The sequence below is a fragment of the Vibrio sp. 1562 genome (assembly GCF_033340155.1).
In the GTDB taxonomy this organism is placed as follows: Bacteria; Pseudomonadota; Gammaproteobacteria; order Enterobacterales; family Vibrionaceae; genus Vibrio; species Vibrio alginolyticus.
Genome location: NZ_JAWOVY010000013.1, coordinates 60378 through 118048 on the forward strand (window position 1 = coordinate 60378; position 57671 = coordinate 118048).

Annotated in this window: 52 protein-coding genes (2 of these 52 cut by a window edge); 34 read left to right on the forward strand and 18 right to left on the reverse strand. The window is 44.7% G+C overall.

The features are described 5' to 3' along the window. The 3 genes from R7Z49_RS14680 to nspC form a co-directional block, all read left to right on the forward strand. Positions 1-1658, forward strand: partial view of a pyridoxal phosphate-dependent class III aminotransferase gene (locus R7Z49_RS14680; protein ID WP_318111787.1) — the 3' portion only. 1219 nt of this gene lie to the left of the window's left edge; 1658 of the gene's 2877 nt are visible here — the last part of the coding sequence; its start codon lies beyond the left edge, outside the window; it ends in the stop codon at positions 1656-1658. An 18-nt stretch (positions 1659-1676) separates the two neighbouring features. Continuing rightward, positions 1677-2921: a carboxynorspermidine synthase gene (locus tag R7Z49_RS14685; protein ID WP_132936799.1), complete on the forward strand. Its 1245-nt coding sequence runs from the start codon at positions 1677-1679 to the stop codon at positions 2919-2921. A gap of 103 nt (positions 2922-3024) precedes the next feature. Next, the gene (nspC, locus tag R7Z49_RS14690) at positions 3025-4158 is read left to right on the forward strand and encodes a carboxynorspermidine decarboxylase (RefSeq protein WP_132936798.1); all 1134 of its coding nucleotides are present in this window, start codon (positions 3025-3027) and stop codon (positions 4156-4158) included. A gap of 78 nt (positions 4159-4236) precedes the next feature. On the opposite strand, the gene R7Z49_RS14695 is transcribed toward nspC, so the two are convergent. Both R7Z49_RS14695 and R7Z49_RS14700 read right to left on the reverse strand, forming a co-directional pair. Beyond that, a complete protein-coding gene (locus R7Z49_RS14695) occupies positions 4237-4749 on the reverse strand; it encodes a glycine cleavage system protein R (RefSeq protein WP_005376814.1) in 513 nt (170 codons plus the stop codon). A gap of 222 nt (positions 4750-4971) precedes the next feature. Next, the gene (locus R7Z49_RS14700) at positions 4972-5874 is read right to left on the reverse strand and encodes a DUF3943 domain-containing protein (RefSeq protein WP_005376815.1); all 903 of its coding nucleotides are present in this window, start codon (positions 5872-5874) and stop codon (positions 4972-4974) included. Between the two features lie 191 nt (positions 5875-6065). On the opposite strand from R7Z49_RS14700, the gene R7Z49_RS14705 reads away from it, so the two are divergent. After that, the gene (locus R7Z49_RS14705) at positions 6066-7298 is read left to right on the forward strand and encodes a CinA family nicotinamide mononucleotide deamidase-related protein (protein WP_132936797.1); all 1233 of its coding nucleotides are present in this window, start codon (positions 6066-6068) and stop codon (positions 7296-7298) included. A gap of 96 nt (positions 7299-7394) precedes the next feature. Here R7Z49_RS14705 and yfaE read toward each other — a convergent pair whose 3' ends face one another. From yfaE to ubiG, 4 genes are all read right to left on the reverse strand, one after another. Beyond that, a complete protein-coding gene (gene yfaE / locus R7Z49_RS14710; RefSeq protein ID WP_005376817.1) occupies positions 7395-7676 on the reverse strand; it encodes a class I ribonucleotide reductase maintenance protein YfaE in 282 nt (93 codons plus the stop codon). Beyond that, a complete protein-coding gene (nrdB, locus tag R7Z49_RS14715) occupies positions 7676-8809 on the reverse strand; it encodes a class Ia ribonucleoside-diphosphate reductase subunit beta (protein WP_005376818.1) in 1134 nt (377 codons plus the stop codon). The genes yfaE and nrdB overlap by 1 nt, the downstream gene beginning before the upstream one ends. Before the next feature lie 83 nt (positions 8810-8892). Further along, a complete protein-coding gene (nrdA, locus tag R7Z49_RS14720) occupies positions 8893-11175 on the reverse strand; it encodes a class 1a ribonucleoside-diphosphate reductase subunit alpha (protein WP_132936796.1) in 2283 nt (760 codons plus the stop codon). A gap of 501 nt (positions 11176-11676) precedes the next feature. Continuing rightward, positions 11677-12384 (reverse strand): bifunctional 2-polyprenyl-6-hydroxyphenol methylase/3-demethylubiquinol 3-O-methyltransferase UbiG, encoded by a 708-nt coding sequence (gene ubiG / locus R7Z49_RS14725; protein ID WP_318111790.1) that lies wholly within the window; start codon positions 12382-12384, stop codon positions 11677-11679. A 475-nt stretch (positions 12385-12859) separates the two neighbouring features. Between ubiG and gyrA the strand changes: the two genes are divergently transcribed. The 3 genes from gyrA (at position 12860) to R7Z49_RS14740 (ending at position 16915) form a co-directional block, all read left to right on the forward strand. Next, positions 12860-15571, forward strand: a complete 2712-nt coding sequence (gyrA, locus tag R7Z49_RS14730; RefSeq protein WP_017636128.1) for a DNA topoisomerase (ATP-hydrolyzing) subunit A — start codon at positions 12860-12862, stop codon at positions 15569-15571. 123 nt (positions 15572-15694) lie between these two features. Further along, on the forward strand, positions 15695-16318 hold the full coding sequence (locus R7Z49_RS14735) for a tetratricopeptide repeat protein (RefSeq protein ID WP_165935359.1): 624 nt from the start codon (positions 15695-15697) through the stop codon (positions 16316-16318). 42 nt (positions 16319-16360) lie between these two features. Continuing rightward, a complete protein-coding gene (locus R7Z49_RS14740) occupies positions 16361-16915 on the forward strand; it encodes a hypothetical protein (RefSeq protein ID WP_132936793.1) in 555 nt (184 codons plus the stop codon). A gap of 130 nt (positions 16916-17045) precedes the next feature. On the opposite strand, the gene nrfA is transcribed toward R7Z49_RS14740, so the two are convergent. Next, a complete protein-coding gene (gene nrfA, locus R7Z49_RS14745) occupies positions 17046-18473 on the reverse strand; it encodes an ammonia-forming nitrite reductase cytochrome c552 subunit (protein ID WP_132936792.1) in 1428 nt (475 codons plus the stop codon). A gap of 450 nt (positions 18474-18923) precedes the next feature. On the opposite strand from nrfA, the gene nrfB reads away from it, so the two are divergent. The 15 genes from nrfB to R7Z49_RS14820 all read left to right on the forward strand — a co-directional run bounded on the left by nrfB (position 18924) and on the right by R7Z49_RS14820 (position 33417). After that, complete coding sequence (gene nrfB, locus R7Z49_RS14750; protein WP_053306575.1) at positions 18924-19526, forward strand: cytochrome c nitrite reductase pentaheme subunit; 603 nt, start codon at positions 18924-18926, stop codon at positions 19524-19526. A 1-nt stretch (position 19527) separates the two neighbouring features. Then, on the forward strand, positions 19528-20214 hold the full coding sequence (gene nrfC / locus R7Z49_RS14755) for a cytochrome c nitrite reductase Fe-S protein (protein WP_017636123.1): 687 nt from the start codon (positions 19528-19530) through the stop codon (positions 20212-20214). Next, positions 20211-21182, forward strand: coding sequence for a cytochrome c nitrite reductase subunit NrfD (gene nrfD / locus R7Z49_RS14760; protein ID WP_005386801.1), 972 nt, complete (start codon positions 20211-20213; stop codon positions 21180-21182). The genes nrfC and nrfD overlap by 4 nt, the downstream gene beginning before the upstream one ends. Positions 21183-21191: 9 nt before the next feature. Then, positions 21192-23099 (forward strand): heme lyase CcmF/NrfE family subunit, encoded by a 1908-nt coding sequence (locus tag R7Z49_RS14765; RefSeq protein ID WP_104975450.1) that lies wholly within the window; start codon positions 21192-21194, stop codon positions 23097-23099. Continuing rightward, on the forward strand, positions 23077-23610 hold the full coding sequence (locus R7Z49_RS14770; protein ID WP_054577026.1) for a DsbE family thiol:disulfide interchange protein: 534 nt from the start codon (positions 23077-23079) through the stop codon (positions 23608-23610). Before R7Z49_RS14765 ends, R7Z49_RS14770 begins: the two co-directional genes overlap by 23 nt. Next, positions 23597-24007, forward strand: a complete 411-nt coding sequence (nrfF, locus tag R7Z49_RS14775; protein ID WP_085569796.1) for a heme lyase NrfEFG subunit NrfF — start codon at positions 23597-23599, stop codon at positions 24005-24007. Before R7Z49_RS14770 ends, nrfF begins: the two co-directional genes overlap by 14 nt. 146 nt (positions 24008-24153) lie before the next feature. Beyond that, the gene (locus tag R7Z49_RS14780; RefSeq protein WP_020480909.1) at positions 24154-24330 is read left to right on the forward strand and encodes a hypothetical protein; all 177 of its coding nucleotides are present in this window, start codon (positions 24154-24156) and stop codon (positions 24328-24330) included. A gap of 271 nt (positions 24331-24601) precedes the next feature. Next, positions 24602-25198: a GTP cyclohydrolase II gene (locus R7Z49_RS14785; protein WP_025767283.1), complete on the forward strand. Its 597-nt coding sequence runs from the start codon at positions 24602-24604 to the stop codon at positions 25196-25198. A 174-nt stretch (positions 25199-25372) separates the two neighbouring features. Beyond that, entirely contained in the window at positions 25373-26635 is a 1263-nt protein-coding gene (locus R7Z49_RS14790) for an imelysin family protein (protein WP_186584863.1), read from the forward strand. A 92-nt stretch (positions 26636-26727) separates the two neighbouring features. Continuing rightward, complete coding sequence (locus R7Z49_RS14795) at positions 26728-28110, forward strand: di-heme oxidoredictase family protein (RefSeq protein WP_104979495.1); 1383 nt, start codon at positions 26728-26730, stop codon at positions 28108-28110. Positions 28111-28120: 10 nt separating this feature from the next. Beyond that, entirely contained in the window at positions 28121-29158 is a 1038-nt protein-coding gene (locus tag R7Z49_RS14800; RefSeq protein ID WP_186584864.1) for an imelysin family protein, read from the forward strand. Continuing rightward, positions 29139-30221 carry a DUF1513 domain-containing protein gene (locus R7Z49_RS14805; protein WP_186584865.1) on the forward strand — a complete coding sequence of 361 codons (1083 nt, stop codon included), beginning with the start codon at positions 29139-29141 and terminating at the stop codon, positions 30219-30221. The genes R7Z49_RS14800 and R7Z49_RS14805 overlap by 20 nt, the downstream gene beginning before the upstream one ends. A 153-nt stretch (positions 30222-30374) precedes the next feature. Then, complete coding sequence (locus tag R7Z49_RS14810) at positions 30375-31916, forward strand: murein L,D-transpeptidase (protein WP_186584866.1); 1542 nt, start codon at positions 30375-30377, stop codon at positions 31914-31916. A gap of 166 nt (positions 31917-32082) precedes the next feature. Then, on the forward strand, positions 32083-32631 hold the full coding sequence (locus tag R7Z49_RS14815; RefSeq protein WP_031778936.1) for a DUF882 domain-containing protein: 549 nt from the start codon (positions 32083-32085) through the stop codon (positions 32629-32631). Between the two features lie 129 nt (positions 32632-32760). Then, the gene (locus R7Z49_RS14820; RefSeq protein WP_005376855.1) at positions 32761-33417 is read left to right on the forward strand and encodes an MBL fold metallo-hydrolase; all 657 of its coding nucleotides are present in this window, start codon (positions 32761-32763) and stop codon (positions 33415-33417) included. An 18-nt stretch (positions 33418-33435) separates the two neighbouring features. Here R7Z49_RS14820 and R7Z49_RS14825 read toward each other — a convergent pair whose 3' ends face one another. Then, the gene (locus R7Z49_RS14825) at positions 33436-34101 is read right to left on the reverse strand and encodes a DUF2982 domain-containing protein (protein ID WP_186584868.1); all 666 of its coding nucleotides are present in this window, start codon (positions 34099-34101) and stop codon (positions 33436-33438) included. 273 nt (positions 34102-34374) lie between these two features. On the opposite strand from R7Z49_RS14825, the gene R7Z49_RS14830 reads away from it, so the two are divergent. The 6 genes from R7Z49_RS14830 (at position 34375) to R7Z49_RS14855 (ending at position 40377) form a co-directional block, all read left to right on the forward strand. Further along, on the forward strand, positions 34375-34779 hold the full coding sequence (locus R7Z49_RS14830) for a hypothetical protein (RefSeq protein ID WP_005376863.1): 405 nt from the start codon (positions 34375-34377) through the stop codon (positions 34777-34779). Positions 34780-35193: 414 nt separating this feature from the next. Beyond that, positions 35194-36285, forward strand: a complete 1092-nt coding sequence (locus R7Z49_RS14835; protein WP_017636112.1) for a TRAP transporter substrate-binding protein — start codon at positions 35194-35196, stop codon at positions 36283-36285. A 115-nt stretch (positions 36286-36400) separates the two neighbouring features. Beyond that, positions 36401-36940, forward strand: coding sequence for a TRAP transporter small permease subunit (locus tag R7Z49_RS14840; RefSeq protein ID WP_005376869.1), 540 nt, complete (start codon positions 36401-36403; stop codon positions 36938-36940). Between the two features lie 12 nt (positions 36941-36952). Continuing rightward, entirely contained in the window at positions 36953-38239 is a 1287-nt protein-coding gene (locus R7Z49_RS14845; RefSeq protein WP_005376871.1) for a TRAP transporter large permease subunit, read from the forward strand. 151 nt (positions 38240-38390) lie between these two features. Further along, the gene (locus R7Z49_RS14850; protein WP_005386831.1) at positions 38391-39746 is read left to right on the forward strand and encodes a cache domain-containing protein; all 1356 of its coding nucleotides are present in this window, start codon (positions 38391-38393) and stop codon (positions 39744-39746) included. Further along, positions 39739-40377, forward strand: a complete 639-nt coding sequence (locus R7Z49_RS14855; protein ID WP_005376875.1) for a response regulator — start codon at positions 39739-39741, stop codon at positions 40375-40377. Before R7Z49_RS14850 ends, R7Z49_RS14855 begins: the two co-directional genes overlap by 8 nt. A 40-nt stretch (positions 40378-40417) precedes the next feature. Here the strand turns inward: R7Z49_RS14855 and R7Z49_RS14860 are convergent, their stop codons facing one another. After that, a complete protein-coding gene (locus R7Z49_RS14860) occupies positions 40418-40894 on the reverse strand; it encodes a MarR family winged helix-turn-helix transcriptional regulator (RefSeq protein WP_005376877.1) in 477 nt (158 codons plus the stop codon). A 387-nt stretch (positions 40895-41281) separates the two neighbouring features. Here R7Z49_RS14860 and R7Z49_RS14865 point away from each other — a divergent pair, with 387 nt between their 5' ends. Together R7Z49_RS14865 and R7Z49_RS14870 are read left to right on the forward strand one after the other, a co-directional pair. Continuing rightward, positions 41282-42853 carry a BCCT family transporter gene (locus R7Z49_RS14865; protein ID WP_005376879.1) on the forward strand — a complete coding sequence of 524 codons (1572 nt, stop codon included), beginning with the start codon at positions 41282-41284 and terminating at the stop codon, positions 42851-42853. Positions 42854-43084: 231 nt separating this feature from the next. After that, entirely contained in the window at positions 43085-44968 is a 1884-nt protein-coding gene (locus tag R7Z49_RS14870) for a methyl-accepting chemotaxis protein (protein WP_005376880.1), read from the forward strand. 70 nt (positions 44969-45038) lie between these two features. On the opposite strand, the gene R7Z49_RS14875 is transcribed toward R7Z49_RS14870, so the two are convergent. After that, positions 45039-45758 carry a 3'-5' exonuclease gene (locus tag R7Z49_RS14875; protein ID WP_005376881.1) on the reverse strand — a complete coding sequence of 240 codons (720 nt, stop codon included), beginning with the start codon at positions 45756-45758 and terminating at the stop codon, positions 45039-45041. 8 nt (positions 45759-45766) lie between these two features. Next, complete coding sequence (locus R7Z49_RS14880; RefSeq protein WP_169628544.1) at positions 45767-47656, reverse strand: DUF294 nucleotidyltransferase-like domain-containing protein; 1890 nt, start codon at positions 47654-47656, stop codon at positions 45767-45769. A gap of 314 nt (positions 47657-47970) precedes the next feature. On the opposite strand from R7Z49_RS14880, the gene R7Z49_RS14885 reads away from it, so the two are divergent. Further along, a complete protein-coding gene (locus tag R7Z49_RS14885) occupies positions 47971-48612 on the forward strand; it encodes an outer membrane beta-barrel protein (protein WP_005376883.1) in 642 nt (213 codons plus the stop codon). 89 nt (positions 48613-48701) lie between these two features. Here the strand turns inward: R7Z49_RS14885 and R7Z49_RS14890 are convergent, their stop codons facing one another. The 3 genes from R7Z49_RS14890 to R7Z49_RS14900 all read right to left on the reverse strand — a co-directional run bounded on the left by R7Z49_RS14890 (position 48702) and on the right by R7Z49_RS14900 (position 50999). After that, complete coding sequence (locus R7Z49_RS14890; RefSeq protein ID WP_017636105.1) at positions 48702-49892, reverse strand: amino acid aminotransferase; 1191 nt, start codon at positions 49890-49892, stop codon at positions 48702-48704. 331 nt (positions 49893-50223) lie between these two features. After that, the gene (locus R7Z49_RS14895; protein WP_005376885.1) at positions 50224-50523 is read right to left on the reverse strand and encodes a hypothetical protein; all 300 of its coding nucleotides are present in this window, start codon (positions 50521-50523) and stop codon (positions 50224-50226) included. A 245-nt stretch (positions 50524-50768) separates the two neighbouring features. Next, complete coding sequence (locus R7Z49_RS14900; protein ID WP_017636104.1) at positions 50769-50999, reverse strand: hypothetical protein; 231 nt, start codon at positions 50997-50999, stop codon at positions 50769-50771. Positions 51000-51257: 258 nt separating this feature from the next. Here R7Z49_RS14900 and R7Z49_RS14905 point away from each other — a divergent pair, with 258 nt between their 5' ends. Then, positions 51258-52649, forward strand: a complete 1392-nt coding sequence (locus R7Z49_RS14905) for a PLP-dependent aminotransferase family protein (protein WP_154204464.1) — start codon at positions 51258-51260, stop codon at positions 52647-52649. A 98-nt stretch (positions 52650-52747) separates the two neighbouring features. After that, positions 52748-52972 carry a hypothetical protein gene (locus R7Z49_RS14910; RefSeq protein WP_017636102.1) on the forward strand — a complete coding sequence of 75 codons (225 nt, stop codon included), beginning with the start codon at positions 52748-52750 and terminating at the stop codon, positions 52970-52972. Positions 52973-53063: 91 nt separating this feature from the next. Here R7Z49_RS14910 and asnS read toward each other — a convergent pair whose 3' ends face one another. Both asnS and R7Z49_RS14920 read right to left on the reverse strand, forming a co-directional pair. Further along, positions 53064-54464, reverse strand: a complete 1401-nt coding sequence (gene asnS / locus R7Z49_RS14915) for an asparagine--tRNA ligase (RefSeq protein WP_017636101.1) — start codon at positions 54462-54464, stop codon at positions 53064-53066. Between the two features lie 189 nt (positions 54465-54653). Continuing rightward, positions 54654-56279, reverse strand: a complete 1626-nt coding sequence (locus R7Z49_RS14920; RefSeq protein ID WP_025767294.1) for a methyl-accepting chemotaxis protein — start codon at positions 56277-56279, stop codon at positions 54654-54656. A 293-nt stretch (positions 56280-56572) separates the two neighbouring features. Between R7Z49_RS14920 and queD the strand changes: the two genes are divergently transcribed. Beyond that, positions 56573-56935 carry a 6-carboxytetrahydropterin synthase QueD gene (gene queD / locus R7Z49_RS14925; RefSeq protein ID WP_005376896.1) on the forward strand — a complete coding sequence of 121 codons (363 nt, stop codon included), beginning with the start codon at positions 56573-56575 and terminating at the stop codon, positions 56933-56935. Positions 56936-57024: 89 nt separating this feature from the next. Here queD and R7Z49_RS14930 read toward each other — a convergent pair whose 3' ends face one another. Both R7Z49_RS14930 and R7Z49_RS14935 read right to left on the reverse strand, forming a co-directional pair. Then, positions 57025-57492 (reverse strand): GNAT family N-acetyltransferase, encoded by a 468-nt coding sequence (locus R7Z49_RS14930; protein ID WP_169628564.1) that lies wholly within the window; start codon positions 57490-57492, stop codon positions 57025-57027. A gap of 94 nt (positions 57493-57586) precedes the next feature. Continuing rightward, positions 57587-57671, reverse strand: the 3' end of a protein-coding gene (locus R7Z49_RS14935) for an EAL domain-containing protein (RefSeq protein WP_169628565.1). 1631 nt of this gene lie beyond the right edge of the window; only the last 85 of its 1716 coding nucleotides appear in the window; its start codon lies off the right edge, out of view — the gene reads right to left on this strand; the stop codon is at positions 57587-57589.

Consider the following 57671-nt stretch of genomic DNA (forward strand, 5'->3'; position numbering starts at 1 on the left):
GTGAACCTCAAGCGGATAGTGAACTCACACTTTCTATTCAACGCGCAGCACTCGAGCGTGGCTTGATCGTTGAGAAAGGTGGACGCGAAGGCGCAGTAATTCGTTTCCTTCCTCCTCTTATCATCTCGTTTGAGCAAATCGACTTTGCTTTACGTGTATTTGAAGACGCGATTTTAGCCGCTGGCGGTAGTCACATCGAAACTCAGCCACAAGATGAATGGAAGAAGCATTTCATCCACACTGGAGAGATGGGCAGCAATGAATTTGCTTCGGTGATGAATCACACTACTACGGCAATGAAGTCAGTGTTTGAACAAGTGACTGCACCGTATTCAGGTATGGATCCAAAAGCATTGGAAACAGCGATTCACGACGTTGATCTTGATAATGGAAATGCGCCTCTTAAAACCGTTATCGACGATGCTGCTGAGCTGGTCGCGAAAAACGCAATTTTTACTCAACATCCAGATTGTATTGCTCACCTACATACTCCACCGTTGATGCCAGCGATTGCGGCAGAGGCAATGATTGCGGCTTTGAACCAGTCGATGGACTCATGGGATCAAGCTTCATCAGCGACTTATGTTGAACAGAAAGTTGTGAACTGGCTATGCGATAAATATGAGTTAGGTGAAAAAGCGGACGGTATCTTCACGAGCGGCGGCACGCAAAGTAACCAAATGGGTTTGATGCTTGCGCGAGATTGGATTGCTGACAAACTCAGTGCACACTCAATTCAAAAGCTTGGCCTTCCTGAATACGCAGACAAGCTACGTATTGTATGTTCGAAAAAATCCCACTTCACGGTTCAAAAATCAGCCTCTTGGATGGGATTGGGTGAAAAAGCGGTCATGACCGTCGATGCTAATGCCGATGGAACGATGGATGTCACTAAATTAGACGAAGTTCTCAATCAGGCCAAAGCAGAAGGTTTGATCCCATTTGCCATTGTTGGTACAGCGGGTACAACGGACCACGGTGCTATTGATGACTTAGACTTTATCGCCGATATCGCAGCGAAACATGACATGTGGATGCACGTCGACGGTGCATACGGTGGAGCTCTGATTCTAAGTAGCCAAAAAGCGCGTCTGAAAGGTTGTGAGCGTGCACATTCCATCAGCGTAGACTTCCATAAGCTGTTTTACCAAACCATCAGTTGTGGTGCGCTATTGGTAAATGACAAGTCTAACTTTAAATTCCTGCTTCACCATGCAGACTATTTGAACCGCGAACACGACGAACTACCGAACTTGGTGGATAAGTCTATTGCGACAACTAAGCGTTTTGATGCGCTCAAAGTGTTTATGACGATGCAAAGCGTAGGGCCAAAAGCCCTAGGCGATATGTATGATCATTTGCTTGAGCAGACGCTTGAAGTGGCGGACATGATTCGAGATACCAAACACTTTGAGTTGTTGGCTGAACCATCACTGTCTACGGTTCTGTTCCGCGCGACACATGAATCAGCGGATCTTGATGAACTGAACAAAACGTTGCGCTTAGAAGCGTTAACACGCGGTATCGCGGTATTGGGTGAAACCATTGTCGACGATAAAACTGCATTGAAATTTACGATTTTGAACCCGTGTCTGACGACGGCGGACTTTGAATCTTTGCTCTCAAAAATCAATACGCTAGCGGCAGAGCTAGTTTAACAAAGGTAACGGAAAACTATGGCAATTCTACAGATTGGTGCAGGCGGCGTTGGCTGGGTAGTTGCACATAAAGCAGCACAAAACAACGACGTTCTGGGTGATATCACAATCGCATCACGTACCGTAGGTAAGTGTGAGAAAATCATCGAATCGATTCAGAAGAAAAATAATCTGAAAGATTCAACTAAGAAATTAGAAGCGCGAGCGGTAAACGCGGACGACGTAGATTCTTTAGTTGCTTTAATTAAAGAAGTACAACCTGACTTAGTGATCAACGCAGGTCCTCCTTGGGTGAACATGTCTATTATGGAAGCATGTTACCAAGCTAAAGTGTCATACCTTGATACATCTGTTGCGGTTGATTTGTGCTCTGAAGGCCAACAAGTACCTCAAGCTTACGATTGGCAGTGGGGCTACCGTGAGAAGTTTGAAGAAGCGGGCATTACAGGTATTCTTGGTGCTGGTTTCGATCCAGGCGTAGTATCGGTGTTTGCCGCATACGCAGTCAAGCATCTGTTCGATGAAATCGATACTATCGACGTAATGGATGTAAACGCAGGCGACCACGGTAAGAAGTTCGCAACTAACTTTGATCCAGAAACGAACATGCTTGAGATTCAAGGCGATTCGTTCTACTGGGAAAGCGGCGAGTGGAAACAAGTACCTTGTCACTCACGTATGCTTGAGTTTGAATTCCCGAATTGTGGTTCACACAAAGTGTACTCAATGGCGCACGACGAAGTTCGATCTATGCAAGAGTTCATCCCTGCGAAACGCATCGAATTCTGGATGGGCTTTGGTGACCGTTACCTAAACTACTTCAATGTGATGCGCGACATCGGTCTACTCAGCCCAGATCCACTAACGCTTCACGACGGTACGGTTGTTCAACCTTTGCACGTGCTAAAAGCACTACTACCAGATCCAACATCACTCGCGCCAGGCTACACTGGCCTAACGTGTATCGGTACTTGGGTTCAAGGTAAGAAAGATGGTAAAGAGCGCAGTGTATTTATTTACAACAACGCTGATCACGAAGTCGCATACGAAGATGTTGAACACCAAGCTATCTCATATACCACTGGCGTACCAGCGATCACTGCTGCTTTGCAGTTCTTCCGTGGCAAATGGGCAGACAAAGGCGTGTTCAACATGGAGCAGCTAGATCCTGACCCATTCCTAGAAACCATGCCATCTATTGGTCTAGATTGGCATGTTCAAGAACTGGAGCCAGGACAACCTGTTATCCATAAATTGAAGTAAGAATTTAGCGACTCTTATTTGTACGTTTAAGCCGATGCACTTGCGTCGGCTTTGTTCGATTTTATAGTGCCTTTGCTAAGGCGAAGGGACGTAAGGTATCAAAATGCAACAAAACGAACTAAAAACGCCATACTTCATGATCAATGAAGATAAGCTGATTGAGAATCTAGAGAAAGCAAAACAGCTAAAAGACATCTCTGATGTGAAGCTTGTATTAGCACTGAAGTGCTTCTCAACATGGGGTGTATTCGACATCATCAAGCCTTACCTAGACGGAACAACAAGTTCTGGCCCGTTTGAAGTGAAGCTTGGCTACGAAACGTTCGGTGGTGAGACACACGCATACAGTGTGGGTTACAGCGAAGATGACGTTCGCGATGTGGCGGACATCTGTGACAAGATGATCTTTAACTCTCAGTCACAGCTAGCGGCTTATCGTCATATTGTCGAAGGCAAAGCATCGATTGGCTTGCGCCTAAACCCAGGTGTGAGCTATGCAGGGCAAGACTTAGCAAACCCAGCGCGTCAATTCTCTCGTCTTGGTGTTCAGGCTGATCACATCAAACCGGAAATTTTTGATGGTATTGATGGCGTAATGTTCCACATGAACTGTGAGAACAAAGACGTGGATGCGTTTATCGGTTTACTCGATGCTATTTCAGATCAGTTTGGCGAGTACCTAGATAAGCTGGACTGGGTAAGCATGGGCGGCGGCGTGTTCTTCACATGGCCGGGGTACGATATCGAGAAGTTGGGGTTAGCACTTAAAGCGTTCTCAGAGAAACACGGCGTACAAATGTATTTAGAGCCGGGTGAAGCGATAATTACTAAGACAACTGATCTCGTTGTAACAGTGGTTGATATTGTAGAGAACGTAAAGAAGACGGCGATTGTCGATTCAGCCACAGAAGCTCACCGCTTAGATACGTTGATCTACAATGAGCCAGCGTCAATTCTTGAAGCATCTGAAAATGGTGAACATGAGTATGTGATCGGCTCGTGCTCTTGTTTGGCTGGTGACCAGTTCTGCGTAGCGAACTTCGAACAGCCTCTAGAGATAGGACAGCGTCTGCATATTCTAGATAGTGCCGGTTACACCATGGTGAAACTGAACTGGTTTAACGGTCTACGTATGCCGTCGGTTTACTGTGAACGCTCGAATGGTGACATTCAAAAACTGAATGAATTTGACTACTCTGATTTCAAACGTTCACTATCTCAGTGGTCAGTGAAATAAGACGCATCGCGCCATAAGCACCAAAAGAGCAGCTTAATCGCTGCTCTTTTTTATTGGGGAAACGATAACAGTACGTGATTAACTCTCCACAATCACACGAGTGTCTTCACTCAGAGATTCTAACTCATTGGCTATGTCTTCAATTTCTAGCTCGCTAGGCAGTTTTATCGCCATTTTAGCGCTGAATAAGCTAGAGCTTACCCCTCCGCCTCCAGCAATGAATACACGCTGACAATCCATATCTAAAATTGAGATACCTTGATTATCGAGAACGTGAGTAATTTCATTCACAATACCCGCTCTATCGTTGGCATCTAAACGAAGTTGGAAGATAGTGTCTTCACGATATGAATGAGGCTCAGAGTCGACGAACCTAACAACAAGAGTCTGACAAGAAGAGAACGCCTGTTTAACGATGTCGGCATTTTCTCTTGGAAGCTCTACTTTGATGACACCTGCAACTTGGTCTTCGATAAAGTTTACTTTGCTGATCAGCCATTTCCCGCCGTTTTCGTGTGTGATTGCAGCGAGCTCTTTAATCGTGGCGGGTGACGCTTGTCCGACAAAATTAACAATAAATACGGTGTTCATAATGTCCCCTCCTGGAATCAAGGTTTGGACGCAGTACGAATAAACGTGCTACTTAAGTTATTGGAATAAATCCTTTTATTTAGTGTAGGTGCTAAGGGCGGGTAATGTTTGATGAAAGTCAATTTTTAACACTAATTCGTGATGTAAATAATTAAAACAATGTTCAGAGCACAAAAAAAACAGCCATCGTAAGGCTGCTTTTTACCGAGTATCAACTTAGGATTAGAAGGTTACTTTTAACTCGACACCATAAAATTGACTGTCATAGTTTGCGCCTGCGTCCATGGCGAATTTTGCAACATCTTGGTTTCCAAACCAAGGTGATGAATTGAATTGTAGTTCTGCACTACCGCCCCATGCATCAGTTACCCAATAATGAATATGTCCAACAGGGTTTAAGAAGAAGAGCGAAACATCACCTGCGGTTTCAGAACCCATAACTTCGCCGCCGTTTGCAATAATGTCTTGCTCAGCCGTTAACATCATTTCACCAACAACAGCACCAAAGAATGGTGTGATAAAAATATCCTGCCAAGATGGTACTTCTGCGAACGCCTCCACGCCATACTCCCAAAAGAACGTCGACATCGTTGCGGAGTACAAAAACGACTGAAATTCATTATAGCCAGCGTGACGTGCTGCCGTGTAGTAAACGCCGCCAAAATATGGGTGCATGATGTAGTTGAGGACATGTTCATCGCGATCCCAAACGGGGCCGTCAGAGACATTATCTTTCCACTTTTGCCCCAACTTACTCATGTCTCGGTCTTCTTCGTCCCATTTGGTGATACTTTCTGGAAGAAAAGTCATCATGCCTACGGTCGCGATACTGAGACCTAGAATGGTGTAGGTTTGACCCATCAGATAATCCCAGTCTTTATCTTGAGGGATGATGAGATGTTTAGGCTGAAGCCCTGCGTCAAGGTTTAGCGAATCATCATTATTCTGTTCATACATAACACCGCGATTTTGAGCCTCGAAGGTGTACAGAGTCGTCGTTTCGCAGTAACCTGACAAGCAATCAGGTGTGTAAGAAAACTCTGTATGACGGCTTAGGTCATAGTGACTTGCGTGCGCAAGCGCTGACGAAGCCAAGCAAAGGCCTGTTAGAGTCGTCTTGAACATGGATGATTTTGACACAAAGGTCTCCGAGTTAATGGTGTATGTTCGGGCTCGTAATTATCCCTCAAAACATCAATCATTTAAACACTTGACCCTTATTTAGTCCCAACAAACCTCGGCGAGATTTGTCCAAATAAAAAGAAAAATAAGCGCTATAGCGAAAATAGGATTGTGCTTACGTTCAGGAGTCAGTTGTGAAAATAGCAATGCTTAGTACTGGTGAGGAAGTCCTCCACGGTGATATTGTTGATACTAATGCGGCATGGTTGTCTAGCCTGTTTTATCAACATGGATTTGGCTTAACAAAGCGCTCAACGGTTGGTGATAGCCTATCGAGTTTGGTTGAAGAGTTTTTAATGCTCAGCTTTAACAACGATGTGGTTATTGTTAATGGTGGTTTAGGCCCTACAACGGATGACATGAGTGCCGCCGCCGCCGCGAGAGCCGCCGATTGTAAACTGGTGCTATTCAAAGAGTGGTTGCAGCATCTAGAAAGTTTGTATGCTCGACGTGGCATCCCTATGCCGGACAGTAATTTAAAGCAAGCAATGCTGCCAGAAACGGCAGAGATATTGGACAACCCGATAGGCACTGCTTGCGGTTTCAAAATGCTGATTAATGATGCCATTTTTTATTTCACACCGGGTGTACCAAGTGAATTTAAGCTCATGGCAGAGACGCAAATTCTTCCCGATCTGAGAAGAGTGTTTCCCGATGTTCAAGGTTCATGTTGTAGTCGAATCTACACGTTTGGTCTGTCTGAATCCGGTATTTCAGATAAGCTAGATCAGCTAAAACTTCCTCAAGGCTATGAGCTAGGGTATCGCTCTTACTTGCCTTTTATTGAAGTGAAACTTTTTGGTCCTTCAGATCAGATTGAACAGCGTTTGAAACTCGTACAGATAATTAATAAACACCTTGAGAGTAATACCGTTAGTATTGACTTACCTATGGTTGAAAATGTCGGTCAGTTGTTGGTCGATAAAGGACTAACAGTGTCGACCTCCGAAAAAAGTAGCGGAGGATACTTAACGTACTGGCTAAACGGTGATGAAAACGCTGAAAAGCAACTAGGGCATGGTTGGATACTACCGAGCCTGACTCAAGCGATGGCCAACAGCGGAGATCCATTAGCGGAAACGTTTGCTCTGGCTGGTGCTACGCGAGAGAAGTGTGGGACGGATTTATCACTCGTTACTGGCCATATTGAAGAGGGTGTTTTTTCCGTCGCTTTATCGACACCGTCAGGCGAGTGGGGAGCGTTATATAAACTCTCGAAAAAGTATCAGCGCAGTGATCAAGTTAAAGTGATCAGCACGACAGCTCTAGACTTGTTGCGTCGCTACCTAGAACGTAAACCGATGTTTGCGCATTATGCATTTTTAGAGAAAGTTAAAGAGATGCACCTCCCGAGCAGTGCTTTATAACCAAAGCTCTCTACAGTAGTCTGAGAGACAAAACACAGAGACAAAAAAGCCAAGGTGATTACCTTGGCTTTTGCATTTTATACCGTCGAGTCAACGTTATGCGCGCTGCTTTTCTTTCATCGCGTAGTTAACGCCGCTAAGTGACAAATCTGATTTTGCTTTACAGATACAAGGTAATATTTCATCACTTTGTGTGTAAGCCATGGCAAAACCAACATACTCCACTTCACCAGACTCCAATTTGCAGCGACAGGCGCCGCAGTGCCCATCACGGCAGTTGTATTCTGGTAATAGGCCAGCTTGCTCCATTGTTTCCAAAATCGTATTGGAAGGGTTGGATTCAATGCTGATCAGTTTGTTGATTTTGAGTGTTGCCATTACAGCTCGAATCCTTCGAAGTCATCTGCGCGAACTTCATTGTCAATTTGACCCACAAGGTAAGAAGAGATTTCTGCTTCTTGAGGCGCAACTTGAACGTTATCTGAAGACAACCAAGCGTTAATCCATGGAATTGGGTTAGTTGTTGCTTCTGGATACGCTGCTGGTAGACCTACCGCTTGCATACGAATATTTGTGATGTATTCAACGTATTGGCTTAGGATGTCTTTGTTTAGACCGATCATAGAGCCATCTTTGAATAGATACTCTGCCCACTCTTTTTCTTGCTCAGCCGCTTCTTTGAATAGGTCAAAACAGTCCTGTTTTGCCTCTTCTGCGATTTGCATGAAAGTGAAGTCATCTTGACCGTTACGTAGCAGGTTGATCATGTGCTGCGTGCCGTTTAAGTGAAGTGCTTCGTCACGAGCGATCAGCTTGATGATTTTCGCGTTACCTTCCATTAGTTCGCGTTCTGCGAAAGCGAAAGAACATGCGAAACTGACGTAAAAACGAATAGCTTCTAATGCGTTAACAGACATCAAACAGATGTACAGCTTCTTCTTAAGATCGTACAGACTAACCTTAACCGTTTCACCGTTAAGGACATGCTCACCTTCACCGTAGCGATGGTAATCATTCGTCGCTTGAATCAAATCGTCGTAGTAGTGCGCGATGTCTTTTGCACGCTTCAGAATGTGCTCGTTCTCAACGATATCATCAAACACCACCGCAGGGTCGTTCACGATGTTACGAATAATGTGTGTGTAAGAACGAGAGTGAATCGTTTCAGAGAAAGACCAAGTCTCAATCCAAGTCTCTAGTTCTGGCAGAGACACAAGCGGCAGCAGTGCCACGTTAGGGCTGCGGCCTTGGATAGAGTCAAGAAGCGTTTGGTACTTCAAGTTAGAGATGAAGATGTGCTTCTCGTGATCTGGCAGTTTGTTGTAATCGATACGGTCGCTAGATACGTCTACTTCTTCTGGACGCCAGAAGAAAGAAAGTTGCTTCTCGATAAGTTTTTCGAAAATCTCAAACTTTTGTTGGTCGTAACGTGCAACGTTTACTGATTGACCTAGGAACATTGGTTCCTTCAATTGGTCATTCTTTTTTTGGTTAAAAGTACTGTAAGCCATAATGCCTCAATTCCTTTTAAACCTCCCCGTAAGGGGGAGGTTATCGATAGTCTGTCTTTACGGGTTCGCTAGGTACGGGAAGATTAAATCTTACAACCGCCGCCAGCACAATCGTCATCTTGTGGTTGAACAGCGTCTTTCTGTTCATCTTTCGCGCCATCACGAGTGTTGTGGTAGTAAAGCGTTTTCACACCAAACTTATACGCTGTTAGCAGGTCTTGAAGTAGTTTCTTCATTGGAACCTTGCCAGTCTCGTAACGTGACGGGTCGTAGTTAGTATTAGCAGAGATAGCTTGGTCAACAAACTTCTGCATAATACCCACAAGGTGTAGATAACCGTCGTTCGAACCGATATTCCAAAGCAGTTCATAGCTGTCTTTAAGTTCTGTGAACTCTGGTACAACTTGCTTCAGGATACCGTCTTTCGAAGCTTTTACTGAAACGTAACCACGTGGTGGCTCAATACCGTTAGTTGCGTTTGAAATCTGAGAAGAAGTCTCAGAAGGCATTAGTGCAGTCAGTGTTGAGTTACGTAGGCCGTACTCCATAATTTCTTTACGTAGGCTGTCCCAGTCGTAGTGCAGCGCTTCGTCACAAATTAGATCGATATCTTTCTTATACGTATCAATCGGCAGTAAGCCTTTCGCGTAGTTCGTCTCGTCGAATGAAGGACACTTACCTTGCTCTTTCGCCAGTGCTACAGATGCTTTCAATAGGTAGTACTGCATTGCTTCGAACGTACGGTGAGTTAGGCCGTTCGCGCTACCGTCAGAGTATTTCACGCCATTCTTCGCTAAGTAGTAAGCAAAGTTAATCACACCAACACCTAGCGTACGACGGTTCATAGTCGATTTGTATGCCGCTGGTAGAGGGTAATCTTGGTAATCAAGCAGTGCATCTAACGCACGAACAACAAGATCGGATAGCTCTTCGAAATCATCTAGAGACTTGATAGCACCTAAGTTGAATGCAGAAAGCGTACACAGTGCGATCTCGCCTGAGTCATCTTCAACGTTAGTTAATGGTTTCGTTGGCAGTGCGATTTCTAAACATAGGTTCGACTGACGAACTGGAGCGACTTCAGAATCAAATGGGCTGTGAGTATTACAATGGTCCACGTTCTGGATGTAGATACGACCCGTTGATGCACGCTCTTGCATTAGCAGAGTGAACATTTCAATCGCTTTAACCGTTTCTTTCTTGATTGAAGGATCGTTCTCGTACTTCACGTATAGACGCTCAAACTCTTCTTGGTTTTCGAAGAATGCGTCGTACAGACCAGGTACATCAGATGGTGAGAATAGCGTAATATTGCCGCCTTCAACTAAACGTTGGTACATCAGTTTGTTTAACTGAACACCGTAGTCCATGTGACGAACACGGTTTTCTTCAACACCACGGTTGTTCTTAAGTACCATGAGTGAGCGTGCTTCACCGTGCCACATTGGGTAGAACACAGTAGCTGCGCCACCACGTACACCACCTTGTGAACAACATTTTACTGCTGTTTGGAAGTACTTGTAGAACGGAATACAACCAGTGTGGAATGCTTCACCACCGCGAATCTCTGAGCCTAATGCACGGATACGACCTGCGTTGATACCAATACCAGCGCGCTGAGATACGTAACGAACAATTGAGCTTGCTGTTGCGTTAATAGAATCAAGACTGTCGCCACACTCGATCAGAACACATGAGCTAAACTGGCGAGTAGGGGTACGCACGCCAGACATAATTGGCGTAGGTAGAGAAATCTTAAATGTCGATGTCGCATCGTAGAAACGTTTGATGTAATCAAGACGCGTCGCTTTTGGATATTTCGCAAATAAGCACGCTGCTACAAGGATGTATAAGAACTGAGCACTTTCGTAAATTTGGCCCGTAACACGGTTCTGTACGAAGTACTTACCCTCTAGCTGCTTAACTGCCGCGTATGAGAAGTTTAGGTCGCGTTTATGGTCGAGGTACGCATCAAGTTCGTCGAGTTCTGCTTTTGTGTAGTCTTCTAGAATATGTTGATCGTACTTACCCATATCGACGAGGCGAGACACGTGATCATAAAGCGTTGGTGGCTCGTATTGGCCATACGCTTTTTTACGCAGATGGAATACCGCTAGGCGAGCAGCTAGGTATTGGTAATCCGGAGTCTCTTCAGAGATCAGGTCTGCCGCAGACTTGATGATTGTCTCGTGAATATCTGTCGTTGTGATGCCGTCGTAAAACTGGATGTGAGCGCGAAGTTCTACTTGAGAAACCGAAACATTATCTAGACCTTCTGCAGCCCAAGTGATAACGCGGTGGATTTTATCCAGATCGATACTTTCTTTACGGCCATCACGCTTGGTGACGGTAAGTTGTTGGTTCATTCTGCTTTATTTCCCTAAGAAAACTGATAAAAGCCGTATTTTTGTTTGTTTATGTGCAATATGAGTAAAGCTTGCGGCGGCTTTGTGATCAAAGTCTATCTATATATTGTCGCTTAAACACAACATATAGGGGTTCATTTGTTTGCGGGTTACAAGATAGTGCTATTACACTGATTTATCAAGGTACAGATCGGGGATGACTTGTGGATAACTGACAAAATGAAAAAAATCAGTAAGTGAACACTAACCGATGAGAAAAGGGCAGACTTGAATGGTTAAAAGTACGGTTTCGAGATCGGTTTAGAAATAACCGCATGCAAAAATATTTTCCTTGATCTTTGGCCGTTTTTATCTACGAAAAATGGCTTGGTCAAAATGGAATCTAGAGCACGAATTTTAGCCATAAAAAGACAAAAAAAGCGGCAACTTTGTGCTACCGCTTCCGATTCATTTTCTTTAAAAAATGTCAATCACAAAACACATTTTTTAACGCAACAGCGTTCAGTATTTTTTAGTATGAACGATGTAGTTTACATCTACATTACGACCGAGTTTGTAGCTGTCATTTAGAGGGTTGTAATGAAGCCCAGTAATGCCCATTTCCGTCAGGTCAGTTTGGTCTATCATCTTCATCATTTCGGCTGGCTTGATAAACTTATCGTGCTCATGAGTGCCTTCAGGAACAATATTAAGAAGCTTCTCAGCACCGACAATAGCAAATAAGTACGACTTAATGTTTCGGTTCAAAGTTGAGAAAAACACGTGACCACCGGGTTTGACTAGCGCAGCACAAGAGCGGATAACGGAGAGAGGATCTGGAACGTGTTCAAGCATCTCCATACAAGTCACGACATCGTAAGTTCCTGCGTTTTCTATAGTGTGGTCTTCTATTGTGCTCTGAATGTAGGTCAGTTGAGTACCTGTTTCTAATGCATGTAGTCGCGCGACTTCTAATGGTTCTTTACCCATATCAAGCCCCGTCACAATAGCGCCTTCTTTTGCCATGCTTTCAGCAAGAATGCCACCACCACAGCCGACATCAAGTGCGCGCTTGCCAAACAAGCCATTTGCTTTTTCAAGTACATAGTTCAAACGAAGTGGGTTAATTTGATGAAGTGGCTTAAACTCGCCTTCTAAATCCCACCATCGAGAAGCCATGTCCTCGAATTTCTTAATTTCACTTGGGTCGACGTTTTGTGCTTTAGTCATAATTGGTTTTATTGCATTCAATCTGAGTCCTTTAGAGGGCGCCAGTATACTCCAACGTTTTACACCCAAACAACCTCGATGTGCTTAGTTAAGGGACAATGACAGAGTTCACTGGCGCGGCAATCGAGACAGGTGCCTGTAATTTGTAAAGCGCTAACTATTGTTTTTGGTTCATCCTTGAACTGGTGCCAGTGATAATAACTCTAAAACCTGCATTTTCGCGTTGTGTGGTTAAAGGAATTTACCTCGCTTTTCCGCGTAAAGGGTCCGATTTTGCTCAATATTGACCGAAATATAACCACTAATCAGAAAGATATGGGATGAGTGTGCAAATTCTCGACATTTGATTCATAACCAAGCTCACAACCTGATAAAAGGAGAGGGAAAGTGATGCCGAAGTGATGAATTGTGTGTTATATTTTTGCACCTTACACGTATCGTAATTACGATCAGATAATAGAGGGATAATGGCTCTATGAGCGATTTAGCTAAAGAGATCACGCCCGTAAACATTGAAGATGAGCTTAGAGGTTCATACCTAGACTATGCGATGTCAGTCATCGTGGGTCGTGCTCTTCCAGATGTGCGTGATGGCCTAAAACCAGTACACCGCCGCGTTTTATTCGCGATGAACGTACTAGGCAACGATTGGAACAAACCATATAAAAAATCAGCCCGTGTTGTCGGCGACGTAATCGGTAAATATCACCCACATGGTGATAGTGCTGTGTACGACACAATCGTACGTATGGCTCAGCCGTTCTCGCTTCGTTACATGCTGGTCGATGGTCAAGGTAACTTTGGCTCGATCGATGGCGACTCTGCTGCGGCAATGCGTTACACCGAAGTTCGAATGGCAAAAATTGCCCATGAACTATTGGCTGACCTAGACAAAGAAACCGTAGACTACGTACCAAACTACGACGGTACTGAGCAGATCCCAGCGGTTCTTCCAACTAAAATTCCAAACCTATTGGTTAACGGTGCTTCTGGTATCGCAGTAGGTATGGCAACCAACATCCCGCCTCATAACCTTGGCGAAGTGATTGATGGCTGTCTTGCATACATCAATAATGAAGAAATCACTATTGATGAACTAATGGATTACATTCCTGGTCCTGATTTCCCAACGGCGGCGCTTATCAGCGGTCGTAAAGGCATTGTAGACGCGTACAAAACAGGTCGCGGCAAAATCTACATGCGTTCGAAAGCGGACATCGAAGTGGAGAAGAATGGTAAAGAGACCATTATCGTCACTGAAATTCCTTACCAGGTGAACAAAGCTCGCTTGATCGAAAAGATCGCTGAGCTAGTTAAAGATAAGAAAGTAGAAGGTATCAGTGCACTGCGCGACGAGTCAGATAAAGACGGTATGCGCATTGTTATTGAGTGTAAGCGCGATGCTGTGGGCGAAGTAGTTCTAAACAACCTTTACGCTCAGACTCAGCTGCAAACCACTTTCGGTATCAACATGGTGGCCCTAAACAATGGCCAGCCACAGCTATTCAACCTAAAAGATATGTTGAAGTGCTTTGTTGATCACCGTCGTGAAGTTGTGACACGCCGTACTATTTTCGAACTGCGTAAAGCGCGTGAACGTGCTCATATCCTTGAAGGTTTAGCTCTAGCGCTTGCTAACATTGATGAAATTATTGAGCTTATCCGTAAGGCACCTACACCGGCTGAAGCAAAAGCGGGTCTTATCGCTCGTGGTTGGGATTTAGGCAACGTTTCAGCAATGCTAGAGCGTGCTGGTACAGATGCTGCGCGCCCTGAATGGCTAGAGCCTGAATACGGTATTCGTGATGGTCAGTACTTCCTGACTGAGCAACAAGCACAAGCTATCCTAGATCTACGTTTACATAAACTAACAGGTCTAGAACACGAGAAGATTCTAGGCGAATACAAAACACTTCTAGAAGAAATCGCTGAACTCATGCATATCCTTGCGAGCACTGAGCGTTTGATGGAAGTGATCCGTGAAGAACTTGAAGCGGTTCGTGACGGCTTTGGTGACGCTCGTCGTACAGAAATCACAGCTGCGAGCCATGATATTGACATGGAAGAGCTGATCGCACGTGAAGACGTTGTGGTTACTCTATCTCACGGTGGTTACGTTAAGTACCAAGTACTGAGCGACTACGAGTCACAGCGCCGTGGTGGTAAAGGCAAGAGTGCGACTAAGATGAAAGATGAAGACCATATCGAGCGTCTTCTAGTGGCGAATACCCACGATAACATCTTGTGTTTCTCTACTCGTGGTAAAACATACCGCCTGAAAGTTTACCAATTGCCTCTAGCGAGCCGTACTGCGCGTGGTAAGCCAATCGTAAACATCCTTCCACTCGAAGAAGGTGAGCGCATTACCGCGATTCTACGTGTTGATGAATTCTCTGAAGACAAATTCATCTTCATGGCAACAGGTGACGGTACGGTTAAGAAAACGCCGTTGAACCAGTTTGCAAACGTACGTTCAAACGGCCTAATCGCTGTGAACCTACGTGAAGACGATTCGTTAATCGGTGTGGATATCACTAACGGCGAAAATGAAATCATGCTGTTCTCTAAAGCGGGTAAAGTGGTTCGCTTTAAAGAAGCAGAAGAGATTCCAGTACTTGATGAAAATGGTAAACCAGTTCTTGATGAGAATGGTCAGCCAGAGATCAAGTTTAAAGGTGTTCGTCCTATGGGTCGTACCGCCTCTGGTGTTCGTGGTATGAAACTGGCTGAAAATGACCAAGTTGTATCACTTATTGTTCCTTCGCACGAAGGCGACATCCTAACGGTTACAGAAAACGGTTATGGTAAACGCACAGCACTTAGCGAGTACCCGACAAAAGGTCGTGGCACTCAAGGTGTAGTTTCTATCAAAGTTTCTGAGCGAAATGGCCCGGTAGTTGGTGCTATCCAGGTTGTTGAAGGTGATGAAATGATGATGATCACCGACGCTGGCACGTTAGTACGTACTCGTGTGGGTGAAGTTAGCCAAGTTGGTCGTAACACACAAGGTGTAACGCTTATCCGTACTGCGGAAGATGAATCAGTTGTTGGTTTGCAACGTATTGAAGAAGTTGATGATGAAGAGCTGCCTGCTGATGAAGATGCAGAAGCGTTAGAGTCAACAGACGAAAATACGCAGCAAGACGCTCCAGCTGCTGATGATGCAGAGGAAGGTAACGAAGAGTAATCTTACATCGTTATCCTGATATGAAAAGCCGAGCCTTAGTTGCTCGGCTTTTTTGTATCTGTATCAACGCATTTAAAGTAAGAAATGCGTACACTGACGTTATCTTTGTTTACAGGACGTGTTATGTCTGTTTGGTTTTTCGCTGCCATCACTCTGATGGGGCTGTTTATCGTACTCTTATCACTGAGTGCATCAAAAGTTAAACCCGCTCAATGGTTTGGCTTTTGCCTGTTAGTATTTGTCGTGACGAGTGCCAGTTTCTTATTGCTGCATCAAACTCCGCCTAAACCAATACAAGCGGAAATGTCACGAATGATGACTGCTCGTGACATCATGAAAGAGATTCAAGACCAGTTGCGTGAAGATCCGAACAACGCTGAATTGTGGTTCCAACTCGGGCAGGGCTACCTGCTAGAGGGGGAATTTGATGGCGCGCTGATTTGTTTTGATTACGCGATCCAACTGACTGAGCCAGTCAGTGCCACGCAACTTGCCGCAAAAGCGACGACCTTGTACTACATTCACCAGCAATCAATGACGCAAGAAGTTAGCTTGCTTTTGGAGCAAGCTTTGCAGATAGAACCGCACAATGAAGCCGCTTTGTCTTTGATCGCAAATGATCATTTTCTGTCATTCCGATTTCAGGAAGCGATTGATGCCTGGGTACTATTATTAGATTCTAATGATCCAAATTTAGATAGGGTGCAAATCATTAACTCTATTAACAAAGCAAAAGAGCTGTTGTAAGCGTACAATTTAACAAGCAATAGAGGGAAAGGTGGGCAACGAATGAAAAATAAAGCACTAAGCATATTGGTTTTGCTGTGCGGCTCTGTGCTGGCGGGTTGTAGCTCTTCCGATCATTCTGGCTCTTCCTCTACGGTTTATTATTCATCGGGTTACTACGACCCGTGGTGGTACGATCATGACGACTACTGGATTTATTACTATCCGGGCTGTTGCGATAACGACGATGAATACAAAGAGAAACTGGAAGAGTGGTGGAATGGTTTAGATGAAGACCAACAGCAATCCATCAAAGACAAAATCGAAGATTGGAAAGACGACGATATGTCCGCCAATATCGATAACATGAAACGCCAACTCGACGATCATTGGCAATCATTGCCTGACGAGCAAAAGCAAGAGATTAAAACCAAATGGGAGAATCGTCCGGAACGTATTGAGCCAGCGACTTTACAAGACAAAGCGGTAAAAGAAAAGGTTCAACAAAGAAAAGCATTACCGGAAACGAAGATCCAGCGTCCAGTTGCTCGTCCAAATGTGCAGATACCTAAAGCACGTCCAAATATTCAGCCTAGACCGAGGCTTCCTCGTCGCTAGTACGTTCGATTTTGTCTCTCGATAGAATCGGGGATGAAGAAATAAAGATAACAAAGAAACAAATAAACAAAAAAAAGGGGCGTTCAGTACGCCCCTTGTTGTATCTATAAGTTAACCGTTGCCAGTTAGACTAATACGTGGCTTCGCGTTCAGCTGCTGCTTTATCCCACTCTGGCGCTACTGTTTCTAGGAAGTGTTTCTTGTCTGCGTTCATCTTATCCATATCCATGCCCAGTGCTTGTTGTGCTTTCGCTTTGGTCGAGATATCTGGAATTTGAACAGGGTCAGTAATGCCTTTGGTTGCCAGTAAACGAACCAATTTGGTACGGGCGTCAGCAGCGCGGTCAACTGCAGTACCTAGTACTTCAAGTGCTACCTCAGGAGCATGCATGTGAACACCGTGAGAAGCAATCGCGTAGTCCCAACGCCATTGTGCATGGCGAATATCTTGTAGGATAGGTTCCATCTCTGCTTCTGTTGCACCTGCTTTCCACGCTGCTCCTGCTTCAAAGTGTGCCGCTACGATTTGCTTCTCGGCGGTTAGCTTCATGTTCAGTACTTGCGCTTTGCGAGTCGAGACGATGCCTTGTAGCTGCTCTTTAGTTTGGGTATGGCATTGCGCACAGGTGTCTTCAAAACGATCAAATGGGTTACCCACTTTGTGGTCTGTGTACACCGTACCGTCTTCTTTGGTCACTTTAGGCATGTGGCAGTCCACACACACCACTTTGTTTTTACCATGAATACCCGCTCTCCAAGTTTCGAAACCTGGATGTTGCGCTTTTAGCATCGGCGCTTTAGATACGGCATGCGTCCAATCTTTGAAATTCAACGCGTCGTAGTATTTCTCCATGTCATTAACGGTGGTGCCCATATCCCATGGGAATTTAACCGCTTTAGTTGGGCCGGTGAAGTAGTATTCAACGTGACATTGAGCGCAGACCGATGCTTGCTTATCTAGGCGAGACTGTTCATCAAAGTTTTTACCAATAGTATCAAAAGCACGCTCGACGTATGGGCGAGTCAGTGCTAGCGCAGGTTCGCCTTTCTTGAAGGCTTCAGAGCCTGTGTTGTGGCAATCGGAACAACCGATAGGGTTGACGATTTCTGAGCCTAAGCGTGCCCATTTACCTTCGAAATAACCGTCTTCACCACGTTCATCAATCACGCGAGCAACGTCTGGGCTTTTACAGCTCCAGCACGCCATCGGCATAGGCCCGGACTTCTCGTCGGTTGGTGCGCCGGTACGTAAGGTTTGGCGAACATCATCAAGTGCGTAAAAGTGACCGCGCGCTTTGTTGTAGTCTTTCGCGAAGCCATAACCTGCCCACAGGATAACCATGTTTGGGTCTTCACTTAGAGCATCTTCAATGTGCTCACTTTCGGATGTTGCTTTCCAAGAATGGTATTGATCAGAGTGGTTCTGTTCAAAGACATCGTTACGAGGATCGATAAAATCCTTCTCTTCTGCCGCTAACGGAGCGCCGACCAAAAATAATTGGCTGGCGAATAAGGTCGCAACCGCAATAGGTGCGCTCATCCAGTGTTTTATGCTCACAGTGTTATCTCCATATTCGTTTTTATTAGCAGCGTTGTGAGGAGCTATTCCAAATAAGAACTGGAGATCTACGATTAATAATATTGCTTAATTGGATAGATGAAATAGTGAGTGAATCTTGTCTTGTTTTAGATCAATTTACACCAGTGATCTCAGTCATGTTTGAATTTATATACCTCTAAAGTGGTAGTTGTTAAGTCATTGTTCTGCAATGCTTTGGGTTTTTAACCTTTTTAAAAATAGGGTGATTTAGTTCGCTTTTTGAGCAGGCGTTTCTACCCCTTATGAATAATAGAGGTATTATAAATATAGGTTTAGCGTTGTGGCTTTCCGAAATAAGAATTGATGTCATTTGAAGATCTAAAAAATATCTTCAGAGGAAATTAATTGTCGCTCAAATAAATAATTGAGAATAGTTATCAATTATTATCGAGCTAAGGAAAGAACAATATGGGCAATATAAAATTGACCATAGAGACAATGCTGAAACTTCTCTTCGTCTTTGCCATCTATGGTTTCTCCATCGCCGCCCATGCGACTTCTTCAGAGCCGATTGAAGGTGCTCAAGCTGAGCGTCATCAAGTCGAGTTGATCCGTGACCGTGACTACAAGTGTCTGCAATGTCATAAGGATGCAAAAGAGACTCTGAACCTTTCGCATGACCCGCAAGCTCTACTCAGCCAAGGGAAGCAACTTAATTGCACCAATTGCCATAGCAACATTGGTCCCGACCATCGTGAAGGTGCGCCTGATGTGATTAAGTTTTCTGCCGCGCAATCGAAAGAGGTACACGACAAAGTGTTCCTTGATCCAAGCATGATTCTTAAAGCCAACGGCCAATGTGTGGATTGCCACGCACCGACACAGCTGAGAGAAAGCCACTGGACGCACGATGTGCACGCCAAAAACCTCACTTGTTCAAATTGCCACGATGTACACGCAGCGAAAACCAAAGCGTTGTCGTACGACAGAAAACAACTGATCAAGCAGTGTGTGGATTGTCACTCTGAATTTGCCGTCGAACCTGAACTTGCCAAAGAAGAGGAGAGATAGCATGAAATGTTCGAGAAGAAACTTTTTAGCCGGCAGCGGCGCGTTGATTTTAACTACAGGCGTTGCAGGCACTTCCGTTGTTAGCTCCTCTCTCTATGCCAGCAACAGTGAACAAGCGAAACGCATGGGTATGGTTCATGATGAAAATGCCTGTATTGGCTGTACCGCTTGTACCGATGCTTGTCGCGAAGTAAATAAAGTCCCCGAAGGCGTAACGCGACTTAAAATTCATCGCAGTGAACCGATTGGCGAATTTCCAGATGTGGAATACCAGTTTACTCGCGAATCCTGTCAGCACTGTGATAACCCACCATGTGTGTACGTTTGTCCAACAGGCGCTGCATACAAAGATGAAGCGACCGGCATCGTGGATGTGCACAAAGAGAAATGTGTCGGATGTGGTTATTGCCTTGCCGCTTGCCCTTACCAAGTGCGCTTCTTTAATCCAGTCGATCACTCTGCGGATAAATGTAACTTCTGCCGTGATACCAACCTAGCGCAAGGTAAACAGCCAGCTTGCGTGGAATCTTGCCCAACAAAAGCACTCATCTTTGGTGATTTGAATGACCCAACTAGCGAGGTGAGCAAAGCTATCGAAAGCCATGTTGTCTATCGCGATAAATCGCATTTAGGTACGCAACCTAAACTGTACAAAATTCCGCATAGCAAAGGGGAGGTGTCATCATGAACGGCTTCGAAAGTGCATTCCACTTTGACTCGTTAGTCTGGGATTGGATCATCGCGATTTACTTATTCCTTGCTGGGATGTCAGCAGGTGCGGTGATGATTTCTATCTATTTAAAACGCAAAGTGATTGAAGGTGATCCCGCAAACAACGGCATCATGAAAGCGATGGCTTGGCTTGCGCCATTTGGCATCATTGCTGGGTTGGCAATTTTGATTTTCCATTTAACCAAGCCTTTAGAGTTTTGGAAGATCATGATCTACTACAACCCAACGTCTGTGATGTCGATGGGCGTGATCTTGTTCCAAGTGTACATGCTGGTGCTGTTTGTTTGGATCGGCGTTATCTTCCGCCATCAAATCATCAGCTTTTGTGAGGGTAAGTTACCGAGCAAACTGTTGGATTTTGCCGATGGCATTTTGATTAAGGCGGGGAAAGCCAACAACGCAATTGAATTGTTCTTGGGCTTCTTAGCCATCGTGCTTGCAGCGTACACTGGCTTTCTATTGTCTGCATTGAAGACTTACCCAATGCTAAACAATCCAGTACTGCCAATCTTGTTCCTGTTCTCTAGTTTGTCCTCGGGTGCAGCGGCATGCTTGATGTTCGGCATCTTGGTGTTTAAAGAGTCGACCAGCAGCCCAAGTGTGTCTTGGGTGCACGGATTTGAACGCCCTGTAGTGTTGTTTGAGTTGTTTGTCTTAGTGACATTCTTTACTGGACTGATCTTCAGCGGTGGTCAGAACGAAGTCGCGGCTTGGAATGCTATTTCGAGTGGATTCTGGGCTCAATGGTTCTGGGTTGGCGTAGTGTTCATCGGCATGATTACGCCTTTGACTCTCAATTGGTTAACGCCTTCAGAAGTGCGCCACAAAGGCAGTTACGTTTTTGTGGTCACGACGTTGAGCTTGGTTGGCGTACTTATGCTACGTACTTTCATTCTCTATGCCGGTCAAATGACCATAGTGTAAGGGGGAAAAATGGAGGCTGAGCTAGGGTTCTTCTTACTGATATTGGTGGCTGTAACATCGACTTGTGCATCGTTGCTGCATTGGCTACGTCGTGCTATGGGTAAGAAGGCGACATTGCCGCATCAAGTCGCGATGTCCCACATCATTAGCTTAGCTTCCATCATTTGTTTAGCACTTCTGATCGTCTGCTTCGTGCAAGACAACTTCGCGTTGGAATATGTTGTTACGCATTCCAACAGTCAACTTCCCGTGGCGTTCAAAATTGCTGCCGCTTGGGGTGGGCACCAAGGCTCCATGTTGTTTTGGGTCGTCACCTTGAGTTTATGGGCGTCGTTTATTGCATTTAAGTCACCGCTCAACGCCCAATATACTTGTGACTGTTTAGGAATCATGAACGTTCTTATTGCGACATTTGCTTGGTTCACGTTAATGACCTCTAACCCGTTCGAGTATGCCCAAGTATTGGCGTCGGAAGGACGAGATCTAAACCCAATGTTGCAAGATGTTGGGCTTATCATTCATCCACCATTGCTTTATCTCGGTTATGTCGGTTACGCAGCAATATTAGCTTTTGCATTAGCAGCGCTATTGGGTAAACAACCGATGAGCGATTGGTATGTGGTTGCTCGAAGCGCAGCGTTTTTTGCATGGGGAACGCTCACGTTGGGTATCTTGGTGGGATCATGGTGGGCGTACAATGAGCTAGGGTGGGGCGGCTGGTGGTTTTGGGACCCTGTGGAGAACGCTTCTCTACTCCCTTGGCTTACTGGTACTGCTTTGTTGCACAGCGGTGTTGTCGCAACACGTAACAGAGGCGCAATTTGGAGCACCTATGCACTGGCGTTTGCTACGTTCAGCCTAAGCATTTTAGGGACATTCGTGGTGCGCTCTGGCGTGCTGACTTCAGTGCATGCTTTTGCGGTGGACCCAACTAAGGGTTTAGTGCTGCTTGGTGTATTGAGCTTGCTTATCATCATCACTTTTGGCGTATTGATTTTGCGAGGAGAACAACTCCCTCGCTTCAAACTTCAATCTCTAGCGAGCCGAGCTTACACTGCTTACATCGCCAAAGGGCTGCTGGTTATTGCGACTGCTATCGTTTTTCTTGGCACTTTTTATCCGATGGTTTATCAACTGCTCGGTTTAGGGAACATTTCAGTTGGCGCACCTTATTTTAATAGTCTGATCTTCCCATTAAGCATACTGGCTCTGATTTCCTTAGCTTTCACGCCGCTGCTGAAATGGACAAAAGGCACAGTGCCGAGTGTAAGCGCTGATATTGCGATCAGTATTGCGTTATCTCTTGTCTCTGGGATCGGGTTTATCTTCTTAGTGCACGCACTGCATTTCGAAGTATTGCTAACCATAACGTTGGCTACTTGGGTGATTGCGGCGCATCTCGTTATGCTGTTTCGTTGTTCCAATAAGCGCAAACTCATGCCAATCGTGATGGCACATATCGGTTTTGCGCTGGCGGTGAGTGGAGCTGTATTCAACAGTCACTACTCATATGAACACAATTTACGTGTCGAACCCGGCAGTTCTCAACAAAGGGCGGGGATCACTATCGATTATCATGGTATCGAATGGCTGGTGGGGCCAAACTACACCGCTGAACAAGGACAGATCACCTTGCACTTGGAAGATGGCCGCATGCTCAATTTCAACCCGCAAAAGCGTCATTACCCTGTGCGAGTGATGAATATGACCGAGCCTGCGATTCGTTCACTATGGCATGGCGATTATTACGTGACATTGGGTGACAAAGTCGACACTCATGCTTATGCGATTAAAGTTCAGTACCGCGCAGGCATTTGGTGGATATGGTCTGGCGGGCTATTAGCTGTGTTTGGTGCGCTATTAACAGGCCTAAAGAAAAGGAGAGAGGCTATCAATGCGATCGAGAAATACGCTTAAACTCGCAGGTCTCGTTGTGGCTGTTGCCGTGTTTGCTGTAGTTACTGCGGTGGCCTTGTCTGAGCGACCACATGTCGAATTGTCCCCACAACGAAATTTAGAGACACCTAATTTTCGCTCTACTTCTCTGATCTCTGATGACATAGTTTCTGAGCAATTGTTCAAAAGCGACGGATATAAATTATTGAATGTTTGGGCATCTTGGTGCGGGGTATGCAAGCGAGAGCATGAAGAGTTATTGCAGTTAGCAGAACTCGGTGTGCCTATTATTGGGCTGAATTATAGAGATCAAAAACAAGCTGCCCGTGAATATTTGAGCTCTAAACGAAACCCATATATTGAAGTAATTAGTGACCCTAATGGAAAGCTCGCTGTGGAGCTAGGTGTTATAGGAACGCCGGAAACTTACTTGATTGATCAAAATGGTCGTATATTGATCAAATATCGTGGAGAGCTAACGGCAGATAAATGGAACGATATATTTTCAGGATACTTGAATGTTTCGATTTAATAATCTTCTCCTCACTTTAATCCTATTTATACTATTTTCTCCTTTCACGAGAAGTGCGGATTTAGAACAGAATGTTGATCTGTTTGATTTTCATTCTGTTGAAGTGCAACAGCGTGCAACCTCGCTAGCCAAGACATTACGCTGCCCGCAGTGTCAAAACCAAAACCTTGTCGAGTCTAATGCACAGGCGGCCAAAGACCTGAGGTTGAAAGTGTATACGATGGCCAATGAAGGCAGCTCAGATCAAGAAATAAAGGACTATCTAGTTGCTCGTTATGGGAATATTGTTCTGTATCAACCACCATTAAATTATTCCACGGCGCTGTTGTGGATCTTTCCTGTGCTATTTTTGATCTTTTTTGTCTTATATTCGATCCGAATGGTGAAGCGTAATTAATGTGACCGTTATTCCACTATTAAAAATAAATTGTGCACTTAACAAGCAGAATGTTATCATTTTTCCGAATTTATGAAGTTTCCAGTATAAAGAAAATAAAAATTTTGAGCTGGATAAGTAATAAAAGAACGAAATAGGTGCACGCAGTGGATTCAGTTATATTACAACTTAAAAAAGACTTCTATTCGCAGATTCGTGCATTGCAATCACCGAACCTGCCTCAAGTTACTTCAACGCTCGCCGTGTTGACCGACGAGGAAATCCAAGAACTCGAAGCAGTTTGGATTGAACTCGCCGTTTGGAAGCGCAGTCAGACCCATTAAAAGATAGACCAAACGACCTTCTTGAAACCCCAGACAAAATTTGTCTGGGGTTTTTTATTGTAGTTTTTTTAAATTGTTATAATATAACAATTGTTCAGTTGGAGAGTGTTTCTCTTTTGCTGTCTTGAGTGGATAACTGCCCTCAATTGTGATCTCTATATTGCAAAATGCGGTATCAGTCCCCATAGTTGAAGAGCAACGAGTAAATCCCATGAATGCAATAACGAAAACGCATCAAGCGCATCAAGCAATAAATCGAGTGAGTATAGATATGGCGGAAGTACGTGCCAGAGTAGATTTTAAAGTCGGGGCAAAAAGTAACATTGATGCCGAAATTCTGTCTTTCCATGGTCTGAAGACAGACAAAGAGCATGTTGCTATTATCTTTAAACAAGCGGACCAAACTCAGGACATGCCTTTAGTTCGTATGCACTCTGAGTGTTTGACAGGCGATGTGTTTCACTCTTCACGCTGTGACTGTGGTGAGCAACTAGAAGAGACGATCAATCGCATGGGCGAGTCCGGTGGTATCATCTTGTATCTCCGTCAGGAAGGTCGTGGTATTGGTTTGTACAATAAGATCGATGCATACCGCTTACAAAGCCAGGGCATGAACACGTACGAAGCTAACAACCATTTGGGCTTTGATGATGACCTGCGTGATTTCACAGAAGCAGCACAAATGCTAGAAGCTTTAGGCGTGAATAAGATCCGCCTCGTGACGAACAACCCTAAGAAAATTCGTGAGTTATCTGAGTACGGAATTGAAATTGGCGAGGTTGTCAATACCTCTGCACATATCAAAGATGGCAACGAAAATTATCTGAAGGCAAAAGTCTCTCACGGAAAACATGACCTAAAGGTTTAATCCTAAAGATAAAACTGACAATAAAGCCTGTGAAAAACCTCATTTTTATGAGGTTTTTTTGTATCTGGAGTTGCAAATAAATTGTAAATTTGTATTATCTCGAGACTAAAGTGCAAATAAGAATAATTAGCACTACTAATACGATAATTGAAAAGCTCAACAAGGATGCTTCAGATGAATGCAAAAAAAGTTTTAGTCCAATCTATTGCTGCATCACTCCTCATTGCCAGTGGTTCTACCGTTGCTGCCACAGTAACTAAACAACAAGTAGTCGAACATTACGCGGACGTTGCCCATGCTGTGTTTGCTGATTCAGTAACAACAGCGAAGGCGCTTGACGTAAAAATCGACGAATTTCTAAAATCACCATCAGCGAAAAAGCTTGAAGAAGTAAAACAAGCTTGGCTAGATTCTCGCGTGCCTTACCAACAGTCTGAAGTTTTCCGTTTTGGTAACGCGATTGTTGACGATTGGGAAGGTCAGTTAAACGCGTGGCCACTTGATGAAGGTCTGATCGACTACGTAGCAGCGGACTACCAATACGAATTGGGTAACGAAGGTGCGGCTGCAAACATCATCGCAAACACAAGTCTGCAGATTGGTGCTTCTAAACTGGACGTTTCAAAAATTACGCCAGAATTACTAGCAGATTTAAACGAAGTAGGTGGTTCTGAGGCAAACGTTGCATCAGGTTACCACGCGATTGAATTCTTGCTTTGGGGCCAAGACCTAAACGGCACTAACGCAGGCGCAGGTCAACGCGCTTACACTGATTTCGTTGTGGGTTCTGAGTGTACGAATGGCCATTGTGAGCGTCGTGGAGAGTACCTAAAAGCAGCCGCTGATCTACTGGTTCAAGACCTTGAGTGGATGGAAAAGCAGTGGTCTGCTGAAGTAAAAGGTAACTACCGTGAAGAGCTACTGAACGACTCAGCGGACAATGGTCTACGTAAGATGCTATTCGGCATGGGTTCTCTTTCTCTAGGTGAGCTAGCGGGTGAGCGCATGAAAGTGGCACTAGAAGCGAACTCAACTGAAGACGAGCACGATTGTTTCTCAGACAACACGCATAATTCTCACTACTACAACGAGCAAGGCATCTACAACGTTTACACAGGTACATACAAAGGTGTAAACGGCAAAGCGCTATCTGGTCCAAGTATTGCTGATCTTGTTGCTCAAAAAGATAAGAGAGCCGCGACCGACATTCAAAAGCAGTTTGATACAACACGTAGCCAAGTTGGTGAGCTAGTGACTTCTGCAGAGAAGAACAACCAGCACTTTGACCAACTTATTGCAGCGGGTAACGCACAAGGCAACGCGCTAGTAAACGACACCATCATGTCGTTGGTAGCACAAACCGGTGCGATTGAGCGTGCGGCAAGCATTGTCGGCATCGACAGCCTAAGCCCTGATACTGCTGACCACGAGTTTTAATAAGAAAACCATAATAAATAAGGGCTCTTTGTGAGCCCTTTTGACGTTTGAGCTCGTTGTTATCACCCTTGTTGTCTATGTAGAGCAATGATATGAAGCCATACCTAATTTCTGCGCTAGCCGCGATCCTTTCTTCTTCTGCCATGGCTTATGATGTTAAGTCTGGTGGCAAAACCAGTGTTAAAAAAGACGGCGCGAATGCCTATTCTCTTCCTGCTGCTAACTTGCCAATGAGCAAACGCCTCGATTTTAGCGTCGGTAACAGCTTTTTCCGCAACCCTTGGGTACAAGCGCCAGCGTCAACAGACGCTCGTGATGGCTTAGGCCCGCTTTTTAACACCAATGGTTGTCAGAATTGTCACATCAAAGACGGTCGTGGTCATCCGCCAGAGAAAGATGATTTACATGCAGTGTCTATGTTAGTGCGCTTAAGCATTCCTGCGATGACGCCAGAACAAAAGAAAGCTTACATCAAAGATGGCGGCATACCTGAGCCGACTTATGGTGGCCAGCTTCAAGATTTCGCCCTGCAAGATCAAACGCCAGAAGGCAAAATCGAAATCACTTACACCGATGTCCCAGTGAAATTTAAAGACGGTACGACGGTGACGCTAAGAAAACCTCATTTGAACATTACCGATCTGGGTTACGGCGATATGCACCCTGATACCGAGTTCTCAGCACGCGTGGCACCGCCAATGATCGGCCTTGGTTTGTTAGAGAGTATTCCCGACGAAACGCTACTTGCTTGGGCTGATGAACAAGATGCCGACAAAGACGGTATCTCAGGCAAAGTCAATAAGGTGTGGGATATTGAGAAGGACGACTTCTCGATTGGTCGTTTTGGCTGGAAAGCAGGACAACCGACGCTAATGCAGCAAAATGCAGCAGCATTTAATGGTGATGTGGGTCTTACGAGCCATTTATTCCCAAATGAAAACTGTACCTCGAAACAAAGCATTTGTGACGACATGCCAAATGGCGGCAAACCAGAAGTGAGTGAAAATATTCTCGACTTCGTAGAGTTTTACAGCCAGCACTTAGCTGTACCTATTCGCCGTAATGTCAATGGCCCTAACGTGAAACTTGGCAAGCAAATCTTTGCTGCGTCTGGCTGTGAAAGCTGCCACAAGACCAGTGTTAAAACGGCGAAACGACCAGAGTTACCAGCGCTTTCTGAGCAGCTTATCCACCCATACACCGACATGCTTTTGCATGACATGGGTGAAGGCTTAGCCGATAACCGTCCGGAATATCAAGCAAACGGCCGCGAGTGGCGAACAGCACCGCTATGGGGCATTGGTTATACCGAAGAAGTAAACGCACATACTTACTTTCTACATGATGGCCGCGCTCGTAACCTGATGGAAGCGGTGTTGTGGCACGGCGGCGAAGCTGAAACGGCGAAACAAAACGTCTTAGCACTGAACAAAAAAGAACGTGACGCATTGATTGCGTTTCTGAATTCTCTATGAGGAAGCAACCATGAAAAAAACACTATTAGTGAGTGCGATTGCCGCAACGTTAAGTTTGGTTGGTTGCCAATCGACCATCGGTTCGAGCGTTGCCAAGCCTGAGAGTACAAGTCATATTTCTCAAAGCGTGTACGAGGTCGAGTTTCAATCAGCTCAGACGTTTTTAGCGCAAACCACAGAACTTGAACAACGCTTCGCAGGTTACTGCGCATCAGAGTCGAAAGATGATGCACAAGTAAAACAGCAGTGGCATCAAACGATGCTTGCGTGGATGGCATTACAAGGTCAAGAACGTGGCCCTGCTACGGCGCTGGAGCAAAGCTGGAATGTTCAGTTTTGGCCAGATAAAAAGAACACTACTGGTCGTAAAATGTCTGTATTGACGAAATCTGACCAAGCTTGGAGTGCAGAAGATATCTCCACCCAAAGTGTCACCGTGCAAGGTTTAGGGGCTCTGGAATGGCTGCTTTACGATAAAGCGTCGACCTTATCTAGCAACAGCAATACTTGTGTGACAGGCGTAGCGATTGCAGAAAACCTCGATAACAAAGCGCAGATCATCGCGGATTCTTGGGCAGAGAACCCTTGGAAATCGCTAGAGATGACGGAATGGGAATCTGAGTACATTTCACTGCTCTCGAATCAGCTTGAATACAGCATGAAGAAGTTGAGCCGACCGCTAGCGAAGATTGGTAAGCCTCGCCCGTATTTCTCAGAATCGTGGCGTTCAGAGACCTCGCTTTCAAACTTAAAAGCCAACCTTCAAGGGATGGAAGCGTTGTACTTTGCTAACGGGAATGGTTTAGATGCGCTACTTAGAGAGCAAGGCCATGCAGATCTCGCAGACCGTGTTGTTCATCAATTTGGAATGGCGTTAGAAACTTGGCCAGAAGATAAGAGCTTGTTTGTTGCACTACAAACAAAAGAAGGCTATCGCATGGTGCTCGCTCAGTACAATAAGCTAGAGCAATTGAAGTACCTGATTCACGAAGAAGTGGCGATCGAGCTTGGCGTGGTTATAGGATTTAATGCAACCGATGGTGACTGATCAAACCCGCCGAAACTTACTGAAAGCCGCTCTATTCGGGGCGGCTACACCTATGATGCCATTTGGTTGTGCTTCAACAAGCTCACGTGAGCCTGCGTTGATCGGCTGCTCTATCATTGGCCGAGATAAATATGCAGCGGTTGTAGCGGATGAGCATGGTATGCCGCTATCTTCATTGCCGATTCCTGAGCGTGGTCACGGTGTAGCAACAAACCAACAAGGCCACGCCGTAGTCTTTGGTCGTCGGCCAGGTACTTTCTTCATGGTGTTTGATTATCGTTCAGAGCAGATGATCAAACTGCAGCTAGCAAAACCAAACCGCCATTTCTATGGGCATGGCGTTTACTCCCATGATGGCACGTTGCTATTTGCCACTGAAGGGGAGAGGGGGACAAGTCGTGGGATCATTGGTGTTTATGATGTGCAGAAGCAATATCAAAAAATCGATGAGTTAACGGGTTTTGGCCTTGGCCCTCATGAAGTGATCATGATGCCTGATGGCGCACTAGCGATTGGCGTCGGTGGCGTACACACCAACGGCCGTGAACCTCTCAATCTTGATAGCATGAGACCGAGTCTGAGTTACCTTTCACAGGAAGGGGAGCTATTGGATCAAGTGTCTTTACCGGATCATAAGTTGAGTATTCGCCACTTAGCCCATGACGGTGCGGAAACCGTGCTTTGTGGTCAGCAATATCGTGGTGAGCCGGACGAGTATCCAGCTTTGATCGCCATGCACACACGCGGTGGTGAAATGCAAGATCTTCAAGCCGAGCCTGAAGAGTGGGCGCGTTTCAATCACTACGTTGCGAGTATTGCAGCAACCGATGAATGGATCTTAGCCACTTCGCCTCCGGGCAGTTGTTATGGTATATGGTCTAAATCTACTGGCAAATTGGTCGAGCTAAGTGCGTTACCAGACGCTTCTGGTGTTGTGGTCTATGGCGATGAGTTCCGAGTCAGCTCTGGGGCGGGAAAAGTGGTAGAGCAAAAGCCCGAAGCGTCAAAAAATACCTTCGCAAGCGGTGTGCAATGGGATAACCATTGGTCGAGAATTATCTAGAAAGATCATTGAGTAATTACTTATAGAGAGTTTTGTTGTCGTTTTCGGCATCAGATTCTTAATTTTAAACCTGCAAGCTGTGAGATATTTGCCATACTTTTTATTATGGCAAGTAGCGCAAGGATCATTTCAGTGTTTGCTAGGGTTTTAATCATGACGGCACTTCTGGTGCCGTTTTGCAGCTTTTCCACCGTCGTTTCTCTCGAAGCTTCAGCGCAAGTCGAGCAAGAGGGAGCGGTACAAAAGCTGTCTGTAGAAAAAATGATCCATTATCCAGAGGTGATTGATCAACTGTATCAAAGCACCAATTACCGTTTGAACTGGGAAAATGAAAGTGATATTGAGCAGTTTCTTTTTCAAGTAAACCTGGTTGCACTTGCGGATGTCACCGATGAATTCGAAAATCAACTTCACCGGATAAACCAAGTAAGGTGGCAGGGAGATAATCTCGACTTCGATTTAGTGATGACAGATTCACTCTTGATGTACCTTAGTTATCTTGAGCAACTCCCCGAAGAAGGGATTAATTGGCTATTTACAGACAAAGCCCATGTTACGTTACCCGCTCCTAGCATCGATACTTTATCGGTTCTGAGTAATGAGATTACGGTTGGCAAACTTGGTCAGTTTTTGGCAAGTCTCCGGTCTCCATTACAAACAGATGATGCTTTCTACTCCACCTATTCTTCGCTATCGGAACATTCTCAGTACCAATATCCTGCCTATCAACAAACTGGGCTAGCACGTGTTGGCGATATATTAGAAAACAGACCCCTATTGATTGAGCGAATGGAGATCGTAGGCGTAGATGTTTCTTACTTGGATTTAGTCACTGAAGAATATGACGAACAATTAGAGCTTGCGATAAAAGAGTTCCAGCGTATTCATGGTTTGAAAGAAGATGGCGTTATCGGCCCGAATACCATTCGATGGATCAACTTTTCTCCTCAAGAGCGATTGCATCTGTTGGCGTTGAATTCTGAGCGTTCAAGAATTTGGTCGAAAGAAAGGGATAATGTTGTCTTTGTTAACGTGCCTGGATACGAAGTCACGTATTGGCATGACGGTCAACCCTTGTTTGAGTCTAAAGTCGTGGTAGGGAGAGCATCAAGAAAAACGCCCATCATGTCGGTAGCACTGGATTCAGTTATTCTCAACCCAACTTGGAACGTGCCTTGGACTATCATGGTTAAAGACATTATTCCTAAAGTAAAACGTAATCCGATGTATTTGATTAACCATAACATTCAAATCATTCGGTCTTGGACTTCGAATGAAATTATTGACCCTACAACCATCAATTGGGCAACGGTGAATCCGAGAACATTTCCTTATCGTATGCGACAGGCGTCGGGCTTACAAAATGCACTGGGATTGTACAAGTTCAATATGCCTAACCCACAAGCTATTTATTTGCATGACACGCCAAGTAAGAACTTGTTTGAACAGGACAGACGCGCATTCAGCTCAGGATGTGTTCGTGTAGAACATGCAGACCAGTTAGCAGAACTTCTGTTCAAAACTCAGGGGTTGGAAGAACGTTTAGCGAAAAAGCGAGAAAGTTCTCGTCGGTCTAACACGTCAGTTCCTTTGGGAGAGCGCATTCAAGTACACATCATTTATCAAACAGCATGGTTGGAAGAGGGAACGCTTTACTACCGTGATGATATCTATAAGTACGATCACCGCAGTTGAAATCTTTAAGGAAAATTTACAAAACGAAGAATTCTCTTTTCGTTCAATAATTAAGCAATAATTACTGCATCTGAAAATCAAGATGGAGCGTTTTATGCATTTGACGTGACAAATGTGTTTGGTTAATGTCCACGACTTGTCTAGTTGTTGAGCACTGTATTTTGAAATGGTAAGTCGTAACTTTTCCCGCCGAGATTTCCTTAAAATGACCGCTGGTGGTGTGGTGTTGGCGTCTGCCCTGCCATCATTTTCTTGGGCTTCACTCCCTGACGAGCCACGTGCGCTGGCGATGAACAATCTTAATACTGGAGAGATCCTCGAAACATGCTATTTCGATGGAAAACGATACATTAATGATGAACTTCAAAGGCTGAATGAGTTTTGTCGAGACCATCGACGGAATGAGGTTCATCCGATGGATCGACGCTTGTTCGATCAAATAAGCCAAATTCAAAAGTTAATTGGTACAGAAGCAGAGGTGATCGTCATTTCAGGTTACCGTTCTCCTGCCACTAACGCCTCGCTGCGCAACGGGTCTTCTCGTGTAGCGAAAAAGAGCATGCACATGGAAGGAAAGGCCATTGATTTTCGTTTAGACGGCGTGAAGCTTTCAACGGTTCGTGATGCTGCATTAAGCCTAAAAGCCGGTGGCGTGGGTTATTATCCAGGTAGTAACTTTGTTCATATCGATACGGGAGCTGTTCGTTCCTGGTAGTGCTAGTTGAGACAAGGTTTCTAGTCTCAGAACGTCGTCGATTACCCACAGTTCAAAGCTTGAAGTCGCTAGGCCTTAGTGTCATAGTTGCGGCAGTTTTCATGCAAATTTATTCGGTATAGGTTATCTATGGCTCTGAAATACCAAGTTGTTCCAGTAACATCTTTCTCTCAAAACTGTTCTATTGTCTGGTGTGACGAAACCATGAAAGGTATTGTGGTTGACCCAGGCGGCGATGAAAAGCAGCTCGCTATGCTTATCAAAGAGCTGGGTGTTGACGTGGTAAACCTAGTGCTAACACACGGTCACTTGGACCACGTAGGTGGCACGGAACCGCTGTCTGCACTGCTTGGCGGTACAGAGATTGTTGGTCCTCACAAGGCAGATAACTTCTGGTTGCAAGGTTTGGAAGGTCAGAGCCAAATGTTTGGTTTCCCGCTGACAGAAGCGTTTGAACCGCACCAATGGCTAAATGAAGGTGACACTGTCACTTTTGGTAATCAAGTGCTGAACGTATTCCACACACCTGGTCATACACCTGGTCACGTTGTGCTTTACAGTGAAGAAGCGCGTTTAGCGTTTGTGGGTGACGTTTTGTTTAACGGTAGCATTGGTCGAACTGACTTCCCACAAGGTGATTTCAATACGTTGATTAGTTCTATCAAAGAGAAATTGTGGCCTTTAGGCAATGATGTCACGTTTGTCCCTGGTCACGGCCCTCAATCGACTTTCGGTCATGAGCGTAAAACTAACCCGTTCGTTGCTGACGAGATGCCGCTTTACTAAAAGTGCGTGTACTAAGCATTATTCTGGCTCGGCGGCAGCTAAGTATCGCCGAGTCAGTCCCACAAAATCCTCAGCCTCACGATCTAGATCACTTGCTGATATAAATAGATCGTAGCCATAAAAGCCTCTCTGATACTTCATCCGGTTGGCGAGCATCGCTAACAAACCTTTGTACTCAATCCCATCTCTGTTTATATACGGTTTAGGGTCAAGCACTATATCCTCAAACTTATCTTCACACTGATTTTGTTTCGCGCCTAAGTAAAGCAGTGCTCGCTGGCTGAGGAGAATTTCTGTCGCTATACGAGGGCAGATTGAATTTAAGTAGGGCGAGTAGTGTTTTAGACGAATACCGATCCAAGGTAGCGGTTGGTGCCACCCTTCCTGTTGGTAGCTACAAATACCGATTGACTCAATATTTCGCCATCGGACGACCCAACCTCCTTTAAAAAGGTGTTGCTGAAAGTGAGAAGCTGTCAGCGTAAAAGTGACTTGGCTTTTCTTAATCATCAAGATGGCGAAACCAACGATTGCAGACATCAAAATGACCGAGAACATGGCTTGCTTCCATCCCGGAGAAATGGCAACCAAAAACAAAGTGATGAGTGCAACAAGCAACAAAAGTATTCTGTTGATAGGGGAGTCGGGTTTGAAATGTGAATTTGTTAGGTGCAGCGTTTCCATGCTTATAACCTCATCGAATACTTGTCCAAAAATAAGTGGGTAGCTTTATGTGCATTGATTTGCATTTAAAATAAAACAAACCTCTGTTTTTATACCCAGTATTCAATAAATCCGTTCATAAAATATCTGATTAAATAGTAGACGTTCTATGCTTTGAGCGCATTTTTCATCGCGTTTCGCCGCTAAAACCTACAAATTGCTTGTGAATTTTGGTATAAAACGCGCTTCAAATTTTCATCCCTGCTGAGATGCAGTGAACTGGAGAAATATTCAATGAGACTTGCTCATAAGCGTAAAGTGCAGATGAAACTGCAAAAACGCATTAAAGCGACAGTAGCAAACTTAGCTGCAGCACCTAAAGCAGTGAAGCCTGTTGCGGAAAAAGCAGTAGCACCTTCTGTTGCTGAAAAAGCTGTTGCGGAGAAAGTAGTAGCTGATAAAAAAGTAGCTGCAGTGAAAACAGTTGATGTTGCCCTTACTCCTAAGCAACAACAAGTATTAGACATCGTTATGGCGAATGCTGAAGGTATTAACCCTAAAGGCATCGGTCTAGCTGCAGGTCAAGAAGATACTAAAGCGGCATCATGGGCTACTGGCGCACTAAAGAAGCTTCTTGAAGAAAACCTAGTTCAAAAAGAGCAGTTAGCAGGTAACAAAGTTATCTACAAAGCAGTTTAATTACCGCTACCGTTCTAGATTGAATACCTCGGCCGATGCCGAGGTATTTTTTTATCTTGGTATTGGAAATAATGCATTAAGTACTGACTTTAACACTGCCAATAAGTGGTTTGTCACATTTTCTTAAATACTATGTAAATTTTTTGGCAGAAAAATACGTACGTATTGTCTTTTATTTTTATTCATAGATAAAAATATAATTTATTGATTTTGCTATTAACAGTCTTTTGTCATGACGGTTGTCCTACGTACTTGTACGTAATACCTTAGGCTAATGCCTTATTGATGAATTACTCGCTTCCGTGTTCATGCCCATTTCGCATTAGACAACATTGTTACATCTTTTATACCGAATACAGCCAATCCTAATGAAATGGATGACAACAATAACCTTGGTGATAAAGGACGTGAACGATGAGTCTAATCCAAAAATCTTTAAAACGAGTGCTCAAAACAACCGCTGTCGCTGCCGCGATGGCACTCGCAGCGACTTCTGTAAACGCTGCTGAAAAAGTCTATCGTTTAAAGCTTGCTGAAACTTGGGGGCCTAATTTCCCAATTTTTGGTGATACCACAAAAAACATGGCCAAAATGGCGGAAGAGATGTCCAACGGACGTTTGCAAATCCGCATTGATTCCGCAAACAAGCATAAAGCGCCTTTTGGGGTGTTTGATATGGTTAAGTCGGGTCAGTATGACATGGGTCACTCAGCGTCTTATTACTGGAAGGGTAAGGTTCCAAACACACTTTACTTCACTTCTATGCCCTTCGGTATGTTGCCAACTGAGCAGTATGCATGGTTTTACTACGGCGGTGGTATGGAGCTGATGGAAAAAGTGTACTCTCCACATAACTTGATGTCTTTCCCTGGCGGTAATACCGATACTCAGATGGGCGGGTGGTTCCAAAAAGAGATCAAGTCCGTCGAGGACTTACAGGGTTTGAAAATGCGTATCCCAGGGTTTGCTGGTGAGATTTTGGCTGAGTTAGGTGCCAAGCCAACGAATATCGCCCCTGGTGAGCTATATACTTCTCTAGAGCGTCGCACAATTGATGCCTTGGAATGGGTTGGTCCATCGCTGGATCTACGTATGGGCTTCCACAAAATCGCGCCTTACTACTACACAGGTTGGCATGAGCCAGCGACTGAGCTTCAGTTCCTCGTTAACAAGCGTACCTGGAACCGTCTACCTGATGATCTAAAAGCGATTTTGCAAGTAGCCATGAAAACGGCCGCTTACGATATGTACACGCAATCGAAACACGAAAGCGGCAAAAACTGGGCGTCTATTAAGTCTGAATACCCAAATGTTGAAGTAAAAGATTTCCCACCTGAAGTAGTAGCTGCGTTGCGAGAAGCAAACGATCGTTTGTTGAAAGAACATGCAGAGAAAGATGCTTTGGCGAAAGAGATTCAAGAGTCGCAAGCGAACTATATGAATCAAGTTCGACCATGGTCAGATATTTCGCACCGAGCGTACTTAAACAGTCAAGCTCAACAATAACGTTATGAAGCAGGCGATGCCGAGAGGTTTAGCCTGCTATCGAAGCCCAAGAAAACTTCATAATGAATGCTCCGCACCATAGCGGAGCGCATCTAAACGTTCCACGGAGTTCGGAATGAGAAGTCTTATTTATATTGAGCGATTATTTAACCGCTTTAGCGATTTTCTCGGATGGTTATCCAGCATCCTGTTTATTTTGTTGTTAGCAAACGTTGTGTACGACGTTGTCATGCGTTACGTGTTTAATGATGTGTCTATCGCATTCCAAGAAATGGAATGGCATCTATTCTCTGCCGTGTTCTTGCTTGGTGTGCCTTACGCAATTAAGTCCGGTGGGCATGTTCGCGTCGACATTTTTTATGAACGGTTATCTTACAAAGCACAATCCATCATCGACATCATAGGCACACTATTTTTCTTATTCCCTTTTTGCCTACTGGTGGCTTGGTTTGGTATTGATTTCGCCAAGGAAAGTTACGCGTTAGGCGAGACGTCTGGTGACCCAGGTGGCTTACCATATCGTTGGATTATCAAAGCGATGATTCCGCTGTCATTTTTCTTTATGGCGGTGAGTGGTATTGGATTGTTACTCCATTCAATCAACAAAATTGTCAACCCTCATCTCATCTATGCCGGTAATAACGGTAAGTCGTAAAAGGAAGTCATTATGATCGGTATAGTGATGTTTTTTGTTGCGCTCTTTGCGCTTCTATTGGGATTTCCCGTTGCCTTTACTTTTGGTGGTATCGCGCTGATTTTTGGTGTTTGGGCTGAAGGCATCGAGATGTTTGCTTTTATGCCATATCGAATTCAGTCCATTATGGAAAATACGGTGCTAATGGCCGTACCGCTGTTCGTTTTTATGGGGCTAGTGCTACAGAAAACGAAGCTTGCTGAACAGCTACTAGAATCAATGGGGCGTTTGTTCGGTGGCGTTCGCGGTGGTATCGCTATTTCTACCGTGTTAGTTGGCGCATTGCTTGCAGCTTCAACGGGTGTGGTAGGCGCATCAGTTGTTGCGATGGGCTTAATATCTCTTCCTGTGATGCTCAAGTACAATTACGACAAAGGTTTAGCGTGTGGGACTATTTGTGCGTCTGGCACGTTGGGCCAAATTATCCCACCTTCTATCGTGTTGATCTTGTTGGGTGATGTACTTGGCGTACCGGTAGGGGACCTATTTCAAGCTGCGATCTGGCCCGGTATTACACTTGTTGGCGCCTATGTGATCTACATTCTCATCTACGCGAAGTTGAACCCTCAAGCCGCACAGGCGATAGAGCGCGATGAGTCGATCAGTCGTAAACAAGAAGTGCTCACCGCACTGAAAGCTGTATTGCCACCTTTAGCATTAATCATCGTGGTATTGGGCTCCATCTTTGCAGGGATTGCAACACCAACAGAGTCAGCGGCACTGGGTGGTGCAGGTGCGATTATTTTATCGCTATTGTATAAGCAGTTTAGTTGGTCGATGATTTATGATGCATCAAAAGAGACAGTTAAAGTAACCGCAATGGTCTTTGCGATCTTACTTGGTGCGACCGCCTTCTCAATGGCATTTACCTACACTGGTGGTGATTATTTAGTTGAAGAGTGGATGTTAGAACTGCCGGGTGAAAAGTGGGGATTCCTTATTATTACCATGGTGGTGATTCTGATTTTAGGTTTCTTTATCGACTTCGTTGAAATCTGTTTTATCATCGTGCCAATTATTGCGCCAGTCGCTGAATTGATGGGCATTAATATGACGTGGTTTGCGATTCTTATTGCGATGAACTTGCAGACGTCGTTCCTCACACCGCCATTTGGCTTTAGTTTGTTTTATCTAAAAGGTGTCGCTCCAGCAGGGGTTACTACGCGTGATATCTACAAAGGTGTGATGCCATTCATCGCGATTCAGATTGTTGTGTTGGCGTCTTTGCTGTTTTTCCCAGGTTTTTACGGTATGAGTTAATCACTCGATAATAAAGAGATTTTGTGAACTGAGAGTTTTTACCTTTTGAGACAAGTTGTTAAGCTGTTAATTATGTCTATGCAGACACAATCGATTGGTTTGTACTGCTAAGATAGTAAGCTGTAAAGGCAGCGTTTCATGGAGGGAAGGGATGCCTCTCAAAGCAAAGTTAATTCTGCTGACACTGATACCCGTGGTATTGGTGTCAGCGAGTATCAGCTGGATCTCTATCTATCAAACCAAGACCCTTGGCAAAAGGGAGGTAGAGATCTTTCATCAAAACCTGATCCAATCAAAAGAAGCGGCGCTGAAAGATACGGTCGACGTCGCTTTTGACTCCATTTCTTACATCTACAACGATCCGACATTAGAAGAGAGTGTTGCCAAAACGCGTGTGAAAGCGATTTTAAATCGTTTGAGTTATGGGTCTGACGGCTATTTTTTTGCTTATGATAAATATGGTACCAACCTTGTACACCCAGTTCTTCCAGAGCTTGTCGGGGAAAACTTACTCTATCTTGAAGACGAAAATGGCGATCGCTTAATCGAAGCTTTATTGTATCAAGCGCAATCCGGTGGCGGATTTCATCAGTACCTGTGGCAAAAGCCATCTACGGGTGAAGTCGTCCCTAAGCTTAGTTACGCTGCATGGCTCGATAAGTGGGAATGGATGATAGGGACTGGGCTGTATATTGAGGATGTCAGCCGAGAAGTCGCCAATATGCGCGCGGCAGTGAACAAAAATATCGAAACGACATTTTTCTCAGTCGTCGTGATCTTAGCGGTGACCGTTGCTGTAATCATTGTTCTCACTTTGGCGATCAATCTGCACGAGCATCGCCTCGCTGATAAGAACCTGAAAGAATTGGCACATAAAACCGTGATGTTCCAAGAAGATGAGAAAAAGCATTTAGCGCGAGAACTGCATGATGGAATCAATCAGTTGTTAGTCTCCAGTAAATGTCATTTAGACTTAATGAGTCATAGACTGGAAGACGAAAAACTCAAATCCCACTTAGATAAATCACAACGATCGCTCGTCACCGCGATAAATGAGGTGCGGCATATTTCTCATCAGCTCCGTCCAAGCGCCCTCGATGATATCGGTTTAGAAGCAGCACTGACGACCTTGCTACAGGATTTTCATTCCCATTCCGGGATTGATATCGAGAGCAATTTCGATACTCAGCAGCACAAACTGACTTCGGAAGTCGCAACGACGCTATATCGCGTCGCTCAGGAGTCTTTGAATAACATTGAAAAACATGCGCGAGCGAAAAAAGTAACGGTTACTTTGCAAAAAATGGGCAATATGCTGCAATTACTCATACGTGATGATGGCGTTGGGTTTGTGGTTAACCAAGCAGTGCACCAACAAGGGATTGGGTTAAGGAATATGCAAGAGCGTGTAGAGTTCATCGGTGGTGAATTTGAGCTAATGAGTGAGCTTGGCTTGGGAACAGAGATTACCGTGCTGCTTAATTTGGATGAAATAGTTTATGGATAAACCGATTAGTGTAGTGATTGTCGATGATCATCAAGTGGTGTTGGATGGCTTCATGGCTCGTTTGGAGTTAGAGCCTGACATCGAAGTGGTGGGTACAGCAAGTAATGGTTTGGAAGCGATAGAGGTCGCAAAGCACTTGCAACCGGATGTCATATTGATGGATATCAGCATGCCTATAATGAACGGTATTGAAGCGACTGGTGTAATTAAAGAAGCGCGCCCAGAGAGCAAAATACTTATGTTGACCATGCACGATAATCGCGAGTACATCATGAAGGTCATGCAAGCTGGTGCCGTAGGATATATGCTCAAGGAAATCTCGGCCGAGAAAATGGTGCAAGCAATAAAAACGGTGAACCAAGGCTCGACGTATTTCTGTGAATCCGTCACACAAACACTCTTTACCCAAGAAGTGGTGCCTGCCACGCAAAAAACGAATCCTCTCAGCCGCAGGGAAGAAGCGGTACTTAAATTAGTTGCTCAAGGAAACAGCAGCAAAAAAATCGCCACTTTACTCAATATTAGTTATCGAACGGTAGAGACGCATCGCCATAACATTAAGCACAAGTTGGACTTACATTCGACGGCAGAGTTAGCAAAATATGCGTTTGAAACTGGCTTGACTGAGTAGGAGAGTAGTGCCCGCAAAAAGCGAGCACGTGGGAGCGAAACTAATCGGCTTTGGTAATGCTACCAAGCTCTAGCATTGGAGCAACATCGATGTCCTCTGCATTCATCATCGTCGAGATGCGTTGAACGGAAGATAGTAGAAGGGATTGCTCCCATTCTTCCAATTTTTGGAATCGATTAATGAAGTGCTCTTGCAGCGGCGTTGGTGCTTGTTTTAAGGCTTCTTGGCCCTTGCTCGTAAGTACAGCATGCACTTTACGCTTGTCTTGAACACTGCGCTGACGCTCAACAAACTGGCCTCGTTCTAGTCTATCTAGAATGGTCGTTGCGGTCGCTTGGCTCATGTTAGTGTGGCTAGACAACTGTTTAATCGTCACGTTATCTAAGTCATTGATAGCGCGCATCAAAATCAACTGTGGAGCAGTCAATCCAGACTCTTTGCTCAGCTTTTTAGAATGTAAATCAATAGCGCGGATGATCTGACGAATCGAGACCAATACTTCTTCGTACTTTTCCAATTTATTCATCCAGTCTGTAGGGAACATTTATCGAGGCGACACTAACTTAAATGCGCCCTTATTTAAAGGGGGGAAATCAAAAATTACCCCTACAATTTTACGCCGTGTCCTCAATACCATTTTGTCGCGCCTTTTCGACAAAATAAGAAGAGCTAAAATTATTATAGCAATAAATGTTTGTGGTCTAACTATTGTAGTAGTGATTTGTTCTATCAAAGGCCGTAACCACACAGTGAAAAGTAAGTTATTGGATTTTTTAATAGCAAAAAGATAGACAAAAACGTGTCAAATGATAGGATCTTGCGCCTTCACGGAATGCAAAACGTATCGTGTTCGAAAGATTTTTTTGTTTGGTACGTAAAAACACTACAAAAATAGAGAGGAACGATGACAAAGGGTATAGATAAGTACAGTATCGATAGTACCGACTATACGGTAGGTCAGGACAACGTTCAAAAATGGGGTTTTGATGTTCATAACCCAGTTTTTGGTATTAGTGCAGGTTTAATTGCGCTGTTTCTTGTCGCTGCATTAGTTCTAGATGCACATACCGCAAAGACGGCACTTGATGGGCTGAAGTGGAAAATTATTGGTTCATTCGATTGGTTGTTCATTATTGCAGGTAACATTTTCGTTATTTTCTGTTTGGCGCTTATCGTCTCACCAATGGGTAAGATTCGACTAGGTGGTAAAGACGCTGTTGCCGATTACTCGTTTATGTCATGGCTTGCAATGCTATTTGCAGCTGGTATGGGTATCGGTTTAATGTTCTGGAGTGTTGCAGAACCTGTCGCTTACTTCACCGGTTGGTATGAAACGCCACTTGGTGTTGAGGCAAATACACCAGAAGCCGCGAGATTGGCACTGGGTGCAACGATGTTCCACTGGGGCCTTCACCCATGGGCAATTTACGGTGTTGTAGCACTTTCTTTAGCATTCTTTGCCTACAACAAAGGTTTACCGCTATCTATGCGTTCGATCTTCTACCCACTTCTGGGTGATCGTGCATGGGGTTGGGCTGGCCACATTGTGGACATTCTGGCTGTGCTTGCGACTTTATTTGGTCTTGCTACATCCCTAGGTCTAGGTGCGCAGCAAGCAGCAAGTGGTATTCATCACGTATTTGGTGTTGAGCCAGGCCTAGGTCTGCAAATCGTCGTTATTACCGTGGTGACTTTACTTGCTGTTGTTTCAGTCGTACGCGGCATCGATGGTGGTGTTAAAGTCATTAGTAACATCAACATGGTTGTGGCGTTCTTGCTACTTCTCCTTGTTGGTCTTATCGGTTGGGCGGCGAGCCTAGGTTCGATTCCAACCACACTTATGGCATATGTAGAGAATATCATCCCACTAAGTAACCCGTTTGGTCGTACGGACGAAGCTTGGTTCCAAGGCTGGACAGTGTTCTACTGGGCTTGGTGGATTTCATGGTCGCCATTCGTAGGCATGTTCATCGCGCGTGTTTCTCGTGGCCGTACCGTTCGCGAGTTCATCACAGCAGTTCTACTGGTTCCAACTGCGGTTACCGTTGTTTGGATGTCTGTATTTGGTGGCCTGGCGATCGAGCAAGTTGTTGATAAAGTAGGTGAGCTGGGCACAAATGGCTTGACTGACGTATCTCTCGCTATGTTCCAAATGTTTGATGTTCTTCCATTTGGTAGCATGCTTTCTATCATCGCTGTTGTGTTGGTACTTGTGTTCTTCATTACGTCTTCTGACTCTGGTTCACTTGTTATCGACAGTATCACGGCAGGTGGTAAAGTTGATGCACCTGTACTTCAACGTGTCTTCTGGGCATTCATGGAAGGTGCAATTGCGGTTGCTCTGCTATGGATTGGTGGCTCCGAGGCGGTTCAAGCTCTTCAGGCTGGTGCCATTTCTACAGCACTGCCATTTACCTTCATTCTGCTTGCAATGTGTGTGAGCTTATTGATGGGTATGAGAACAGAGCGTCAGTAATTCGGCATTTTATAAAACCGTTTGACTAACAATCAATCAAAAGGCCAGCAATTTGCTGGCTTTTTTTGTGCGGTTTTTATGACGCTCGAGACAAAAAAATGACACATGAAAGTTCATATTTTACAAAGAGTTAATGTGCTATTTTGTTTTTTAAAAATTAGTGAATAGTCGTAAAAAAGTGTGTAATATTCATGCACCTTAACTGTTCTCCCAACTCAAAAAACTATAAATATGAAATTATCATTAAAACAAAAGCTTATAGGCGCAAGCCTTTCTGCTGTTGTTGTGATGGCAACAGCACTTACTTGGTTGTCGGCTGGTCAATTATTTGATCAGACTCGTTCAGGTGTCTATTCACGTGCGCAAAGTCTTAGTACTACTGCGTCAGAGGGAATTTCTGATTGGGTCAATATCCGTAAAGATATTGCCACTGCGTTCAACGACTACTCGACCGAGCAAGACGTTGTTCCTTTCCTACAACAAGCTCGCAAGGCTGGTGGCTTCGATGACATCTTCCTTGGTACACCAAACGGTGATATGTACCGCTCTCATCCGGAGCGTAACCGTGCTGATTATGACCCTCGCACACGTCCTTGGTACAAGGATGCTGATGCAGCGGGTAAGCAAATCATCACAGCCGCATATCAAGACGCAATCACGAATGCACTACTTGTGACCATTGCTGAGCCAGTAATGAAAAATGGTCAGTTTGTTGGTGTTGTTGGTGCGGATGTACTGATCGATCAGCTTATCAGCGATGTGATTAACTTAGATGCAGGTGAAAACGCGCATGCGATGCTAATCGACATGAATGAAGGCACCTTTTTAGCGCATCCAGATAAAAGCTTGACGCTTAAGCCTATCACCAGTGTTCTAAAAGATTTTTCAGAAGAGGCAATTGAGCGTGCCGCCGATGAAGGTCGTATCGAAGATACGGTAATCAAAGGAAAAGAGAAGCTTTACTACTTCAATAAAGTTCCTGGCACGCATTGGATGTTTGCGATTGAAATGGATCGCGCAACAGAAGAAGCAGGTCATGCGGTATTGCTACGAGATCTATTGTTCACTGCTGTGGCGATCACGATTGTGGTTATTCTTGCAGTTTCTTGGCTAGTTGGTTTCTTGTTCCGTGACTTGAACCGCGTATCAAATGCACTGGAAGAAATTGCATCTGGCGAAGGTGACTTAACGCAACGCCTAGAGCCACGCAGTGATGATGAAGTAGGTAAACTGGCGGAAAACTTCAACCGTTTTGTTGGCAACATGCACACAATGGTTACTAAGCTTAGCCACGTATCTTCTGCGCTTTCAGAGCAAGCACGCACGACAGCACAGCAAGCTGAGGAGCGTAGTCAGCGTATCTCTTACCAGCAAGATGAAATCAACATGGTGGCGACGGCCGTGAACGAAATGGCAGCAGCGACACAAGAAATTGCAGGTAATGCTGATAGCACGGCAAGTAACTCAGAAGAAGCGGTTCAAGCTTGTTCACACGGTTCAAGCCAAGTAACTCAAACGCAAGGCTCTATTCAGAACTTAGCGCAAGAAGTTCAAGTTGCTACTGATGTGATTCAAGAGCTAGAAGCACACGGAAATAGCATCAATACGATTCTATCAACGATTCAAGGCATTGCAGAGCAAACGAACCTACTTGCACTTAACGCGGCGATCGAAGCGGCACGTGCAGGTGAGCAAGGCCGTGGTTTTGCTGTGGTTGCAGATGAAGTCCGCGTATTGAGCCAACGTACTCATGCTTCAACGCAAGAGATTCAAGAAACTATCGAGATGCTACAAGGCACAACAGCCAAAGCGGTCGGTATTATGGGTGACAGTCGTCGTCTAGCTGATACCAGTGTTGATGATGCCAATGCGGCTGCAGCGAGCTTGACGCAAATCCACACTGCTGTTGAGCGTATCAGTGATATGGCAACGCAGATTGCTTCAGCAGCAGAAGAGCAAGCATCGGTAACCACTGAGATCACTCGTAACACTGAAGGTATTCGTGACGTGTCTAACGAGCTGTCAGTCGAAGCTCATCAAGCAGCAGAACAAGCTGCTCACCTGTCTGAGCTATCACACGAACTTGAACAAGAGATTCAACGCTTTAAGCTGTAATCTTGTCTCAACCTAAGTAAAAAAGGAGCCATCAGGCTCCTTTTTTGATCGCTATTAAGCGTGAAGTATATTACAGCCAGAACTCACTGATGGGTTGCTCTTCACTGTAATGATGGGCGATTTGCGCTTGCAGTAGCTCTGCGGTAGCAATTGCATCGGTTAATGCATGGTGAGGCGTATAGTCTGGCAGCCCATAACGGCGTCGAGATTGCGCTAGCCGAACCGATTCTGGTTTTTTCCCTTTTAAACGCTCCCAGAGAGAGCCTGAACGTTTCTGTTGAATCGTTTCTTCAAGGTGCAGCGTATCTAAAACAGGAAACTCAATACCTTCCCCTAAACGGCTTTTGAGCGCTTTATCCAGAAACTCTCTCTCGATACGACGGTAATGAACAACAATGATTTTCCCGCTTAAGCATGGTAGCAGCTCGCTTAAGATATCGCCTAAGTCAGGCGCATCGATCAATTCGCTGTGAGTAATACCGTGTATAATGACTGAGTCTTCATCGAGTGCACGCTGTGGACGTACCTTCCAATGACGCGAGTTACGTAGGAAAATTCGCTTCAGGTTAAACGGCACTAAACCAATAGTAATGATGTCATGTTTTTCAGGATTCAAACCCGTCGTTTCGAAATCTAACGCCACGAACTCCACCTCAGATAACGGTGTTTCTGGAGCAGGCGGCTTGTTGCTATAAAACGCAATTAAATTCTCATCCTTCGCCATCTCCAGCTTTTGTTCAAACTTCGTTGGCCACTGAATGGTTGGCTTCTGAAAGAGCTTTTTAATCATGCTAAACCTCACTTAAAGCTCTTGTTCGCTTGGTAGCGGAACTTAAGGAAATTTTGACCATTGCTTAGGATCTGGAATGCATCCTTTAGGTTGCGACGTTCAAACTCAGAGAGGTTTTCCGGTTCGATATTGTTATCAGGATCAATGCCTAGTTCCACATCCGTCGCTTGGTGACGAATACGCACCATGGAAATAAACTCTAACGCGTCTTTTAAGTCTTGTGCTCGACCTTTTGGCAAAATGCCAGCATCAATAATGTCGTCAAGACGCTCAAACGAGTTCTGTGCTCGTGAACCAACCGCCAGAGAGTGAACGCGAATTAAGTCGACCAGAGGAGCAGTACCGCGACGTTTGAGGTTGATGGAGTTGTTGTGTCTGCCATCTTTTTCCATCACGAAGTCTTTAAAGAAGCCTAGAGGTGGTGTTCTGTTTAGTGCGTTACGAGCCAAACACGCTAAGAAGCGGTTGTTCTTTCGAGCGCGACGAACAATAAAGCTAGTTAACTGTTCTGCCCATTTTAAGCGGCCATAGACGCCATCCAAGTCGAAAAAGATGGAGGCGTTGAGTAGTGCTTTCGGGTTCGGGTTATCAATCCAGTCAGCAAAACACTCTTCCCATTCTGAACGAGTCATGCGCCACAGTGGGTTGGTTGCCATAATATCGCCTGTGCAATATTTGTAGCCACAGGCATCTAACCCATCGCTGACGTATTTTGCTAGGGCTTCGAAGTATTTACCATGTTTCTCTTCTTGATAAGTTTCATCTAGAATGATGGCGTTATCTTGGTCAGTCACCAACAGTTGCTCATCTCGCCCCATTGAGCCAAGTGCAAGGAAACAATAAGGAATTGGCGGTGGACCAAGCTCTTCTTCTGCCATTTCTAGCAGACGCTGTTTGAAGCTTCGGCCAATGACCGACATCGCGCTACCCACCATGTGAGAGTTGGCATCTTCATTGACCAGACGCACGAAGCTGCTTTTCACTTCTTCGGCAACAACGGCTAAATCTTCGATAGTCTGTTGTTGGAAAATACTACTCACCAACAACAACGAATTCTGAGATTCATAACGAACAATGTCGGTGGTTTCGATAATACCGATTGGTAATTGGTTTTTTACCACTGGTAGGTGATGTACGTTGTAACGCAGCATCGTTAACATTGCTTCATAGATGTAAGCGTTGTGGTCAAGAGACATGACCTCCGTGGTCATCACACTGGACACATCGTCCTGTGGGGACAAACCTTCAGCTAACACACGGGTACACAAGTCACGGTCGGTAATGATACCAAGTACTGGGGACTGTGGATCGTCTTCGTCACGAACGAAATCTGGGTCGACGATAAGTAAAGCCGATACGTTGTCATTCGCCATTTGCTGCGCGGCTTGCTGGATTGTCTGACCACGATCAATCGTATGAGCATCGCCAGTCAGCAAGGTTTTCACTTTCGACGTCGTCAGGTCATTGGCGTCTTTGTTTTCTGAAATGGCTTGGCGTAAACGAGCGCTATTTTCAACTTCAACAAAATCCGCAAAGGAATCAAAGTTATCGTAAATTTCTTGGAAAATGTCACCAGGAATACAGTAGAGCAGGGTATCCTCAATGGCTTTTACTGGAAAGCGGACTTTGTTATTGGTGAGCATGCCCATCTGGCCAAATAGGTCACCTTCGTCAAGGCGATTATACAGCTCACCTTTGCGTCGATAAACTTCAACAACACCGCTTCGCACCACGTATAAATCTTGGATATAGTCTCCAAAATGGATGATGGGGGTATCTTCTCGGTAGTACGAGATTTCGATACTCTCTGTCACCTTGTTTAGTGTTTCTTCAGGGAGTTCATTGAACGGGGGATACTTGGCGAGAAAGTTGTAAATCTCGAGAAGTTCTGCATCCATCGAAGGCGCCTTTTAGTTCGCAAATAATAAAGTAATCTTAACTTAGTTTTAAAACAGAGTCTTATCTGAACCGCGATTTTCGTGCTCAGTCATAAGATTCTGACATATCGCACGATAAGGGAGCTTCATTTTTACTACTATATGGTCACCTCAATTGAAAAAGACGTCGCCGATATGTTTTCTTCGTGATGACTGATTAGATCTTTGGCTGTTTCAGATCGTTATCACGTCTTTAGATTAAGCTATTCTTCTTGAGCCAAGTAGCTCAGGCGATGGAATACAGTGTTTAGATAATTCTCATGAAAGGAAGTCGAATGGTGAGAAATTTATTGCTTGTTTCTTTAGCTGCTTTGCCGGCGATATCAAGCGCAGTGGTCATGGACCAAGCAGAAAAATTTGGGTACGAACACATTCATTTGGATGTTGGTGCCGGAACGACAAACGAAGAATGGTTAGATAACTCTAATACGACCACAGTGGGACTCGGTGGTAACTATTTGTTTACTGAGAATTGGTTGTTTAATGTTGATTACTCAGCGCAGTTTTTCCATCCGGATGATTTTACTCTTCGCATTGACCGCCTTTTGTTTGGTGGTGGTTACCGTTATGGAGTTACAGAGCAATTCGATATCTACGGGATATATGGAATAGGCGCAATCAAAGCGAAAGCGACGGACGACAAAACGGATAATACGTTGTCTTCCGATAGCGAATTGATTCAAGCTGTAACTGTTGGGGTGAATTACTTGCTCAGTGAAAAGCTTATTGCGACAGCTGAAGTGGAGTTGAACCGTAGTGATATCGTTGATGAGAACAATTTTAAGATCGGTCTTAACTACCAATGGCATAAAGTCATCGGCACTGGTCTTTTTTATCAGTTTAGAGATACTGATTACAGCGGTGAAAGCTCAGATTACGTCAATGAAGTTGGGCTGAGTTTGAAGTTTGTCTACTAGATCGGACGGGTTCGTTTTTGGCGTTAAGTTAAAACAAAAAAGGTCAGCTTATGCTGACCTTTCCTTTTAACAAAGTATGCGACAGTCGATTATAAAACCGCTGCAATGCCTTTACACAGAGGGCCCATATTTGACTTCGTCATACCAGCAACACTGATTCGGCCAGAACCGACAATGTAAATACCGAACTCTTCTTTAAGGCGGTTAACTTGCTCTTTAGAAAGACCAGAGAAAGAGAACATACCATTTTGACGTTCGATGAAACTAAAGTCTGCGTCCACACCTTCTGCTTTTAGTGTCGCTACAAATAGTTCACGCATTTCTTGAATACGGTCACGCATTTCTGCTACTTCAGCTTCCCATTCCGCACGCATTTCGGCGTTGCCAAGAATGTGAGTCACGACAGCACTGCCGTGTGCAGGTGGGTTAGAGTAGATAGAGCGAATAATGGCTTTAACTTGAGAAAATGCGGTTGTTGCGACTTCTTCTGACTCAGCTACTAACGTGAAGGCACCTACGCGTTCATTGTATAGGCCAAAGTTTTTCGAGAAAGAGCTCGCGACTAGAATTTCTTTGTTGTACTTAGCAAAAGTACGAAGACCTGCAGCATCTTCTTCCACACCTTTAGCAAAGCCTTGGTAGGCGAAGTCGAACAGAGGAAGCAATTTCTTCTCTGCGACAAGTTTCGCCAATGTTTCCCATTCTTCAGCCGTAGGATCGATCCCTGTAGGGTTGTGACAGCAGCCGTGTAGAAGCACGATGTCGCCTTCAGATGCAGATTGCAGATCATTTAGCATCGCATCGAAGTCTTTGTCTTTTGTTTCAGCATTGTAGTAGCTGTATTGTGCCGTTTCGATACCAGCAGCAGTAAATACGCCGTTGTGGTTCGCCCATGTTGGGTTGCTGATCCAGATCTTTACATCGCCTAGTTGACGTTTAATGAACTCGCCGGCAACACGTAGTGCACCAGTACCACCCGGAGCTTGAGCTGTTTTAGCGCGTTTTTCGTTTACAATTTCTGCATCAGAGCCGAAAAGCAGTTTTTGCACTGCAATACCGTACTCTGCTGTGCCTTCGATGGTTAGGTAAGATTTGGTTTTTTCAGTTTCAACAAGTGCTGCTTCAGCTTTCTTTACTGTCGCAAGAACGGGAGTTTCGCCTTGCTCGTTTTTGTAAATACCTACGCCAAGGTTAATTTTGTCTGCGCGAGCATCTTTTTTAAACTCTTCAGTAAGGCCAAGAATAGGGTCAGCCGGAGCGGCAACTACTTTTTCAAACATAATCTTCATCCATGTTAATCGAAGGGGTGTGCTAACATTTATACCTTTCAGCAATATTGGTTACAACCGTTACTGAAAAGAAAACCTAAAAAAGTTGCGATTTGAAACAGAATTCTAACATAACTAAAGTTTTTGCCATGAAAACGTTTGGTAGGCACAGAGTTTGAAGGGCATTTATGCCATGGTTGGAGAAGTTTTGCACACATCCCAATCGTTTCAATTCAGTGCTTTGCGTTAACACGTTTATAATTGCCTAGTGAGGATTTGTTGAGACAAAAACGCCCCACCAAAGGTGGAGCGTTTACTGTTAGAGTATGGATATCGGTTGGGGTTATTTCTTCAGATTGATTTCCGACTCAACCGCATTGGTTTCGATGTCAGGGTTAGAAGAAAGTTTTTCAGTCGCCCAGTCGTTCATATGCTTTAAGATCGCTTTTAATGCGTGCTTTTCGGTTGGTACTTCTGTCTTTTCAACTTCAAGTTTTTGCTTCGGATGCGTACCCGTCGCATCTTCCGCAACGTGTAGCCAATCTGGGTGCCAGTAATAAGGTTGGCCGGAAGGAGAGCTCCAAGAATGTACGCCGTTGGATTCACCTTTGTATTTAATATCTTCTTCGTTGTATTTCGCCATTATTGTTTTCTCTCATAATCCATGAGTTGAGGTGTGCATCACCATTACTATTTAAATGTAACAGATGTAATGAAAATTAATGTGATAACAATCGACTTATTTTGCCCTTTGAACGCTATAGAAGATGCGTACTTCTCATTCAGAAGAATTTACTATTTGGCAGGTTTTAGCTTTATTTGTGTTTAAAGCATACAACGATGGATTCGCCTACCTAATGCTATTCTTGAACGGTGATAGAGCCTAAACTACTCGTCATTCAAGTGTTTGAGAATCGCCGCTTTTGCATGCTCTTCTGTCGCTGTTTCTCCATCAGGGACTTCAAGGTCAGCCTTTTTGTGTTCACCCAAAGCATCTTCAGCGATATGCAGCCAATCAGGATGCCAATAATAAGGGGTGGTACTGCCAGGATGGTCCCAACTATGTACACCTTTATGTTTTCCGCGATACGAGAGATCGTCCATTGTAAAAACTTTCATCGCTTCCTCCTGATTTAAAGACCGTAGCTCGAAGTGAGTTTAACGCACTCAGTCCAACGTAAAACCTTGCTTTTAGGTATTGCAAAGATGTGAGGCAATATGTGTGTAACAGTCAAAGTATGGGATATAAACGCTCACTTCGTGGCTGAAATATCTATTGATAAGCTTGATAAATTACGTTGCTAAATTGAATACTCCCATATCAGAATGCTGGCGCGAAGTATGCTATGGTGCGGCTGTAAGTGAAATGAGGGAAACATGAACCGATACCGTCAACTGGCTGAGCTGTTCAAAACGCAGATTCAGCAAAATACATGGAGAGCAGGGGAAAAGCTGCCATCAGTGCGTGTAACAAGCCGAAACCATTCTGTCAGCGCAGGTACGGTATTACAAGCTTATCAGTTGCTCGAAGCACAAGGTTGGGTCGCAGCGAAACCTCAGTCTGGATACTTTGTGACTGCGGAGTTGGACCGCTTCGAACCGAGTTCTCCAGCCACTTCCGTTTATCGCTCTAGCATCAACGATGAACTTTACGACTACCTCAAAAATCAGGCCTCACCGAATGCGGTGAAGTTTGGCTCCGCGTTTCCAGACCCAGCATTGTTCCCATTAGAAGCGCTAAACCGCAACCTAGCCAGCTCAGGCAGGAAGATGGGGGCAGAGACGTTATTGGATAACTTGCCGCCGGGCTGTGAGTCTCTACGCCGTTTGATTGCTCAACGGTACATCCAACAAGGTATGGTGTTTACCCATGATGATATTGTCGTTACTTCTGGCGCATTAGAAGCGTTGAATTTGAGCCTTCAGGCCGTGACCCAGCCTGGAGATACTGTTGTAGTTGAATCACCGACGTTTTATGGCGCACTTCAAGCGATTGAACGTTTAGGTCTAAAGGCGATAGAAATAACGGTGGATCCGTTAACTGGACATTCAGTGGATCAAATTGAAGCGACTTTTGCCGACAATGATGTTCGCGCATGTTGGTTAATGACTAACTTTCACAATCCAACAGGAACCTTATTAAGTGACGGGCAGAAGCAACGTATCGTCGAACTGGCTGATAAATACGATGTGTACTTGATCGAAGATGATGTGTATTCAGAGCTTTATTTTTCTGAAAAAAAGCCAAGCTCACTTAAAGCTTTTGATACACAAGAGCGCGTGTTGCATTGTGGATCATTTTCAAAAAGCCTTTGCCCTGGCTATAGGCTGGGCTGGGTGGTAAACAAACGCTTCAATGAGCAACTTCAAAAGCTGCAACTTATCTCGACGTTGTCAGGCAGTGCACCAATCCAGCAGGGTATCGCGCATTACTTGCAAAACGATAGTTATGATAGCCATCTTAGAAAACTGCGAAAGAATCTTGAGCAGCGGCAATTGGCGTTTATTGAACTGGTTGATAAGTACTTTCCCCAATCGATTCGTTACACGCAACCGGAAGGCGGCTATTTTCTTTGGATAGAACTGCCGAAAACAAAGTGCGGAAAAGCGATTTATCAGAAGTTATTGGAAGCGAACATCACTGTAGCATTTGGTCAGTTGTTTTCTGTCGCTCCAAATTATGAGAACTACCTGAGGCTTAATACATCGTTACCTGTAAATGATGAATTAGAACAAGCCGTGAAGACGGTCGGAGAATTACTTCATTAGCCAACTGTTTACCTGTTTTTTGCTCAAACTGTATCAGTGGACGATACCGAAGCTGTGTTTCAATCATGGGCAGACAACCATTTAGGTTAGGAGCCGTAATGAAAAAGCAGTTGGTAAAGCATGAACTTAGGTTGATGGGTGTTGCTATTTTTAGCGCATTTTTGTTGGTGTTTGCACACTTGATATTGGCGAAATCTTTTTCTCATATGGTTTGGACGGAATACACTGCTGCCGTTATCCCATTTGTGATGTTTGGCTTGTGTGTGGTTGGAGTAAAATACGCAGCGCGAGCAGATGAGGATGACGACGAAAATAACAACTAGAGTGCATACACCGGTTGCTAGAAAATCATTCGTACAAAATAAAAGACCTCCACATGGGAGGTCTTTTTAATTCGATATCACTAAAAAGTGATTAGAAGTTCGCAGAGCGAGGAGTACGTGGGAATGGGATCACGTCACGAACGTTGCCCATACCAGTTACGTAAGATACTAGGCGCTCGAAGCCTAGACCGAAGCCTGCGTGTGGCACTGTACCGTATTTACGTAGGTCGCGGTACCAGCTCATATGTTCAGGATCGATACCCACTTCACGCATACGTGCATCTAGAATGTCTAGGCGCTCTTCACGCTGAGAACCACCGATGATTTCGCCGATGCCCGGTGCTAGAACGTCCATCGCTGCAACTGTTTTACCGTCATCGTTAGCACGCATGTAGAATGCTTTGATGTCTTTCGGGTAGTTCTTAACGATTACAGGTGCTTTGAAGTGTTCTTCAGCAAGGAAACGCTCGTGCTCAGAAGACATATCGATACCCCATTCAACTGGGAATTCGAACTCACGACCTGAATCAAGAAGGATCTGGATTGCGTCAGTGTAGTCAACCTGCGCGAAGTCAGAAGAAACGAACTGCTCTAGACGAGTGATTGCTTCTTTGTCGATGCGTTGAGCGAAGAACTCAAGGTCATCGCGACACTCTGCAAGCACCGCTTTAAACACGTACTTGAGCATGTCTTCAGCCAGTTTCGCTACATCATCCAGTTCTGCGAACGCAACTTCAGGCTCAACCATCCAGAATTCTGCTAGGTGGCGGCTTGTGTTTGAGTTTTCAGCTCGGAAAGTAGGGCCGAAAGTGTAAACTTTGCTTAGCGCACAAGCGTAAGCTTCTGCGTTTAGCTGACCAGATACGGTTAGGAACGTCTCTTTACCGAAGAAGTCTTCGTTGTAGTCCACTTTACCAGCGTCAGTGCGAGGAAGGTTTTCCATGTCTAGCGTAGATACGCGGAACATTTCACCAGCGCCTTCAGCATCTGAAGCCGTGATCAACGGCGCAGATACCCAGAAGTAACCTTGCTCGTGGTAGAAGCGGTGGATTGCTTGTGATAGGCAGTTACGTACACGTGCTACTGCACCGATTACGTTTGTGCGCGGACGAAGGTGCGCAACTTCACGTAGGTACTCGATTGAGTGACGAGTTTTTGCCATTGGGTAAGTTTCAGCATCTTCAACCCAACCAACCACTTTAACGTCAGTGGCAGCAAGTTCGAAGTCTTGACCCTTTGCAGGAGATTCAACAATCTTACCAGTTACTTCAACAGAGCAGCCAGTCGTTAGCTTTAATACTTCGTCTTCGTAATTATTAAGATTATTTGGGACCACGGCCTGAATCGGGTCGAAACAAGAGCCGTCATATATGGCAAGGAAAGAGATTCCAGCTTTGGAATCACGACGTGAACGGATCCAGCCACGAACAGTCACTTCGCTGTCTACTGCTAGCTGACCTTTCAATACGTCTGATACAGGCGCGTAAGTCATGTTTTCAATATTCTCCATTGAGGTAAAAATTCAACTCAACGCTTACTTAAAGTACTTGTCTAATAACATTTTTGTTCAAAAAACAAGCTAAGCGCTGAGTTGGGTAGCATTTTACAGATTCAACGAGACATATTACCTGTCAATTCGCTCGCATCAACCTTTATATTCGTTTTGATGGGGAGAATCTCTCTATTTATTCACTCTTTTGTGCTCTGAAAGTGTGAATTGGTTTAGTAATTGCTCTAAACGTTCGGATAGATGCTCTAAATCAACACTAATATCACGCGTGTGCGATGCTGATTGCGATGTGTCGTTAGCATGCAGTGTGATCACATCTATTTTAGATTGAATATGCTGACTTACATCAGATGTGGTTTGCGTCTGGTTTTGGATATCTTCTGCATGTCTGAGCACTTGGCGCATCTCGTCAACAACGTTATGCATTGTGGCTGATAGTGCCTCGACATCGACAGAGCGTTGATGAGCAAACTGGCAGACGGTATCAACAGAAGTTAATGACTCTTCACTTCCTTGCTGGAATTGAGAAATGATATGTTCAATATTACCAGTGGCTTCAGCCGTCCTAGAAGCCAGGTTACGCACTTCTTCCGCGACGACCGCAAAACCGCGTCCTTGCTCTCCGGCACGGGCGGCTTCAATAGCAGCATTCAACGCGAGCAGATTGGTTTGTTCTGCAATACCCTTAATAACCACAAGAATGGACGACACTTCTTCGGTTCTCTGGTTTAGAGAGCTGATTTTTTCCCGTACGGTATCAATGTTACTTACTAGTTGTTTGATGTCTTCACTGACGTTGTGTGCTTGGCTTGCACTATGAGTGGCGACATCAACGGTGTGATTGACCAAAACAGTAGCATTATTAGTCGAGTCCTCAACCGCAGTTTGTTGCTGCAACATATCGGTGATATTACTTTGTACTTCGTTGGTCTCTAGCTGTTGGTTATTGGCCGCTTTATCTGTGGACTGCGCGACAGCAGTTAGTTTACTCGCGGAGTCGGCAAGTGAGTGAGAGGTGTCTTGCACACGTTCTAAGCTTTCGGAGACCGTATCCATGAATGAATTGATGGCTGTAGAAAGTTGGCCCACTTCATCCTGTTGGTGATGCATAAGTCGTTGAGATAGATCTTTGCTATGGCTCACATTCGACATGAATTTCGACGTTCTTTGAATTGGTCGTACAATGATTTTTTGAATCAAACTCATCGTTATGATGAAGCCCACAAATGCGATTACGGCCATTATTCCCATCGCAAACATTGCCTGTTTACTGATCATTGAATTGACATGATTCATGTTGTATTCCAAGCGAATCGCGCCCAACACTTCTCCTGCTGGTGCAACGTGGCAAGAAACGCAGTTGGTGCCACGGTAATTTTCGCTCGATTTCATTGGTAGCGCGACTACTAACCCTTTGCCCCAATCGGCTGAGATTGGTTCAATCACCAGTTCACCATTCAACGCTCGTTGATCAATATCATCGACAGGCTGCTGGTTTTGTTGCCCAGGTCCGTAAAGTTTGGTCACAGTATCAGCTCGCAACACGCGAACTGCTTCAATGCCTTCTTGGGCCAGGGCCTTTTGACGTAAGGTTTCTTTTTGCGACATGGTGCCCGTAAGCATCATCATATTTAGGCTATCGAAATAATTACTAGCCTTATCATGGAGTTGTTCACTAAGAACATCATTGATTAAGGTTTTTTGTTGATGGTATTGGTAAGCCGTAGAGGCAGCTAGAACGCAGCTGAAGACAGCAATTAACGCCAGTAAGAGCTTAAAAGTGATAGTTGAGCGCATAAATTTATAAGTGTAATTGGAACGAACTGCACAATATTAATGTGCACAAATGCGCACTGCGAACAACGAAATGAATGATTGTGACCCCACACATGTTGGGGATATGTAATTGTGATGTGAGTGCTGTGTAATCAAATGTTTGGCGCGTGACAGAAATACGGCGCTTTGGTGTGAGTGATAGCAAAGAGGCCAGGAACAAGCGGAAGTTTTTGCTACGCTTGTATGGGGTAACGCTTGTCTCTTGGCAGCGAATTCCTTAGTATTGCCTGTCTTTTTAAAGCCTGAGAATCAAGATGAAAACAGAATTATACAAAGAGTTTATGTTCGAAGCAGCACACCATTTGCCACACGTACCAGAAGGTCACAAGTGTGGTCGTTTGCACGGACACTCTTTCCTTGTTCGTCTTTATGTAGAAGGTGAAGTTGATCCACATACAGGTTGGGTAGTGGATTTTGCAGAGATCAAAGCTGCATTTAAACCAATTTACAATCGCTTAGACCATTACTACCTAAACGACATTGAAGGGTTAGAGAACCCGACTAGCGAAGTGTTAGCAAAATGGATTTGGCAGCAGCTTAAGCCAAGCTTACCACTGCTAAGTAAAGTAGAAATCAAAGAAACGTGCACAGCGGGTTGTATTTACAAAGGCGAATAAGTCACTTTCTGTTGAGCATTAAACAAAGGCAAGCGAGAAGCTTGCCTTTGTTGTATCTGAATGGCCCAATTTTGATTATGCTTCACCAGCTAGCTTAATGGGTGTCGTAGAATCCATTCTTTTTCATTATCACCCAATGTTGTTTCCTCTGTATTAATGAATCCGCACGCATCAAGAAAACTGATAGCGTATTGCTGACTTTGTGGGACAGTGGCGCAAAGAGAAGTGCTTTTAGGGTTAATGGTATACGCATAAAGGAACAGTTTACGCAATGCCTCACTCCCAACCCCTTGACGTTGGAAACGTTGATCAATCATCAAGTACTTAAGCTCCAGTTCGTATCGTTTAGCAAACGGCGCATGTTGGGAGAAACCTTTATCGATAACAAGATAGCCTACTAATAGGTCATCAGAATAAATCGTAAACAACGCCTCTGACTTACTACGTTTTTGATAAGCCATTTCAAACGGTGTAAAAAATCCTTTTTGCTCTTCTTGCACATCCAATTGCATCAAACTTGAAAAATCTTTCAGTTTGGTGGGTTTAATCGCAATCATCGCTCAATCACAAATTGGCGGCATACCTTTATGCCACCACGAGTTTTTATAGAGTATTAGATCTATTTTAAGTAACTAACCGAGTGAAGAAAAGCTAGCAATGAAGAGGGTAATAATAACCTTGGTGAATGTATGCGCCCAATGTTGTGAGTAAGTGAGCACTGTCTGCGGTTTCTACG

Bases quoted from the DNA above. Each gene is read 5' to 3' on its own strand.
- R7Z49_RS14905 (WP_154204464.1), top strand. From the start codon at position 51,258: ATGAACCGATACCGTCAACTGGCTGAGCTGTTCAAAACGCAGATTCAG.
- R7Z49_RS14685 (WP_132936799.1), top strand. From the start codon at position 1,677: ATGGCAATTCTACAGATTGGTGCAGGCGGCGTTGGCTGGGTAGTTGCA.
- asnS (WP_017636101.1), bottom strand. From the start codon at position 54,464: ATGACTTACGCGCCTGTATCAGACGTATTGAAAGGTCAGCTAGCAGTA.
- R7Z49_RS14830 (WP_005376863.1), top strand. From the start codon at position 34,375: ATGAGACTTGCTCATAAGCGTAAAGTGCAGATGAAACTGCAAAAACGC.
- R7Z49_RS14840 (WP_005376869.1), top strand. From the start codon at position 36,401: ATGAGAAGTCTTATTTATATTGAGCGATTATTTAACCGCTTTAGCGAT.
- R7Z49_RS14870 (WP_005376880.1), top strand. From the start codon at position 43,085: ATGAAATTATCATTAAAACAAAAGCTTATAGGCGCAAGCCTTTCTGCT.
- gyrA (WP_017636128.1), top strand. From the start codon at position 12,860: ATGAGCGATTTAGCTAAAGAGATCACGCCCGTAAACATTGAAGATGAG.
- R7Z49_RS14920 (WP_025767294.1), bottom strand. From the start codon at position 56,279: ATGCGCTCAACTATCACTTTTAAGCTCTTACTGGCGTTAATTGCTGTC.
- nrfB (WP_053306575.1), top strand. From the start codon at position 18,924: ATGGGCAATATAAAATTGACCATAGAGACAATGCTGAAACTTCTCTTC.
- R7Z49_RS14890 (WP_017636105.1), bottom strand. From the start codon at position 49,892: ATGTTTGAAAAAGTAGTTGCCGCTCCGGCTGACCCTATTCTTGGCCTT.
- R7Z49_RS14855 (WP_005376875.1), top strand. From the start codon at position 39,739: ATGGATAAACCGATTAGTGTAGTGATTGTCGATGATCATCAAGTGGTG.
- R7Z49_RS14850 (WP_005386831.1), top strand. From the start codon at position 38,391: ATGCCTCTCAAAGCAAAGTTAATTCTGCTGACACTGATACCCGTGGTA.
- R7Z49_RS14930 (WP_169628564.1), bottom strand. From the start codon at position 57,492: ATGATTGCGATTAAACCCACCAAACTGAAAGATTTTTCAAGTTTGATG.
- queD (WP_005376896.1), top strand. From the start codon at position 56,573: ATGAAAACAGAATTATACAAAGAGTTTATGTTCGAAGCAGCACACCAT.
- R7Z49_RS14740 (WP_132936793.1), top strand. From the start codon at position 16,361: ATGAAAAATAAAGCACTAAGCATATTGGTTTTGCTGTGCGGCTCTGTG.
- R7Z49_RS14800 (WP_186584864.1), top strand. From the start codon at position 28,121: ATGAAAAAAACACTATTAGTGAGTGCGATTGCCGCAACGTTAAGTTTG.
- R7Z49_RS14700 (WP_005376815.1), bottom strand. From the start codon at position 5,874: ATGTTCAAGACGACTCTAACAGGCCTTTGCTTGGCTTCGTCAGCGCTT.
- R7Z49_RS14785 (WP_025767283.1), top strand. From the start codon at position 24,602: ATGGCGGAAGTACGTGCCAGAGTAGATTTTAAAGTCGGGGCAAAAAGT.
- R7Z49_RS14835 (WP_017636112.1), top strand. From the start codon at position 35,194: ATGAGTCTAATCCAAAAATCTTTAAAACGAGTGCTCAAAACAACCGCT.
- nrfC (WP_017636123.1), top strand. From the start codon at position 19,528: ATGAAATGTTCGAGAAGAAACTTTTTAGCCGGCAGCGGCGCGTTGATT.
- R7Z49_RS14770 (WP_054577026.1), top strand. From the start codon at position 23,077: ATGCGATCGAGAAATACGCTTAAACTCGCAGGTCTCGTTGTGGCTGTT.
- R7Z49_RS14895 (WP_005376885.1), bottom strand. From the start codon at position 50,523: ATGGCGAAATACAACGAAGAAGATATTAAATACAAAGGTGAATCCAAC.
- nrdA (WP_132936796.1), bottom strand. From the start codon at position 11,175: ATGAACCAACAACTTACCGTCACCAAGCGTGATGGCCGTAAAGAAAGT.
- R7Z49_RS14810 (WP_186584866.1), top strand. From the start codon at position 30,375: ATGACGGCACTTCTGGTGCCGTTTTGCAGCTTTTCCACCGTCGTTTCT.
- R7Z49_RS14845 (WP_005376871.1), top strand. From the start codon at position 36,953: ATGATCGGTATAGTGATGTTTTTTGTTGCGCTCTTTGCGCTTCTATTG.
- R7Z49_RS14875 (WP_005376881.1), bottom strand. From the start codon at position 45,758: ATGATTAAAAAGCTCTTTCAGAAGCCAACCATTCAGTGGCCAACGAAG.
- nrfF (WP_085569796.1), top strand. From the start codon at position 23,597: ATGTTTCGATTTAATAATCTTCTCCTCACTTTAATCCTATTTATACTA.
- R7Z49_RS14795 (WP_104979495.1), top strand. From the start codon at position 26,728: ATGAAGCCATACCTAATTTCTGCGCTAGCCGCGATCCTTTCTTCTTCT.
- yfaE (WP_005376817.1), bottom strand. From the start codon at position 7,676: ATGGCAACACTCAAAATCAACAAACTGATCAGCATTGAATCCAACCCT.
- R7Z49_RS14825 (WP_186584868.1), bottom strand. From the start codon at position 34,101: ATGGAAACGCTGCACCTAACAAATTCACATTTCAAACCCGACTCCCCT.
- R7Z49_RS14790 (WP_186584863.1), top strand. From the start codon at position 25,373: ATGAATGCAAAAAAAGTTTTAGTCCAATCTATTGCTGCATCACTCCTC.
- nspC (WP_132936798.1), top strand. From the start codon at position 3,025: ATGCAACAAAACGAACTAAAAACGCCATACTTCATGATCAATGAAGAT.
- R7Z49_RS14815 (WP_031778936.1), top strand. From the start codon at position 32,083: ATGGTAAGTCGTAACTTTTCCCGCCGAGATTTCCTTAAAATGACCGCT.
- nrdB (WP_005376818.1), bottom strand. From the start codon at position 8,809: ATGGCTTACAGTACTTTTAACCAAAAAAAGAATGACCAATTGAAGGAA.
- nrfD (WP_005386801.1), top strand. From the start codon at position 20,211: ATGAACGGCTTCGAAAGTGCATTCCACTTTGACTCGTTAGTCTGGGAT.
- R7Z49_RS14805 (WP_186584865.1), top strand. From the start codon at position 29,139: ATGCAACCGATGGTGACTGATCAAACCCGCCGAAACTTACTGAAAGCC.
- R7Z49_RS14880 (WP_169628544.1), bottom strand. From the start codon at position 47,656: ATGGATGCAGAACTTCTCGAGATTTACAACTTTCTCGCCAAGTATCCC.
- ubiG (WP_318111790.1), bottom strand. From the start codon at position 12,384: ATGACTAAAGCACAAAACGTCGACCCAAGTGAAATTAAGAAATTCGAG.
- R7Z49_RS14765 (WP_104975450.1), top strand. From the start codon at position 21,192: ATGGAGGCTGAGCTAGGGTTCTTCTTACTGATATTGGTGGCTGTAACA.
- R7Z49_RS14900 (WP_017636104.1), bottom strand. From the start codon at position 50,999: ATGAAAGTTTTTACAATGGACGATCTCTCGTATCGCGGAAAACATAAA.
- R7Z49_RS14885 (WP_005376883.1), top strand. From the start codon at position 47,971: ATGGTGAGAAATTTATTGCTTGTTTCTTTAGCTGCTTTGCCGGCGATA.
- R7Z49_RS14820 (WP_005376855.1), top strand. From the start codon at position 32,761: ATGGCTCTGAAATACCAAGTTGTTCCAGTAACATCTTTCTCTCAAAAC.
- R7Z49_RS14735 (WP_165935359.1), top strand. From the start codon at position 15,695: ATGTCTGTTTGGTTTTTCGCTGCCATCACTCTGATGGGGCTGTTTATC.
- R7Z49_RS14695 (WP_005376814.1), bottom strand. From the start codon at position 4,749: ATGAACACCGTATTTATTGTTAATTTTGTCGGACAAGCGTCACCCGCC.
- R7Z49_RS14910 (WP_017636102.1), top strand. From the start codon at position 52,748: ATGAAAAAGCAGTTGGTAAAGCATGAACTTAGGTTGATGGGTGTTGCT.
- R7Z49_RS14865 (WP_005376879.1), top strand. From the start codon at position 41,282: ATGACAAAGGGTATAGATAAGTACAGTATCGATAGTACCGACTATACG.